The sequence below is a fragment of the Azospirillum formosense genome (assembly GCF_040500525.1).
Taxonomy (GTDB): Bacteria; Pseudomonadota; Alphaproteobacteria; order Azospirillales; family Azospirillaceae; genus Azospirillum; species Azospirillum formosense_A.
Genome location: NZ_CP159402.1, coordinates 2349142 through 2405931 on the forward strand (window position 1 = coordinate 2349142; position 56790 = coordinate 2405931).

The window sequence follows — 56790 nt, forward strand, 5'->3', positions numbered from 1 at the left end:
CGTGCGCCCGCACCCGCACATCGGGCTGGCCACCGTCACCTATCTGTTCGAGGGCGAGATCCTGCACCGCGACAGCCTGGGCACCGTCCTGCCGATCCGGCCGGGGGCGGTGAACTGGATGACCGCCGGGCGCGGCATCGCCCATTCCGAACGCTCCGCCACCGACGAGCGCGGGCGCGACCGGCTACTCTCGGGCATCCAGTCCTGGGTCGCCCTGCCCAAGACCCATGAGGAGACCGACCCCGCCTTCGTCCATCTCGGCGCCGACGAGCTGCCGGTGGTGGACGGCGAGGGCAAGCGTCTGCGCGTCGTCGCGGGCGCGGCGTACGGCGTACGTTCGCCCATGAACACGCTGTGGGACACGCTGTACGTCGACGCCTCGCTGGACGCCGGCGCCCGCCTGCCCATCGACCGCGAGACGGAGGAGCGGGCGCTCTACATCGCCGACGGCACCGTCACCATCCACGGCGACCGCTTCGAATCCGGGCGGCTTCTGGTGCTGCGCCCCGGCGATGCCATCACCGTGGAGGCCGAAACCGCCGCCCGCCTGATCCTGCTGGGCGGCGCCGTGATGGACGGCCCGCGCCACATCTGGTGGAACTTCGTCTCCAGCCGCCAGGACCGCATCGAACAGGCCAAGGCCGAATGGAAGGCCGGCCGGTTCGACGCCGTTCCCGGCGAGACGGAGTTCATTCCGCTGCCGGAACGGTGAAGCCGAGCGCCGTCAGCCTCTGACGCACCGCCGGATCGGCCAGCGCCGCCAGGAAACGCCGGACCGCCGGCCGGTCCCGGCGGTCGTTGGGGATGACGAAGTCGTAATGCTCCGCCTGCAGCGGCAGGAAGCCCAGCCCGTAGAGGGTGGCGACGCTTTCGATGGCGACACCCCAGTCGGCGCGCCCCTGGGCCACCGCCACGGCGACCGCGTTGTGCGACTTGGCCTGCGACCAGTAGCCGGTGGGGCGCGCCGCCCCGAGCAGCCGGTCGGTCAGGATGCGCGTGCCGCTGCCGGCGTTGCGGTTGACCAGGATGCAGTCGGGGTCCTGCGCCGCCGCCAGACCGGCCTCCTCGGCCGTTCTGCCTTCGAATCGATCGTCGCCCTTGCGGAAGACGATGCCCTGAAGGCGGCGGTAGCCGGTCACCAGACCGAGCGCCGGGGTCAGGAAGGGGCGGTTGTACTCCCCGCTCTTGGGGTCCATCAGGTGGATGGCCGCGACGTCGCATTCGCCGCGCCGGGCGGCGGCGAGGCCGCCCATGGAACCGACGTTCAGCGCCTTGACGGTCAGCCCCTCCCCGACCAGTTGGCCGGTGATGGCGTCCAGCCCGACGCAATGGCTGCCGATCACGATCAGGTCGGCGGGGCGGGTGTCGCGCCCGATGCGCTGGACCGACACCGGGGTGCCGGCCTCCACCGCCTCCGCCTGCGGGTCGATGGCGATGAAGCCGTCCGCCGCGCTGAAGGCGGTCACCGCGCCGGAGCCCTTGGAGAGGGGATAGGCGGCCAGCCCGCCGTCCGCCCCGCGCACCAGCGAGACCATCACATATTCGGTCCGGCCCCGTTCCGATCCCAGCCGCATCGGCAGGGCCGCGTCGACGCTCTCCTTCGCCGCCGGCGGCAGGCCGGCCAGCGCGCGCAGCACCGGGGCGACGAACTCGTGGAAGGTGAACATGGCGGAGGTCGGGAAGCCGGGCAGGATCACCACCGGCTTGCCCTTCGTTACGGCCAGGCACAGAGGCTTGCCGGGCTTCAGCGCGACGCCGTGCGCAACGATGCCGGGGTCGGTCAGGCGGCTGATGATGCGGTGGGACAGGTCGCCGGCTCCCTTCGACGTGCCGCCCGACAGCAGCAGCGCGTCGCAGGCCAGCCCCCGCTCGACCAGCGGCGCCAGCTCGGCCTCGTCGTCGCGGGCGATGCCCAGCCGGACCGCCTCCCCGCCCAGCTCCTCCACCGCGGCGGCGAGGACGGCGGCGTTCGAATCATAGACAGCGCCGGGACGGATCGGCGCGCCGGGGGCGACGATCTCGTCGCCGGTGGAGAGGATCGCCACGCGGGGACGGCGGACCACCGAGACCTCGGCCTGCCCGATGGCCGCCAGGACGCCGATCTCGCGCGAGGTCAGCACCTGCCCGCGGCGCATCACCGTCTCGCCGCGCCCGATGTCCGACCCGGCGGCGGCGACGAAGGCGCCGGGCACCACCGGCTTGCGGACCTCCACCAGAAGAGCGTCCCCCTCCTCCCGCGACTCGGTGTGCTCCACCATGACCACGGCGTCGGCGCCGCGCGGCAGCATGCCGCCGGTGGCGAGCACCGTGGCCGTGCCGGGGGCGACGGTCAGCGCCGGGACGCGCCCGGCGGACAGCACCTCGTCGTTGAGGCGCAGCACGACCGGCGTGTCCTCGCCCGCCCCCTGGGTGTCGGCGGCGCGCACCGCGAAGCCGTCCACCGAGGAGCGGTCGAAGCCGGGGACATCGACCCCGCCACCACGTCGGCGGCCAGCACGCGGCCCAGCGCGGCGCCCAGCGGCACCGTCTCCGCCCCCTTGGGCGTCAGGTCGAGATGGCGGCGGAAGCGCGCCTCGGCCTCGTCGCGGCCGATCACCTCAAGAAACTGCTCCTGCCGGGCCGCCTGGGCGACAAACCGCCGGATGTCCTGGTTGGACACGCCCTTCCCCCCTCGCTCGATGCCGTTCAGAGACTTGTACCGTCAAAACAGCGCAGGGTCACGGTCGCCCCCGCCGGGACGCCCTCGCTTTCCGCCGGGATCAGCACGAAGCCGTCGGCCAGCACCGCCCCGGCCAGACCCGGCCGGTTCGGGGAGGCGACCGGCTCGACCAGCCCATCCGCCGTCCGACGCACGCGATGGAGTTCGGTGCAGCCGATCTCCGACACCAGCTTGCGCACCGCCACGGCGGGAACCGCCGGGTGCGGCAGCGCCGGGTCCCGCCCGGCCAGACGGCGTACCGCCCGCCCGGCCAGCAGCTCATAGGCCGTCAAACAGGCCATCGGCTCGCCGGGCAGCAGGACGGCGGGCACGCCGCCGGCCGTCCCCAGCGCCGCCGAATCGCCGGGGCGCAGGGCCACGCCGTGCAGGGCCAGCGCCCCCGCGTCGGCCAGGGCCAGCGGGGCCACGTCGTCCTCCCCCACCCCGGTGCGCCCGGCGGAGATCAGCAGGTCGGCGCCGGGGGCCGCGTAGGCGGCGGCCAGCGCGGCGCGGTCCGCCGGCAGCGGCCCCACCAGCTCCGCCACGCCGCCGTCCCGCGCCACCAGAGCGGTGAGCATGGCGCCCAGCGTGTCGGGACCGGACCGCGGCCCCCCGGCCAGCACGATCCGCACCCGCGGGCGGGCGCCGACCTGCAGCGTGTCGACCCCCAGCGCGGCGAGCAGCCCCAGATCCTGCGGGCGCAGCCGGTGCCCGGCGGTCAGCAGGACCGTCCCGGCGCGCAGGCCGTCGCCCCGCCGCTCCACCCCGTCGCCGGGGGCGGCGCTGTCCAGCGCCTCGACGAAGGGGCCGTCGGCCTGCAGGGCCTCCACGGGAAGGACCGCGTCGGTCCCCGGCGGCATCGGTTCCCCCGCCGCCACCGTTGCGGCGCCCGGCAGCGGCACCGGGTTGTAGGAGCCGGCGCCGAGCGTGTCGCTGGAGGCGACCGCCACCCCGTCGCGGGCGGCCCGGTCGGCGGGCGGCCAATCCCCCGGCGCGGTCAGCGGGGCGGCGAGAACCACCCCCTCCGCCAGCGCGGCGGCGAGCCCGGTAAGAGGCACGGCGCGCGGCGGCAGAGGGGCGACGGCGGCGTCGATCCACCCCTCCATGAGCGGCAGGGCGGCCCGGCTCGCAAAGCCGCGCCCGCGCACGTCGGACGGAGTCGCTGCGTTGGGAGGCCGGTTCCCGGCCGCGGTGTGGTCTCCGGCTCTGGCCGCGGTCATGGCTGCACCCGTGATGCCTCAGGTCGGCCCCTTATACCGCAACCTCCGCACCGGCGCTGCACACGCGGTTGCGGCCCGCCCGCTTGGCCTCGTAGAGCAGGCCGTCGGCGAGCTGGGTCAGCCGGTCGGGGGTGTCGTCCAGCAGCGGGCGGGCGGTGGCGACGCCCAGGCTGATGGTGATGTGGTCGGCGACATGGGACACCGCGTGGGGCAGGCGCTGCCCGGCCACCGTCCGGCGCAGGCGCTCGGCCACCTGGACCGCCCCGTCCTCGTCGGTCTCGGGGAGCAGGCAGACGAACTCCTCGCCGCCGTAGCGGGCGATCAGGTCGCCCGGCCTCATCATCTGCTCGGCCAGGAGCTGGGCCACCGCGCGCAGGCACTCGTCGCCCGCCTGATGGCCGTAATGGTCGTTGTAGGGCTTGAACTGGTCGACATCGAGCATGATCAGCGACAGCGGAAGCTGCACCCGCCCACAGCGCCGCCATTCGCGCAGCAGCACCTCGTCGAAGCGGCGGCGGTTGGCGATGCCGGTCAGGCCGTCGTTGAAGGACAGGGTGCGCAGCAGGTCGGTCTGCCGTTTCAGCAGCAGATGGTTGCGCACGCGGGCCTTGACGATGGGCGGGCTGATCGGCTTGGAGATGAAGTCGATGGCCCCGACCTCCAACCCGTAGGTCTCGTCCTCCACCTCGCTCTTGGCCGAGATGAAGATGACCGGGATGTCGCGGGTGATCGGATCGGCCTTGATCCGCGAGCAGACCTCATAGCCGTCCATCCCCGGCATCATGATGTCCAGCAGCACGAGATCGGGCAGCCGGGACTGCACCAGCTCCAGCGCCTTCGCCCCGTCGGTCGCGAAATAGATGTCGTGCTCGTCCTTCAGGATGCGACTCAGCACATGCACGTTCGACGGAATGTCGTCGACCACCAGGATCTTTGAGCGTGCATCGGTCATGTTCGTTTCCTGGAGAACGGGGTCCGGGAAGGCGGTGTGCGGTGCGAGGCGGGTCAGTCGGCCGGCAGGGACAGGCCGAGATCCAGCATGATCCTGCGCAAGATTCCTTGAGCCTTTGTAAAGTCGAGGCCATCCACCGCCGACGACAGCGCCTTCATCGACACGGGATCGATCCAGTCGGCCAGCGGCGGCGCCAGGACGGCGAACTCCTCCGCGGCGGCGAAGTTGCTGTCGCGCAACAGCCGCGCGAACCGGTCCAGCATGGGCTCCAGCGTCCGGAGATCCATCGCCGGCTCCCCACCGTCCCCGAAGACGCCGTCGGAGGGGCCACCCGGGACGACGCTGTGGGCGCGTCCCGGCGCGACGGCCAGCCGGGCGGCGGAATCCAGCACCGCCTCCAGCTCGGCGCGGAGGACCGGCAGCTGCGCGGCGGCGGCGGCCCCGTCCCCGCGGAAGGCGGCGACCTGCACGGCGTCCGCGGCGGCGGACAGCGTGCGGGCGCCGATGTTGCCGGCAAGGCTTTTCAACTCGTGCCCCAGGGCCTTGGCCCGCGGCAGATCCCCCGCGGCCAGGGCGACGGCGATGCCGTCCGCCACGCCGTCATAGGTCCGGGCGAAATCGACGACGAACTTGCGGAACAGCCCGACGTCGCCGTCGAGCCGATGCAGCGCGTCCTTCACGTCGATGCCCGGCAGCTCGGCGGGGAGCGCCGCGCGGGCCGCGGACGGCATGGGCTTGGGCAGCTTGGGCAGCAGCGACGCGCCCCCCTCCGCGCCGCCCGCCGCCGAACCGCCCACAGCGGGATCGCCCGCCTCCGGCTGGCCGAGCCAGCGCGTCACCACGGAGAACAGCTGCTCCACGTCGATCGGCTTGGCGATGTGGTCGTCCATGCCACCGTCCAGGCAACGCTGGCGGTCGGACGGCAGGGCGCTGGCGGTCATGGCGATGATCGGCAACCCCTGCCCGGCGGGCCGGGCGCGCAACCGGCGCGTCGCCTCGAAGCCGTCCATTTCCGGCATCTGCACGTCCATCAGGACGAGATCGAAGGGCGGGTCGGCCTCCTCGACGCAGGCGATGGCCTCGTAGCCGTTGCCGGCCAGGGTGACGCGGGCTCCGGCGCGCTCCAGGATCTCGCGGGCCACCTCCTGGCTGATGCCGTTGTCCTCCACCAGCAACAGGCGCTGCCCGAACAGCGGGCGCAGCTGCGGCCGGAGGAAGCCGGGGGGATGCGCCGTGCAGGCGTGCAGCGGCGTCGCCTCCGCCGCGTCGGCCCCGGAGCCGCGCCCGTAGGCGTCGATCACCGCGTCGAGCAGGGAGGAGGCGGTGACCGGCTTCACGAGCGCGCCGCCGAGGGCCAGCTCATCCAGCCCGTCGCCTCCCGATCCGGCGCCTCCCGATCCGGCGCCCATCCGCTCGCGCCCGAAGGCGGAGACCACGATGATGACCGGCGCCTTCACCAGCCCGTCGTCGCGGATGCGGCGGGAGGTCTCCAGCCCGTCCATCCCCGGCATCTTCCAATCCATCAGCACGATGTCGTAGGGCTGCCCGGCGGCGGTCGCGCGCTCCAGCTCCGCGATGGCCTCGGCCCCCGACGCGCAGAGCGAGGTCCGCCAGCCGAAGGACGTCACCAGCTCGCCCAGCACCTCGCGCGCGGTGAGGTTGTCGTCCACCACCAGCACGGACAGGCCGCGCGGCACGACGCGGGAGCGCAGCGGACGCTCCCCCGCCCGCCCGGCGCCCGCCAGCCCGCCCAGCCCGCCCAGCCCGCCCAGCCCGCCCAGCCCGCCCAGCCCGAAGGCGGGATTGCCGAAAACCGCGGTGAAATGGAAATCGCTGCCCTGGCCCGGCTCGCTCGACACGTCCATCACGCCGCCCATCAGGGTGACCAGGCGGGTGCAGATGGCCAGCCCCAGGCCGGTGCCGCCGTAACGGCGGGTGGTGGAGCTGTCGGCTTGGCTGAAGGCCTGGAACAGCCGCTCCTTCTGATCGGCGTCGATGCCGATGCCGGTGTCGCGGATGGAGAAGGCCAGGACCGTCCGCTCCTCCGTCACCTCGACGGCGCGGACGGACACCACCACCTCCCCCGCTTCGGTGAACTTGATGGCGTTGCCGGCGAGGTTGATGAGCACCTGCTGCAGGCGCAGCGGATCGCCGACGAGGTCGAGCGGCACTTCCGGCCCGACCGAGAACAGGACCTCGATGTCCTTGTCCTGGGCCGCCGCGCCGACGATCACCGCCAGGTTCTGCAGCAGGTCGTCCAGGCGGAACTCCACCCGCTCCAGCTCCAGCTTTCCGGCCTCCACCTTGGAGAAGTCCAGGATGTCGTTGAGGATGCCGAGCAGCGACTGCGCCGACACGCGGATCTTCTGGGCGTAGTCGCGCTGGCGCGTCGACAGGTCGGTCTGCTGGAGCAGATGGACCAGACCCAGGATGGCGTTCATCGGCGTGCGGATCTCGTGGCTCATGTTGGCCAGGAATTCGCTCTTGGCGCGGCTGGCCGCCTCGGCCACCGACTTGGCCTGGCGCAGCGCCTCCTCGGCCCGCTTGCGCTCGGCGATCTCGTGGAAGACCACCACCGCGCCCTCGACCCGCCCGTCCTCCAGCATCGGGGACGCCGCGAACTCCACCGGGAAGCTGGTGCCGTCCTTGCGCCAGTAGATGTCCTCCGACCCGCCCCGCGCCTCGCCGGTGCGCAGCACCTCGAAGACCGGGCAGTCGATGGTCGGCGCCGGCGTGCCGTCGGCGCGGGTGTGGTGCAGCAGCACATGGAGGCTGCGGCCCAGCATCTCCTCGTTGCTGTAGCCGGTCAGCGCGCAGGCGGCGGGGTTGGCGAAGGTGATCCGCTCGTCCCGGTCGACGCCGCAGATGCCCTCCGACGCGGATTGCAGGATCAGGTTCAGCCGCCGGTTGGCCCCGGCGAAGGCGCGGTTGGCCTGCTCCAGGCTGCGGGCGGTGGCGTCCAGGTCGGCGTTCGTCTCGGCCAGCCGGCGGCGTCCCACCTCCTCGCGCGACAGGCTGCGCGCCGCCGCCGCCGCCAGCGCGGCGCAGGCGGCCACCGCCAGCAGGACCAGCAGGCCGCCGTGGATCGTGCGCTCGCGCCAGGGCGCCAGCGCCTCGTCCTGCGACATGCCGACCTGCACGACCAGCGGCAGGTCCTGGACCCGCAGGTTGGCGACGATCCGCTCCGACCCGTCCACCGGGGAGCGGCTGAAGATCGTGCCGCCGGTGGACCGCGGCGCCTCGTCCATCGGGGGCGGAACCGCCGGCAGTTTCGACGGCGCAGCGGACGGCGCAGCGGACGGCGCCGCGCCGCCGTCCTGGCCGGACAGGCTGAACAGCAGGGTTCCATCCTCGCGGTACACGGCGACCGCGCCCCCGCGGCCGATGTTCAGTCCCTCGAAGAAGAACCGGAAATACTCCAGGTCCACGGCGATGTTGGCGACGCCCTGGAAAGTCTCGACCGTCCCGATCCTTCGGCTGATGGTGAAGGTCGGCTTGCCCGACAGGCGGCCCTGGATCATCCCGCCGATGTGGAACGCCTCGCCGTTGCGGTGGGCCTGGAAAAAGGCGCGGTCCGTGTTGTTCATCGGCGGCGCCGGGAACTGGCGCGTGGTCAGCAGCCCGCTTCCGGCGGCGTCGTGGATCCAGATGGCGCTGATCTCCGGGATGGCGTCCGCCATGGCGCGCAGTTCCTGCCACAGCGGCAGGTCGCGCCCGACCGAGTCCATCTCGCGCAGGCGAAGCCGGTCGTCCACGCGCTGCAGCACGAGGTCGCTGGTGGCGACGGTGCGGCGCACATGCTCGTGCAGCAGGCGGGCGGCGCTCAGCGTCCGGTCGCGGGCGTGGCTCACCGCCTCCTCGCGGTCGGCCCAGGTGGCCGCCCCCCACAGGCCGACTCCGAACAGGGTGATCACCCCGACGATGGTCGTCAGCAGGGTCCGAAGCCGCGTGCGGGGAACCGCGGCGGGCCCCTCCGCCGTCAGGAATGCGTCGTCCATCACCGGTGCCCGCCCAGTCCGGCGCACGCCGGAGGAGAGAAAATTGCCGCTCATGGTAATTATGGCGTCCCGGCGATGTCCTTCGCAAGGGACTTGAAAAGGGCGCCGGTCCGGTCGCTGGACAGGGCGCCGCGCAGCGCTTCCGCCCCTTCCCCGGCGGCGTCCAGAACGCTGTCGATCAGCCCCGCCGCCTCGTCCCGGCGGCCCGCGCGAAGGGCGGCGCCGAGCGCGCGGCAGGCCGACGCCAGACGCACCAGCCCCAGGCTGGACGCCGGCGCGACCAGCGCCTGGGCGTCCGCCGCCAAGCGGGCGGAATCGCCTCCGGGCTCGCCGTCCGCGCGCAGGAGGCTCATCCGTTCGGGAAGCTCGCCGAGGAAGGCGGCGGCGAGGCGGACGCAGGCGTCCTCCCCCAGCGCGTCGGACAGCTGGCGCAGCATCGCGAGGTCGAGCGGCTGACGGAGCGGTATCGGCTCCGCCAGGGTCCGCGGAGAAGCGCCCGTCCCGGCCCCGCCGGGAGGCCGGGGGGAGTCCTGGAACAGGGTGGCCGGGCCGCCCGATCCCTCCCCGTCCACCGCGCGGTCGATGGTGGTGAGCATGGTCCTGCGGTCCACCGGCTTGGCGATGTGGCCGTTCATGCCGGCGTCCTGGCAGCGGCGGACCTCGTCGGGCAGCGCGCTGGCGCTCATCGCCAGGATCGGGATGGTTCCGACCGGCGGCGGCAGGGTGCGGATCGCCCGCGTGGCGGCGTGGCCGTCCATCTCCGGCATGTGCACGTCCATCAGCACGAGATCGTAGACGCCGCGCTGCACCGCCTGGACCGCCTGCCGCCCGTCGGTCACGGTGTCCACGCGATGGCCGACGCCGCGCAGCATGGCCACGGTCAGTTCCCGGTTCATCGCCAGATCCTCGGCCAGGAGGATGCGCAACGGGCGGCGCACGACCAGGAACTCCGCCGCGCACGAGGGACGGCGGTGGACCGGCGGTTCGGATTCCCGCAGCACCAGCGACAGCCAGAAGGTCGAGCCGACGCCCGCCTGGCTCTGCACCCCGACCGTCCCGCCCATCATCTCCACCAGCCGGCGGCTGATGGCGAGGCCCAGGCCGGTGCCGCCGCGCGACCGGTCAATCTGGCTGAAGCGCTGGAAGAGCTGGCCCTGCCGGTCGGGCGGAATGCCGATCCCGGTGTCGGTGACGCTGATCGTCAGATGCGGCCCGGCGGGCGTGTCGGCGATCTTCACGATGGTCAGGCCGACGCCGCCGTGCTCGGTGAACTTCACCGCGTTGGCCAGAAGGTTCAGGACCACCTGCCGCAGCCGGTCGGGATCACCGCTCAGCCAATCCGGGACGTCCGGCGCGATGGCGGCGTGCAACGTCAGCCCCTTCGCCTCGGCCTCCAGACGCAGCACCGCCGCGCAGTTGGCGATCAGGTCGCGGATGGCGAAGGGGGTGTCGTTCAACACCAGACGCCCCGCCTCGATGCGGGAGAAGTCCAGCACGTCCTCGATCACCGTCAGAAGCGACCGGCCGGCGTCGCGCACCAGGCGGGCGTGGTGGCGCTGCCGGGGCGTGAGGTCCTCGTCCAGCAGAAGGCGGGCGAAGCCGAGGATGCCGTTCAGCGGCGTGCGCATCTCGTGGCTCATCGTCGCCAGGAACTCGGCCTTGGCGCGGCTGGCCGCCTCGGCCTCCAGGCGGGCCTGGATCAGCGCCTGTTCGTTGCGCTTGGCCTCGGTGACGTCGGTGACGATGCCGTCCCACACGATGTCGCCGCAGTCGCGCCGCACGGCGCGGCTGGAGGCGCTGATCCAGCGGATTTCGCCATCGGCCCGGACGATCCGGTATTCGAGGTTCCAGGGCTCCAACGTCTCGGCCGAGGCGTGGATCGAGGCGAACAGGCGGGGGCGGTCCTCGGGATGGAGGATGCGGTTCAGCGCCTCCAGAGTCACCGGCGCCGTCGGCGGCAGACCCATCACCTGGAAGAAGCCTGGGCTGCAATAGGGAAAGCGCAGCCGGCCGTCCGCCGTCAGCACCCGCTGGTACACGCCGCCCGGCAGGTTCGCCACCGTCGCGGCGAAGCGGCGCTGGCTTTCGGTGAGGGCGATCTGGAGATCGAGGCGCTCCTGCTCCTTGCGCAGGAAGGTGCCCAGCGCCAGCGTTCCGAAGAAGTTTCCAAGGCTCAGCGGCACCAGCGCGGTGTCCATCAGCCGGCGCGCCAGATCGGGGGGCAGCAGCAGGAAGCTGAAGGGGGCCATCACCGTCACCAGCAGCGCCAGCGTGGCCAGGTGCCGATTGCCGAAGCGCCCGCTCCGCCGCGCCGCCGCGCCCACCAGCATGCCGATCACCCCGGCACCGATCAGCGAGGTGACCCCCGCGACCGCTCCCGGACCGCCCATCCAGAACCGGAAGGCGCCGGACAGCAGAGCCGCCGCCGCCCCGGCCAGCGGACCGCCGAAGGGGCCGGCCAGCCCGACCATCACGTTGCGCGCGTCGATGAACAGGCCCGGCGCCACCCGCACCGGATCGGCCATGCCCAGCACCGCCACCATGCCGAACATCAGGCCCAGCAGGACGTTGGCCGCCGGCGCCGGCCAGTTGGCGGCACGGCTGCGGATCTGCAGGAAGACGACCGCAACGACGGCGAAAAGCCCGATGTTCTGCGCCAGTCCGAGCAGAAGTTCGCTGGAAACCATGGTCATCGTGTTCATCGCAGCTCTCCGGCCGTCACACGTCTTCGGTGGTCCCGTTTTGCATTTTGCCTGCGTGGCGTGATGCGGATTCGCATCGTGCGACGCATTCCCGGCGTACCAGCGGATGCCGCTCCGTTCCGGTCCACCCGCCCGTCCCGTCTACGCAAAGGATGTGCCGCCCCGGAGGTGGTCGCCCGTCATAGGCAACCCGGCCGAGGCAACCCGCACGGCATCGCCGTCGGGGGTGGCGGAGCGGCGACGCCCCCAGGCGGGAAAGCCCCGCCGTTCCGCGCCGCACCACGCCCTTCGGGGCACCCCGTCCGCACCGGCAATCGTCGCAAATGCCACCGGCCTGTGACGTTCCGGGGATTTCCGCCGGCCGGGCCGGCGGGGCCGCTGCATGACCGGGTTAGTACCGAATTCCGGCGGGGCAAAAGGGCCTCCGATCCCGTTGGCGAAGCGGGATGCCGGCGGTACCGCGCCGGTGTCGCCTGAAGACTGCGCTCTCGCCCGAAGGGGTCCTCCGTTGGTTTTCACGCCGTGAAAGCCATCCGCGGGACCGCCGTCGGGCCGGGGGCACGGACGGGAGGCGGTGACGGGAGAAGGTTTATGCAGCACGCCGTTGCCGGGGCCCCGCGGTTGTCCGTGGTGGTTCCCTGCTACAACGAGGCCGAGGGACTCGGCGAATTGCACCGCCGGGTGTCCGCGGTCTGCCGCGCCGAGGTCGGGCAGAGTTATGAGTTGATCCTGGTGGATGACGGATCGCGCGACGGAACCTGGAGCCGCATCGCCACCCTGGTGCGCGACGATCCGGCGGTGACGGGGGTGCGTCTGTCGCGCAACCACGGCCACCAGCTGGCCCTGACCGCCGGCCTCCACGTCTGCCGGGGCGAGCGCATCCTGATCATCGACGCCGATCTGCAGGACCCGCCGGAACTGCTCACCACCATGATGGCCCGCATGGACGCCGGGGCGGACGTGGTCTACGGCACCCGCATGGCCCGCGACGGCGAGACGTGGTTCAAGAAGGGCACGGCGGCGCTGTTCTACCGCCTGCTCGACCGGCTGGTCGACATCGAGATTCCCAAGGACACCGGCGACTTCCGCCTGATGAGCCGCCGCGCCCTGGAGGTGTTGAACGCGATGCCGGAGCAGCACCGCTTCATCCGGGGCATGGTGAGCTGGATCGGGCTGAAGCAGGAGCCGCTGCCCTACGACCGGCAGGCCCGCCTCGCCGGAACGACGAAATATCCCTTGGGCAAGATGATCCGTTTCGCGGTCGACGCGATCACCAGCTTCTCCATCAAGCCGCTGCGGGCCGCCTCCTACATCGGTTTCGTCTTCGCGCTGTGTGCGGTGCTGGCGCTGGGGTACGCGCTGGTGAGCTGGGCGCAGCACGCGACGGTTCCCGGCTGGACCAGCGTCATGGTCGTCATGCTGGTTCTGGGCAGCACGCAGCTTCTGATCCTGGGCGTCCTCGGGGAGTATCTGGGACGGCTCTACATGGAGACGAAGCACCGCCCGCTGTTCGTCGTGGACCGCATCGCCCGGCATGCGGATTTTTTGCCCCCCGGGACCGCGGCCGGCCATCAGGCGCCGGCAACCGCCGACATCGATCTGGGTACCGGCATCGCGGCTGCGGCGGGAGCCTTCTCCCGCATCGAAGCGGATGGCATCGAAGCGAATGGCATCAAAGCGAATGGTTGATCGGGACATGAGCGGCGCGGACGGATGGCGGGTGGCCATTCCCTGGAAGGCTCTGCGCTTCGCCGTGGTCGGGCTGCTGAACACGGCGGTCGACTTCGGGGTTTTCCTGGCGCTTCTCTCGTTGGCCGGGGCGCCCGTGCTGGTCGCCAACGCCGCCGGATTCTCCGCCGGGACGCTGTGCAGCTTCCTGGTGAACCGGAGCTGGACCTTCCGCGTGCGCCGCGAGGAGGCGCCCATGGCACGGCGCCTGCCGCTGTTCCTGGCCTTCAACATCGTCGGGCTGGGCCTGTCCACGCTGGTGGTCGGCCTGCTGGTCCCCGCCGTGCCGCCGCTGGCCGCCAAGATCGCGGCGGCCGTCGTCACCTTCGCCTGGAGCTACTGGTCCACCCGACGCTTCGTCTTCAACGCGCCGGCCGCCAATCCCCTCGCCTGACGCCCCGGTTCAAGGCGGCCCGCCGAGGGGCGGGCGCGCTTTGCCGCAACGGCGAACCTTGACCGCCGGGCGGCCTACCCCAATCTATGACGGAGCGGCGCCGAGCCTCCCCCTTTCGGGCCGCCAGCCAGCCGGGCGCCGGAAACGGGCCCAATGTGCAACTCGCTCGCCTCTCGAGGAGGATGCGCCGTGACGACACGTCTTTCGCTCTTCAACAGTCCGCTGCTCCTGGGCTTCGACCAGTTCGAGCGCACGCTGGACCGCATCGCCAAGAATTCCGCGGAAGGATATCCGCCCTACAACATCGAACAGATCGGGGACGAAGGCCTGCGCATCACGCTGGCCGTGGCCGGCTTCACCTCCGAGGACCTGTCGGTCCAGATCGAGGACAACCAGCTCGTCATCCGCGGCCGCCAGACCGACGACCGCTCGCGCATCTACCTGCACCGCGGCATCGCCGCCCGGCAGTTCCAGCGCAGCTTCGTTCTGGCGGAGGGGATCGAGGTGGTCGGCGCCTCGCTCGACAACGGCCTGCTCAACATCGACCTCAAGCGGCCCCTGCCGGAACCGAAGGTCCGCACCATCAAGATCGAGCAGCCCGCCCAGGCCGCCAGCGGCACCGCCGGACCGCAGACCATCGACGTCGCGCCCGACCGCGGCGACGCCTGACCGGTCCCCGCGCCCCCGCTGCCTCACCTCACCGACCGATTCGTCCAAAGGACTGCGTCATGAACAGCTTCGACATCGACAAGGCCGCCGCCTATCTGCGCCAACTGTCGCCCCAGGACTTCGCCGGCTTCGGGCTGGACCATGTCGCCTACGTGCGGCCGGTGACCGTCGACGACGCCCCGGCCTTCTCCGTCCACGCCGCCGACGGCACGCCCCTGACGGTTGTGACCGAGCGCGACGTGGCCTTCGCCACCGTCCGCCAGAACGACATGGAGCCGCTGAGCGTCCATTGACGCCCGAAGGTTTCGCGGCAACCCCCGCAAGGGTTGCGATAGGGCCGGTCCATCGCGGACCGGCCCTTTTCGTTTTTGTACGACCGGTGCTATGACATTGCACCGGGACGCCCCCTTCAACCCTTGCCTGCCCCCCTCAACCCGCTATCCTTGTGGGGGACCGCGAAAGTGGCCAAGCGGGCGGATGGGCGCCGGCTTGCGGGGAGATGGCATTGAGCGACGGGGCAGACACCAGCGAGGCCGTGGCCGAGGTTGCGGGGGACAAGCCGGCACGACCCCAGGGCGGAGGCCGGCGCAGGCAGTGGGAGGACGAGGCCCGCGACGCGCTGCACATCATGCCGCTGTCGGCCATCCCGCTGGAAACACCGGGGCTCCAGCACGCCCGGCTGATCAAGAACGTGCGGTTGCAGACCGTCGTCGAGATGTTCCACGACGTCCAGACCGGCAGCGGGCAGGTCTCGCCGCGCCACCTCACCGCCTATTTCGAATCCTACAAGGAAGAGGTGGAGCGCGACCTCGTCAAGATCGAGAAGATCGCCGCCGCCTCCAGCTTCGACGTCTACACCTCCCGCATCGAACTGCGGCGGATGAACATCGACGTCAACAGCGTCGAGTCGCTGACCCTGTCCGACCGCAAGAAGGAGGAGCTGACCAACTACATGCGCGTCTTCACGCGCCCGCTGGTCGAATATGTCTACGGGTCCGAGGACATGCAGGTCCAGGACGTGAAGGACATCATCGGCATGTTCTCCAACCCCAACCGGGACGAGGCGCTGCGCAACCTGCGCATGATGGCCGACCGGCTGGACATCGAGCTGGGGGAGATCCCGCAATTTCTTGAGGAATACGGCGACATCTTCCTGTCGCTGGCCTATTTCAAGAAATGCCTGGACGACATCGTTCCGGAGATCCAACGCTTCCTCTCCTGGATGGCCGAGATCCGCAGCTCGACCGAGGTCAAGCGCGACGCCCGGCAGATGCGCATGCTCGACGAGATCAGCCGCGACCTGACCGACATCTCGACCTCGATCACCGGGCGGTTCGAGAGCTTCGACAACCGGTCCAAGGATTTCTGGCGCGACATCAACGCCGAGACCTTCCATTCCATCCGCGAGCTGATCGCCTCCCACCATGTCACCATCGGCGGCGTGCTGTGCGGACTGGCGGTGAAGATGGACCTGTGGAAGGCGCGCTTCGCCCGCGGCGGCGGCGGCCCCAACCGGCGCATGGAGTTTGTGAAGTCGGAAATCCTGCCCGGCCTGTCCCACATCAAGTCGCTGGAACAGTCCGCCCGCTCCGCCAGCGCGTAACCCTGGATGATGCCGTGGACAGCCCCGCGATGGGTCTCCCCCGCACACCCTACCGCCGCCGGCTGCTGGGGCGGCGGCTGCCGGTTCTGCTCGGCGCGGCGCTGGTGCTGGCCCTGCTCGGTCCCTTCGGCACCTTCGCCGATCTGACGCTGCCCCAGCGGCTGGCCTACTGGGTCGGGCTGATCGGGCTGGGCGGCCTCGCCTTCGAGCTTCTGACCCTGGCCGCCGCCCGCCTGCTGCGGGAACGGCCCGAGGCGTGGCGCGCCCTTCTGGCCGGAGTGGCGCTGGCGGTGGCGGCGCCGATGACGCTCGCCGTGGCTCTGCTGGAACGGTCTTTGCGGGGCAAGGACATGCTGAACCCGCTGGGTCTGGCGGAGCTGTTCGTCTACGTCGTCCTCATCACGCTCCTGGTGTCCGCCATCCCGGTCTGGCTGGAGCTGCGCGACCGCGGACTTCTCGCCGCCGCCCCGTCGTCTACGCCGCCCCCCGCTGCATCAGACCCAGCGGAAGCAGCCCCGGCGGAGCGGCCGGAGCCCGCCTTCCTCGCCCGCCTGCCGGCCCGGCTCGGCCGCGACCTGCTGGCGCTGGAGATGGAGGACCATTACGTCCGCGCCCACACGGCGGCGGGCAGCGACCTGATCCTGATGCGGCTGCGCGACGCCATCGCCGAGCTGGACGGGCTGGACGGGATGCAGGTTCACCGCTCCCACTGGGTCGCCGCCGCCGCCGTCGCCGGGGTGGAGCGCAAGCCGGACGGCAAGCTGGTGCTGGTCCTGCGCGATGGCCGTCGCGTGCCGGTCAGCCGCAGGTACGCGGCGGCGGTTCGCGAGGCGGGCTGGGCGGAAAAGACGGGGCCGTAACCAGCGCCCCTCGAGGTACACGAAAACACTGTGAAAACCCAGGCGGACTCTGACACCCCACGCAATAACGGATGTTTTCACTATCCCCATTGGGCGGCCATTACCGTTGAATTCTTGTTAGATCATTCAAAGTGCCGACACCCTAAGGCTTTCATTCCATAATTCACTTCAATGCGCCGCCACGATGCCATACCATCGAATTCACAGGCATTTTTCCATCAAGGGCAGCGAAAACAAGAAGGCAATCCAGGCGATAAAAACGCCAACCTTACGCCGATAGCGCGACGTCTTTCAGTCTTCATGGAATTGTCAGGAAGCGGTCTCACCGCCTCCCCTCGCATAGCCGGACACTGTCCTCCTCCCTCGTCGTTCGCCTCCCGCCGCAGAACCGGGTTCGGGACCGCCGACCCGCGCCTCCGCTCCACCCAAGCATCGCGGGTCCCATGACCTACCGCCCCGACATCGACGGCCTTCGCGCGGTATCGATCCTTTCGGTTCTGCTGTTCCACGCGAAGTTTCCCCTGTTCAGCGGCGGATACATCGGCGTCGATGTGTTCTTCGTGATTTCCGGCTACCTCATCGGCTCGATCGTTCTGAACGACGCGCAGCGGGGCACCTTTTCGCTGGCCGATTTCTACATCCGCCGCATCCGCCGAATCCTTCCCGCCCTGTTCGCGGCGCTGGCGGTCACCGCGGTGCTCGCCCTGTTCCTGCTGTCGCCCCAGGAGTTGAAGAGCTTTTCCCAAAATCTCGCGGCGACCACGCTGTTCTCGTCCAACATCGTCTATTATCTGAAGTCCGGTTACTTCGAGACCGCGGCGGAGATGAACCCTCTGCTTCATACTTGGTCGCTGGGGGTGGAGCAGCAATTCTACATCGTCTTTCCGCTCGCCGTGCTGGCCCTGCTCCCGTACGGGCGTTCGGTGTGGGTCGCCGTTCTTCTGGCGGCGGCGGCGGCGTCCTTCGCCCTGGGCGTGTTCCTGGTGCGGGATCATCCGGTGGCGGCCTTCTACCTGCTGCCGCCCCGGCTGTGGGAGCTGGTGCTGGGCGCGCTTCTCGCCTTCGGCGCCGTCCCCGACATCCGCGACCGCGCGGCGCGGGAACTGGCCTGCGCGCTCGGCGCAGCCCTGATCGTCATCAGCGTGTTCACCTTGACGGAGGCGACGGCCTTTCCGGGCTACGCCGCGCTGTTGCCCTGCCTGGGCGCGGCGCTGGTGATCCACGCGGGGCGGAGCGGTCCGACGGCGGTCGGGAGGGTGCTGACGCTGCGCCCCATGGTCTTCATCGGCCTGATTTCCTACTCGATGTACATCTGGCATTGGCCGTTGATGGTCTTCGCGCGGTTCCACAAGGGGCGGGACCTGACCACCAAGGAGACGCTGATCCTTCTCGCGGCCATCGCCGCGGTGTCCCTGCTGTCCTGGCGGCTGATCGAAGTTCCCTTCCGCAAGCCCCGACCGGGGACGGGAGCGACGTCGGGCCACCCGCCGGCCACGGTTTTCGCCCGCACCGGCCGGGTCATGGCGGGGCTGGTGGGGGTCGGGCTGATCGGCCATCTGACCGACGGACTGCCGCAGCGCTTCACCGACTACGCGCCGCAGGACATCTCGGGGCGGGAACTCTACAAGGAGCACACCTGCTTCCTCGAAACCGACCAGCCGCCCGAGGCGTGGCCGGGCCTGGAGAGTTGCCGGATCGGTTCCCTGAAGGCGGAGGCGCCCACCGCCCTGCTCTGGGGTGATTCCTTCGCCGCCCATTACGTGCCGGGGCTGCAGACCGTCGCCGACACCCTGCCCTTCAACATCGTGCAGTACACGGCGTCCGGCTGCCCGCCCATCAAGGATCTGCCCGTCAACGCCCGCCCGAACTGCCAGGAGTTCAACCACCGCGTCGAGGAGATCATCGACCGCAACGGCATCCGCATCGTCATCATGGCGGCGCGCTGGGAATGGTACATGGACACCAACGCCCTCGATCTCCGCCGCCTGCACGAGACCGTGGACGCGCTGCTGAACCGGGGCATCCGCATCGTCGTGATGGGGCAGAGCCCGGTCTTCCGCTTCCGCAACCCCTACGACCACACCTATTTCATGAAGTCGGAGCGGGCCTATTCGATCACCGGCCAAGCCGCCGACCTGCCGGTCATCACCGCCACACAGGGCGCGCGGTTCGTCGACACCTCCGACTATTTCTGCGACCCCGATCCCTGCAAGGCCCTTCCGCTCTGCCGGATCAGGGACGACCAGGGCTTCTACTTCCTGGACCAGGGCCATTTCTCGGCCCATGGCAGCACCCTGATCGTGCAGAGCATCCAGGAGATCCTGCGCGCGCCCGACCCGGCCTACGGAGAGTGAGGCCCGGCCGGGACGCCGCGAAACGAGGGGGCGGCGACGCCGCCCCGCTCGTCTTCCGTCACTTCGCGAGATTGCGCAGGACGAAGTTCAGCACGCCGCCGTTCCGGTAATACTCGACCTCGTCCACCGTATCGATGCGCAGCAGCAGCGGCACCTGCCGCGTCTGCCCGTCGGCGCGGGTGATGGTCATCGTCACGTCCTTGCGCGGGCGCAGGTCCTGCTCGATGCCGGCGATGTCGAAGGTCTCGGTGCCGTCCAGCGCCAGATCGTTGCGGGTCAGCCCGTCCTTGAACTGGAGCGGCAGGATGCCCATCCCGACGAGGTTGGAGCGGTGGATGCGCTCGAAGCTCTCGGCGATGACGGCGCGGATGCCCAGCAGCTTGGTGCCCTTGGCCGCCCAGTCGCGGCTGGAGCCGGTGCCGTATTCCTTGCCGGCGATGACCACCAGCGGCACGCCCTCCTGGGCGTAGCGCATGGCCGCGGTGTAGATCGGCAACTGCTCGCCCGAGGGGTAGTGCCGGGTCTCGCCGCCCTCCACCCCCGCCAGCATCTCGTTGCGGATGCGGATGTTGGCGAAGGTGCCGCGCATCATCACCTCGTGATTGCCGCGCCGCGCCCCGTAGGAGTTGAAGTCCTGCGGGCGCACCTGATGGCTCAGCAGATACTCGCCGGCCGGGCTGGTCTTCTTGATCGATCCGGCGGGGGAGATGTGGTCGGTGGTGATGCTGTCGCCCAGCACGGCCAGCGCGCGGGCGCCCCGCACGTCGCTCACCGCCTCGGGGGTCTTCGGCATGTCGGCGAAGAAGGGCGGCAGCTTCACATAGGTGCTGCCCGCCTGCCACTCGTAGGTCTGGCCCTCGGCGGTCCGGATGCCGCGCCACTGCTCCGGCCCCTCGAACACGTTGCCGTAGCGGCTGCGGAACATCTCCGCCGACAGCGAGGCGTCGATGGCGTCCTGCACCTCCTGGTTGGTCGGCCAGATGTCCTTCAGATAGACGGGCTGGCCGTCATGGCCGGTGCCGATGGGGTCCTTGGTCAGGTCGATCTTCATGTTGCCGGCCAGCGCGTAGGCGACGCACAGCGGCGGCGAGGCCAGATAGTTCGCCCGCGTGTGCGGGTTCACCCGGCCTTCGAAGTTGCGGTTGCCCGACAGCACGGCGGCGACCACAAGGTTGCCCTCCTCCACCGCCGCGGCGATGGGGTCGGGCAGCGGGCCGCTGTTGCCGATGCAGGTGGTGCAGCCGTAGCCGACAATGTTGAAGCCGAGCTGGTCGAGGTAGGGCTGGAGCCCGGCCTTGGCCAGATAGTCGGTGACCACCTGCGAGCCCGGCGCCAGCGAGGTCTTGACCCAGGGCTTGGACTTCAGCCCCTTCTCCACCGCCTTGCGGGCGAGCAGGCCGGCGGCCACCAGCACCGCCGGGTTGGAGGTGTTGGTGCAGGAGGTGATGGCGGCGATCACCACCGCCCCCTGGTCGAGGTAGTAGCCGCAGCCCTGCACGGGGACGGAGCGGTCGGCGTCCTCCGCCTTGAAGGCGCCAACCAGATCGCCGCCGAAGCTCTGCGCCGCCTGGGACAGCGGCACGCGGTCCTGCGGGCGCTTCGGGCCGGCCAGCGACGGCTCGACCGTCGTCATGTCCAGCTCCAGCGTGTCGGTGAAGACGGGGTCCGGCGTGCCGGCGTCGCGCCACATGCCCTGGGCGCGGGCGTAGGCCTCGACCATCGCCACGCGGTCGGCGTCGCGGCCGGTGAAGGTCAGGTAGCGGATGGTCTCCGCGTCGATCGGGAAGATGCCGCAGGTGGCGCCGTATTCCGGGGCCATGTTGCCGATGGTCGCGCGGTCGGCCAGCGTCAGGTGGTCCAGACCCGGCCCGTAGAACTCCACGAACTTGCCGACCACGCCCTTCTTGCGCAGCATCTGGGTGACGGTCAGCACCAGGTCGGTCGCCGTCGTGCCCTCCTTCAGCCGCCCGGTCAGCTTGAAGCCGACGACCTCGGGGATCAGCATGGAGATGGGCTGGCCGAGCATGGCCGCCTCCGCCTCGATGCCGCCGACCCCCCAGCCGAGCACGCCCAGCCCGTTCACCATGGTGGTGTGGCTGTCGGTGCCGACCAGCGTGTCGGGATAGGCGACCAGCTTGCCCGCCGGGTCGGTGTCGGTCCACACGCCCTGCGCCAGATACTCGACGTTCACCTGATGGCAGATGCCGGTGCCCGGCGGCACGACGCGGAAATTGTCGAAGGCCTTCTGGCCCCAGCGCAGGAAGGCGTAGCGCTCCAGGTTGCGCTCGAACTCCAGCTCGACGTTCTTCTCGAAGGCGGAGGGGTTGCCGAAGAAATCGACCATCACCGAATGGTCGATGACCAGATCGACCGGCACCAGCGGGTTGATCTTCTTGGGATCGCCGCCCAGCGCGGCCATCGCCTCGCGCATCGCCGCCAGATCGCAGACCGCCGGCACACCGGTGAAGTCCTGCATCAGCACGCGCGCCGGGCGGTAGGCGATCTCACGGTCGGACCGCTTGTCGTGAAGCCACTGGGCCACCGCCTTCACGTCGTCGGTGGACACGGTGCGTCCGTCCTCGAAGCGCAGGAGATTCTCCAGCAGCACCTTCATCGAGTAGGGCAGCCGGGAGAGGTCGCCCAGTCCGGCGTCCTCCGCGGCCTTGATGCTGAAATAATCGTAGCTCTTGCCCCCGACGGACAGGGAGCGGCGGGTTTTCAGCGAGTCCTGACCGGTGAACGTCGTCACGGTACCCCTCCTTCGCGTTATTGGCGGACCGGCCGGGCGGCGGCCGTGGTTTCCGCATGTCTCAACCGCCTGATTTAGTGCCGGTCCCGCCCCCCTTCAAACGGCGCCGTGCAAAGGGCAGGCAAGCGCAAGCGTGAGGGCTGCGCTCTCCTCGTGCGAAAAGGGTCCGGTCCGTACTAGAATCCCGCACAACGAAAACCACGCGGACGGGCGGAACGGCCCGGCGCGCGACGGGTGGAGGAAACGGAATGGCATGGCGCGCCCCAGCCCTGGCGGTTGCGGCCCTGACGGCGATGCTTGTCGGCACGCCGGCCGAGGCCGCTTCGGAGCCGCCGCAAGGGGCGCAGTTCTTCCCGCACCTCGTCTACCGCAGCGGCCCCTACGCGCCCTACGGCATCCCGCTGGCCGACGGGGTGGCCGACTATCTGACGCTGATCAACCGGCGCGACGGCGGCATCGGCGGCGTGCCGATCGCCTGGGAGGAGTGCGACACCGGCTACAACACCGACCGCGGGGTGGACTGCTACGAGCGGCTGAAGGCCAAGGGGCCGACGGGGGCCGCCGCCGTGCTGCCTCTGTCCACCGGCATCACCTACGCCCTGATCGAGCGCGGGGCCGCCGACCATATCCCGGTCTTCTCCTCCGGCTATGGGCGGGCGGACGTGTCGGACGGGCGGGTCTTCCCCTACGCCATCAACGCCCCGGCCAGCTATTGGACGGGCATCGACGCCGCGATCAGCCACATCGCCACGGAGCTGGGCGGGACGGAGCGGCTGCGCGGGCGGAAGATCGCCTACGTCTACCACGACAGCGCCTTCGGCAAGGAGCCGCTGCCGATGCTGGAGGCGCTGCGCGGCCCGCTGGGCTTCGAGATGCGCAGCTTTCCCGTCGCTCCGCCGGGGCTGGACCAGCGCGCCGTCTGGACGCAGATCGCCCGCCACTACCGGCCCGACTACGTGATCCTGTGGGGCTGGGGCGTGCAGAACTCCACCGCCCTGCGCGAGGCGGCGGCGGCCGGCTATCCCGCCGACCGCATGATCGGCGTCTGGTGGGCCGGGTCGGAGCTGGACGTCCGGCCGGTCGGCCCGGCCGCGGTCGGCTACAAGGCGGTCGCCTTCCACGCCGCCGGGACGGACCTGCCGGTGATCCGCGCCATCCGCGAGCAGGTCCACGCCCGCGGGATGGGGGCCGGCGATCCCGGCCAGATCGGCACGGTGCTCTACAACCGCGGGGTCTTCAACGCCGCCGTCCTGGTCGAGGCCATCCGCACCGCGCAGGGCAAATACGGGCGCCGGCCGCTGACCGGGGCGCAGGTGGCCTGGGGCTTCGACCATCTGGACCTGAGCGCCGACCGGCTGAGCGAGCTGGGGCTGGACGGCTTCATGCAGCCGCTGCGCATCACCTGCGCCGACCATGAGGGGATCGTGCCGCTGCATGTGCAGCGGTGGGACGGGGAACGCTGGCAGGACGTGTCCGGCCCCATCGAGCCGCGCCGCGCCCTGATCCGCAAGCTGGTGACGGAGTCGGCCCGGCGCTTCGCCGCGGAGCGCAAGATCGAGCCGCGCGCCTGCGATGAGAAACCTTAGGCCGGGCGCATCGCCACGTAGCGGCAGAAGCGCAGGCCGCTGCCCAGCACGCGCAGGCGCGACCACCACAGCGCCAGCTCGCGGGCCAGCGCCTTGAGCACGCGGGGTTCGGGGACGGCGGTCTTCAGCGCCTCGCCCAGCCGGCGCACCCGCTCCACGGCCTGACGGCGGTGGAACTGGGTCAGGTCCTCGGAAATCCGCAGGTCCAGGTTGCGCTGCGTCAGCTCGTCGGCCATGCGGGTGGCCGACCAGGGATAGACCTCCAGCGGCTCGGAATCGCGCCAGCCGTTCCAGCTTTCCCAGGACGTGGGGGTGCCTTCGATCACGTAATCGAACAGCAGCACGCCCCCCTTCGGCTTGACGCACTCGCTGATGCGGTCGAGGAAGTTCTCCTTGTCGCGCACCCGGTGCATCACCCGGTCGGCCAGCACGAGGTCGAAGGAGCCCGCCTGGTTGAAATGCTCGGGGTCGTAATGGCCGATCGGGGCCTTCTTCGACACGCCCAGCGCCTTGGAGCGCTCCATCCCCAGCTTGGCCAGCAGGGGCGACATCTCCAGCCCGGTCACCCAGGTGTCGTAGCTGTTCACGATGCCGCGCGCCGGCCCGCCCAGCCCCGCCGACAGATCAAGCACGCTCTTCGCCGGGTTCAACCCGAAGGAGCGGACGGATTCGACCATCCATTGCGCGTCGCCGGGACCGACGCAGTCCTGGCCCCACAGCATCTGCGCCCCTTCCGTGCGGGCGACCGACCAGACCGGCTCGCCCTGGCGGTCGAGCTGCAGGTTCTCCAGCCGCTCCAGGTCGGGATCGCTCCGCGGTGTCTCGGGCGGCGGGGCGCCGGCGGGCGTGGCGGAGCCCAGCGCCTCGACCGGGCCGCGCAGCGGCAGGCGGGAAGCCGGGGCGGAGCGCGACAGGCGGGTCAGGGCGGCGAGGTCGTAGCCTTCCCACCAAGCGACGAATTTCGTCCGCCAGTCGGGATTGCGCCAGCGCTCCCTATCCTGAAAATTGTGCCGCATCCGGCGCTGCGTTTCCAAAATTGCTGCCCCACGAAGGACGGCCACCGCCGGCATCCGCGGATACCGCACAATATAGAGGTAGGCCTCAACAGTCGGGGAGTCAAGTAACCAGCGGGAAGTGTTAAAGAGGACTTGCCAGAACTGTCGCGAAAATTTTATCTAACTGTGAAATATTTCCGCAACACCCATGGCTTGCAGCCGCCGGAGCGGCGCGCCGCACGGTGGCCGAAGCGCGCCGCGTTGCAGCATCGGGCCGCAATGCCTATAGTTTCGCCCCAGCACCCCGCAGCCGTCCCACACCGCGCAAGGAGCACCGGCGTGCCGCACAAGACCGGCAACCCCTGGACCGTCCTGACGACCAAGCCGATCTACGAGAATCCATGGATGCGGGTGGTGGAGCACGACGTGCTGACCCCGTTGGGCAATCCCGGCATCTACGGCGTCATGCATGCCCAAAATCTGGCGACCGGGGTGGTTCCCATCGACGACCGGGGCCGGGTCACGCTGGTCGGCCAATACCGCTTCCCCCTGGAGCAGTACAGCTGGGAGATCCCGGAAGGCGGCGGCAAGAAGGGCGTCGACCCGGTGGAGTCGGCCAGGCGCGAGCTGCTGGAGGAGACCGGGCAGACGGCGCGCCACTGGCTGCCGATCCTGAAAATGCACCTGTCCAACAGCATCACCGACGAGACCGCCCACTGCTATCTCGCCTGGGGGATCGAGCAGGGGCAGGCGGAGCCGGAGGAGACCGAGGTCCTGCAGCTGCGCCACGTCCCCTTCGCGGAGGCCTACGCCATGGTCAAGCGCGGCGAGATCACCGACGCCATCGCGGTGGCCTGCCTGATGAGGGTCCGCCTGATGGCGCTCGACGGCGACCTGCCCGAGGACGTCACCCGCCTGATCCTGGGCTGAGGGGCGGAGAGATCATGCAGGCCGTCGCCATCGACTTCGAGACCGCCAACGAATCGCGGACCAGCGCCTGCTCCATCGGCGTCGCCTGGATCGAGGACGGGCGCGTGGTGGAGACGGAGGAGCATCTGATCCGCCCGCGGGAGATGCGCTTCAATCCCTTCAACACCGCCGTCCACGGCCTGCGGGCGGAGGATGTCGCCGGTGCGCCGGAGTTCCCGGAGGTCTGGCGCCGCTTCGCCCGCCGGCTGGAGGGGCGTCTGGTGCTGGCCCACAACGCCTCCTTCGACATCAGCGTGCTGCGCCACACGCTGGACGATTACGGGCTGGCGTGGCCGGCCTGCCGCTACCTCTGCACCGTGGTGCTGGCGCGCAAGGCGTGGCCGCAGCTGGCCGCGCACAAGCTGAACTACCTGGCCGACCATCTGGGGATCGCGCTCGACCACCACCGCGCCGGCAGCGACGCCGAGGCCTGCGGGCGCATCGCGCTCGCCGCCACCCGCGTTCTCGGTCTGGAGCGGCTCGCCGACATCGCCGCGGCCACCGGCATCACGCTGGGACAGCTGGCGCCGGGCGGCTACAGCCCCTGCAAGGGCGGCAACCCGCCGCCCCGGCGGCGGCGTCTGGTGCCGGCGATCTGAGGCCTCAGCGCTCGACCAGATAGCGCAGGGTCAGCGTCGTGCGCGTCACCGGCTCGGCGACGGTCAGGGCGGCGTCGGCGTAGCGCGGCGGCCCGAAGCGCATGGGGGCGTCGTTGCTGAAGCCGACTCCTTCCTTCGGCAGGCCGAGGAAGTTGCGGTCGAGTTCGAGATTCTGGTTCTCGTCATGAAAGGACTGCACCGCGTAGGTGCCGGGCGGCACCTTGTGCACCACCACGGTGACGCTGCCCGGCCGTGCCGGCTCCGCCGCGGTGTAGGGACAGTTGGGCCCCAGGAAGGTCTCCGGCGTGCACACCGCGACCAGCACCTTCCCCTGCGCGTTCGCGACGTTGGCGACGGTGATGGCGAGGTCGGCCGCCGCCGCCGGGGCCGTCGCCAGGAGGACCGCCAGAGCGGCCAGCGATCCACCCGCTGTGATGCCGCGGGCGTTGCGGAACTGCCGAGGGGTCATCATGGTGCACCCGTTCTGGAGGTGGACGGATAGGCGCGCCCCCGCCATTCCGCCGGACGGCCCCGGCGGGCGCGCAGCAGGGCCGACCATTGGATCGCCAGCAGGATCAGAATGCCCACCGGATGGAGCAGCGCGCCGGCCAGACTCTGACGGAAACGCAGGGCCAGCAGCAAGCGGAACGACAGCCCCGCCGCCATGGCCAGCGCCGCCAGGCCGACCGCCGCGTCCGGCAGCGGGTCCAGCACCGCCCAGCCCAGCAGCAGCCAGGGCAGGACATGGCCGCCGAACAGCAGAAGGGTCCAGACCGGCAGCGCGACCGGGGTCGCCATCCCCTCCGTCGCGTTCTTCGAGAAGCCGGACCACACCTCCCCCCAGCCGCGGTACATCCGGCAGCGGGCGAGGCTGGTCGCGTCGAACAGGTCGGTTCCCTGCCCCGCCCGGCGGAAAGCGCGCGGCAGCGTCACCCCGTCGTGCAGCGACGTGGCGATGGCGGCGTGGCCGCCGGCCGCCGCGTAGGCGTCGCGCCGCACCGCGATCAGCTGGCCGCAGGCGGCGGCGAATCCCGGGCTGGCCGACCAGCGCATCCCGACCATCGGCAGGTAGCCGAGGAGAAGAACGTGGATCAGCGGGATCACCAGCGCCTCGGCCAGGGTGCCGGTCTCCTGGCGCGGAAAGCCGCTGACCAGCCCCGACCTGCCCGCCAGCAGCGCGCCGCAGGCCAGCCGGGCGGCGTCGGGGGCCAGCCGCACGTCGGCGTCCTGGAACAGCAGCACCGGGTGCCGCGCCAGCCCGGCGAGCGCCTGGCAGGCGTGCTGCTTGCCCGACCAGCCCGGCGGCAGCGGCGGCGCCTCCTCCAAGCGCACGCGCGGGTCGCGGGCGGCGAGGGCGCGGACGATCGCCGCCGTGCGGTCGGTGGAATGGTCGTCCAGCACCACCACCTCCACCGTCACGCCGCAGCTGGACAGCGCCGCCCGCACCGCGCCGGCGATGGTGGCCTCCTCGTTGCGGGCGGGGATCAGGATGCTGACGGCGGCGCCCGGCGGCGGCTCGGCCGTTGGCCGGCGGTAGAGGCACAGATTCACCAGCCCCAGCCCCAGCGGCAGCAGGGCGAGCGCCAGAGCCAGCGCGGCCAGCAGCGTGACGTCGGGCATCAGCGGGAAACCCCTTCCTTATCGGATGCGTCACCATGCGCGGGGCTGAAGCGGTGCCCGCCCACCCACGCCCGCGCCCGGCGCCACAGGTCGTAGACGCCGCCCACCCCCGCCGAACCGTCGACCAACGTCAGGAAGCGCGCCGGGTCGCGGCTCTGCGCGTCGAGCGCCAGCGCGTCCATGGTCGTCTCCAGCCGCCGTTCCAGCGCGGCGGCGATCTCCGGCACCGGCCGGCCGGCGACGTCGGAGGCCGGCATGGGCTCGCCGAAGCGGGCCAGCGCCTCCGGCGTGCTCTCGTCCCAGAACGGGTATTCCACGGCGAGCGGCACCACCAGGGCCTCCGGCGCGCGGCGGACCAGATGGGCGATGCCCGGACGCAGGCGGACCGGGCGGCGGCGCGGGTCGGTGAAAGCCCCCTCCGCGGTGATCCACAGCATGGAGCGCGGGTCGGCCAGGATGCGCCGGCCGTGGCGCAGGAAGGCGGCAGCCCCGCCCCGCCCCGGCTCGACCCCGAACAGGCCGATGCGCGCCATGAAACGGTAGCGGCGCAGCATCGCCGCGTCGATGGGGCCGTAGCCCGGCCGGTCGCGGTAGCGCGTCGTCCCCATCACGATCAGCAAGGCGGGGTCCCACCAGGACGGGTGGTTCAGGCAGACGATCACCGGCCGGTCTGCCGGCAGGGCCGGCCAGCCCGGCCGGGCCAGCCGCACCGCGTGGAAGTCGCGCCGCATCCGCCGCGCCATGACGGCGCCGAAGAAACGGCAGAGCGCCGGCGAGCGCAGCGCGACCGGATCGTCCTTCCGCCCGTCATCCTCCATGCCCGTCCCTCAGGCGACGGCGCGCAGGTCGGTGTCGCGCGCCCCGCCCCGCAGGTCGCGGTCCAGGCTGTCGGCGGCGATCCAGCCCGACATCAGCACCATCGGCATGCCCGGCCCGGGATGGGCGGCGCCGCCGGCCAGATACAGCCCCGCGACGTCGCGCGAGCGGTTGCCCGGCTTGAAGGCTCCCATGAAGCGGCCGTGGCTGGCCAGCCCGTAGATGGCGCCGTTCAGCACGCGGTAGCGGTCGTGGATGTCCTGCGGGGTCAGGACGCGCTCGACGCGGATGCGGTCCTCCAGGTCGGCCATGCCGGCGGTGCGCTTCAGCTTGTCGAAGACGGTGCGGCGGTAGTCCGGCAGCATCCGCGACCAGTCGTGGTGCGGCCGCAGGTAGGGGGTGTGGACCAGCACATAGAGCGCCTCGCCCCCCGGCGGCGCCACGCCGGGCTCGGTGCGGGCCGGGGCGGCGATGTAGCAGGTCGGGTCGGGCGCCGGCTCGCCGCGGCGGTAGATCCAGTCGAACTCCTCCGCCGGGTCGCGCGAGAAGACGAAGTCGTGGTGCAGCAGGTGGTCGTAGCCGCGGTCGAGCCCGAGATAGAAGACCACGCCCGAGCAGGCCGGCTCGTAGCGGCGGCGCTTGCGGAAGCGCTTGGCCGGGGCGCCGCCCACCAGCTCCTCGTAGGTGCGGACGGAATCCATGTTGGAGACCACCGCCGACACCGGGATGCGCTCCCCGCCATCGGTCTCGACGGCGGTGACGCGCTTGTCCGTTACCTCCAGCCGGCGCACGCCGGTGCCGGTGCGGATCTCGACGCCGAGGCGCCGGGCCACCCGCTCCAGCGCCACCGGAACGGCGCGGGTGCCGCCCATCGGGTACCAGACGCCGTCGTTGGTCTGCATGTGGGCGATGGCGCAGAGCACCGCCGGGGAGCCGTAGGGGGAGGACCCGACATACTGGGTGAAATGGTCCAGCATCTGGGCGGCGCGCGCGTCGGGGACGTGGCTGCGGATGGTGCCGGCCACCGTGCTGCCCATGCGCAGCGCCAGCACGTCGGACAGGGTGCTGGTGTTCATGCTGTCGCGGAGCTTCAGCGTGTCGCCGAGATCCTCCACCGACTTCCAGAAGAAGAAGCGTTCGGAAATGCCGTGCAGACGCTCCGACAGCGCCTGGAAGCGGCGGTAGCCCTCCCCGGCGCCGCGGCCGGGGGTCAGCCGGTCAAGCTCCGCGGCCATCGCGCCGATGTTCTCCGACAGGTCGAGCACGGTGCCGTCGTCGAAGAAGCAGCGCCATTGCGGCTCCAGCCGGACCAGCTCCAGCTCGCGGTCGAGGTCGCAGCCGGCCTCCGCCAAGATGCGGCGCAGGACGCGCGGCACGGTCAGGATGGTCGGCCCCATGTCGAAGCGGAAGCCGCCCTCCTCCAGAACCGCCGCCTTGCCGCCGACCCAGTCGTTCTTTTCCAGAAGCACCACCTTGTGGCCGCGCGCCGCCAGAACCACCGCCGACGCCAGCCCGCCCAGGCCGCCGCCGATCACCGCGATCCGATCCGTCATGCCAGTCCCCCCGCTACGGCCCGCTTGGGCAGGCCGGACAGTCCCATGGTTTCGCTGCGCCAGGGCGTCGGCAGGCCCAGCTCCGAGGCCAGCAGCCGCGACGTGATGCGCGCGCCTTCGAAGATCACCGGCAGGCCGCTGCCGGGGTGGGTGCCGCCGCCCACCAGATAGACTCCGTCCAGATCCTCGAACCGGTTGTGCGGCCGCAGGTGGAGCATCTGGTCCAGGCTGTGCGCCAGATTGAAGGTGGCGCCGCGGTGCACCGCGAACTGGCGGTCCCAGTCGGCCGGAGTCACCACGCGCTCCACCCGGATGCGGCGCTCCAGATCGGTCAGGCCGAAGCCGGCCAGCCGGTCGAGCACGAGGCGGCGGTAGCGCGGCGCCTCGGCCGCCCAGTCGATGTGGCCGCGCTGGTGGCCGACCGGCACCAGGATGTAGAGGGTGCTGCCGCCGGGCGGGGCGAGGTCCGGGTCGGTGGCGCAGGCGTTCTGCACGTAGATCGACGGGCGGCGCGGCATCTCGCGCCCGTCCTCGATCTCGGCCAGATTGCGGGCGTAATCCTCCGCCAGATAGACGGTGTGGTGGTCCAGCCCCTCCATCCGTCCCTCGATGCCCAGATAGAGCATGAAGGTGGAGCAGGAGAATTTCTTGGTCGCGATGCGGGCGTCGGTCCAGCGGCGGCGCAGGTCGTCGGGCACCAGGGTCGTCATCGCGCGGGCGAAATCGGCGTTGATGACCAGCGCGTCGGCCGGATACTCGCCGGCCTCCGTCCGCACCCCGACGGCGCGGCGGCCCTGGAAGCGGATGTGGCGCACCGTCTCGTTCAGCCGCACGGTGACGCCGAGACTTTCGGCCACCCGCCGCATCGCCTCCATCACCGCCTCGGTGCCGCCGCGCGGGTGGAAGACGCCGTGCTCGTGCTCCAGGAAGGAGAGGATGGTGAACAGGCTGGGGCAGCGGAAGGGCGACATGCCCAGATACTTGCTCTGGAAAGAGAAAGCGAGGCGGACGCGCGGGTCCTGGAAGTAACGGGACAGATCGCGGTCGACCGAACGCTGCGGCGAGAGCCGCCCCAGCGCCTTCAGCATCGGCAGCGACGCCAGCGCCCAGGGGCTCGAGAAGTCGGTTTCCAGGATCGGGCGGAACAGCTCCATCTTCGCGCGGTTGTCGGCCAGGAACCGCGGCAGCCCCTGGGCGTCGCGCGGGTCGAGGCGGGCGATCTCCGCCATCAGCGCCTTCATCTCGGCGTGGACCCGCATCTCCCCGCCGGCCTCGAAGACCAGCCGGTAGAGCGGGTCGAGGCGGATCAGATCGACCTCGTCCGACAGGCGGCGCCCGCAGGCCTCGAAAATCTCCTCGAGGATGCGGGGATAGAGGAAGAAGGTCGGCCCGCTGTCGAAGCGGTACCCGTCGAGCGCGAAGCCGGCCGACCGGCCGCCGACGCGGTCCTGCCGCTCCAGCACGGTGACCTTCGCCCCGGTGAGCGCCAGGAGCATCGCGGATGCCAATCCACCGGGCCCAGCGCCAATGATCACGACTTGCCGTTCCATCCGCTTGTCAAACGCTCCCGAGCTGCCGACTTGTGTGAAGGCAGTTACGAACATGGACCGGAAATGGATCACAGCCACAATGCCACCTCTCCAGGTGTAACCCCTTGGACAAGCGGGGCCGGTGATCCATTTTCAACTGCGCGCGCGGCGTGGGCCGGCGGCAATACAGGCGAAAGACTGTCCATCATCCGCAACATCCGCCGCCGCATCGCGGCGGATGCGGAGGACCTCGTGCACACGCTGGCGACCCGCCCCGGACGGAGCGCGGCCGAAAGCCTGAGCGCGGAAATCCTGCCGCTGGCCGAGGCCTGCCGCTTCCTGGAGCGCGAGGCCGCTGCGCTGCTGGCGCCGCGGCGGCTGGGGGCGCGCGGCCGACCGGTCTGGCTGTTCGGCGTCGCGGCGGAGGTGCGCCGCGAGCCGTTCGGCACCGTCCTGATCGTCGGCCCGTCCAATTACCCGCTGCTGCTGCCGGGGGTGCAGGCGCTCCAGGCGCTGACCGCCGGGAACACGGTGCTGGTCAAGCCGGCGCCCGGCTGCTCGGCGCCGATGGAACGGCTGGCGGACTGGCTGGCCGAGGCCGGCCTTCCGGATGGCCTGTTCCAGCTGCTCGACGAATCGCCCGACGCGGTGTCCGACGCGATCACCGCCGGCATCGACAAGCTGGTGCTGACCGGATCGGCCGCCACCGGCCGGGCGGTGGCCCGCCAGCTCGCCGATGGGCTGGTGCCCTCCACCATGGAGTTGTCGGGGAACGACGCGGTGTTCGTCCTGCCGGGCGCCGACCTTGGCACGGTCGCCCGCGCGCTGGCCTTCGGCCTGCGGCTCAACGGGTCCGCCACCTGCATCGCGCCGCGCCGGGTCTTCGTGCCGCGCGCCCTGGCGGGCGAGTTGGAAAAAGCGCTGACCGCCGCCGTGGCGGCGATCCCGGCGGCGGCGGTGCCGCTGCCGTTGCGGCGCCGGCTGGTCGGGCTGGTCCGCGCGGCGATGGCGGAGGGCGCCCGCCCGCTCGGCCCTCTGCCCGACGACGCGGACCCGGCGATGGCGCCGTTGATCGTGGCCGACGCGCGGCCGGGCATGGCGCTGCTGCGCGAGGAGCTGTTCGCCCCCATCCTGTCGCTGGTGCCGGTCCGCGACATGGGGGAGGCGCTGGAGGCCGCCGCCCGGAGCCCCTACGCGCTCGGCGCCTCGGTCTTCGGGCCGGAGGCGGAGGCGCGCGCCCTGGCCGGGCGGCTGGACGCCGGGACGGTGACGGTCAACGACCTGATCGTGCCGACCGCCGACCCCCGCCTGCCCTTCGGCGGACGCCGAGCCAGCGGCTGGGGCGTCACGCGCGGGGCCGAAGGGCTGCTGGAGATGACGCGGGTGAAGACCGTCTCGGTGCGGCGCGGCCGGCGGCTTCCCCACACCGACCCGCCGCGCGACGGCGACGCGGCGCTCATGCTGGCGGCGATCCGCCTGCTCCACGGCGGTCCCGGCGCCCGTGCCGGGGCCTTCCGGACCCTGATCCAGGCCCTGCGCGACCGCCGGCCCGACTGACGCGGAGTCCCCCGATGACCGTCCTTTTGCTCGCCGTCCTGATCGGCGCCGTCGCCGGTTCGCGCACCATGCTCGCACCGGCGGCGGTCTCCTGGGCCGCCTACGGCGGCTGGCTCGACCTGTCGGGAAGCTGGCTGTTCTTCCTCGGCCACCCGGTGTCGCCCTGGGTCTTCACCGCGATGGCGGTGGGGGAGCTGGTTGCCGACAAGCTGCCCAGCACCCCCAGCCGCAAACGTCCCTTCCCCTTCGCCAGCCGCATCGCCAGCGGCGCCATCGCCGGCGCGGCCATCGGAGCGAACGCGGGCTCGTGGGTGCCCGGGCTGATCGCCGGCGGGCTCGGCGCGGTCGCCGGCACGCTCCTTTTCTACGAAGCGCGCCGGCGCATGGCCGCCGCCTTCGGCCGCGACCGGCCGGCGGCGCTGATCGAGGACGCGGTGGCGCTGGCCGTCGCGCTGCTCGTCGTGGCCGCGGCGTAAGCGGCTTTTCGGAAAGAGGGGGTCAGCGCGCCGCGCCGCCCTGCTCCGGGAACAGGCCCGACAGCCCCTCCCGGCTCGCCGGGCAGACGCCGCGCTCAGTCACCAGACCGGTCACCAGACGGGCCGGGGTCACGTCGAAGCCGTAATTGACCGCCGGGCTGCCGGCCGGGGTGACGCGGATGGTCTCGATCCGCCCGTCGGCGGTGATGCCGGTCAGCTCGGTCACCTCGCGGGCGTCGCGCTCCTCGATGGGGATTTCCCTCACCCCGTCGGCCATGCCCCAGTCGATGGTCGGCGAGGGCAGCGCGACGTAGAAGGGCACGCCGTTGTCGTGGGCGGCCAAGGCCTTCAGGTAGGTGCCGATCTTGTTGCAGACGTCGCCGGTCGCCGTGGTGCGGTCGGTGCCGACGATGCACAGGTCGACCATGCCGTGCTGCATCAGGTGGCCGCCGGTGTTGTCCACCACCACCGTGTGGGGCACGCCGTGGCGGTTCAGCTCCCAGGCGGTCAGGCTGGCGCCCTGGTTGCGCGGGCGCGTCTCGTCCACCCAGACATGCAGGGGGATGCCCTCCTCGAAGGCGACATAGACCGGGGCCAGCGCCGTGCCCCAATCCACGGTGGCGAGCCAGCCGGCGTTGCAATGGGTCAGCACGTTCACCGGCTCGCCCGGGGCCTTGCGGCGGGCGGCCTCGCGGATCAGGGCGGCACCATGCTCCCCGATGGCGCGGTTGATGGCCACATCCTCGTCGCAGACCGCCGCGGCCTCGGCGTAGGCGGCCTCGGCGCGGGCGGCGGGCGGCAGCGGCGCCAGACGGGCGCGCATCCGCTCCAGCGCCCAGCGCAGATTGACCGCGGTCGGGCGGGTGGCGAGCAGCCGGGCGCCGGCCTCCTCCAGAGCGGCGTCGGACGGGTCGGCCCGCATGGCCAGCGCGACGCCGTAGGCGGCGGTCGCCCCGATCAGCGGCGCCCCGCGCACCAGCATGGCGCGGATGGCATGGGCGGCTTCCTCGAGGTTTGTCAGCCGCGCGACGGCGAAATCATGCGGCATCCGCGTCTGGTCGATGATCTCCACCGCCCAGCCGTCCTGCGCCGGCCAGATGGTGCGGTAGGCCGTGCCGTCGATCTTCATACGCCATACTCCCCGCGCTCGATGCCGCTTCGGCCTTTCGGCCCGGCGCGACAATAGGGGGTGGCGCGGCGCGGTTCAACGGGCGTACCCAGGGAACAGGAGCCTGCAAAAAAGTGTTGGTCCGCCACGAAAGCCACGACCTTCGATGCTCAACGGCCTCTCCCCCATGCCCCTGCGCGCCCTGCGATCCAAAGGTTCCCCACTGCTCTACCGGATGCCGGGATCGGCGCTGGTGCTGATGGTCTGCGCGGTGGCGCTGCTGCTGACGCTCGGCCTGTCGGCCAGCTTCGCGCTGCGCGACCGGGCGGCGGCCCTGCAGCACGCCCAGGACACCGCCGGCAACGCCAGCCTGCTGGTCGCGGAGCACGCGGCCCGGCTGGTGGAGACCAGCGACCTGATCCTGAAGCAGGCGGTCCAGCTCGCCGGGCCGGCGGACGCCCCGCTGCCCAACGACCGCGCGGCCTGGGAGCGCTACGCGGCGCTGGTGCGGGGCACCCCCTATCTGGTGTCGATCTGGCTGTTCGACGCCGAAGGCAACGCCGTCCTGACCACCCGCCGCTTTCCCACGCCGGCGATGAGCGTCGCCGACCGCGATTACTTCCTGGCCCAGCGGACGGGCGGCAGCGAGGCGGGCGGCCATCTCTTCATCACCGCCCTGGACAACAGCCGGTACAGCCAGGAGCCGCTGATCCTCCTCTCGCGCCCGCTGGCCGCCGCGCCGGGGCAGTTCCGCGGCGTGGCCCTGGTCGCCGTCTCGCCGCGCTACGTCCGCGACATCTACAAGAGCTTCGACTTCGACTACGCCCGTTCCATCACCCTGCGCCGGGCCGACGGCACGGTGCTGCTGCACGAGACCCAGGGGCCGGACGCCACCGACAGCGCCCCGGCGGAAGCCGCCGGGGAGCCGGAAATCACCGCGCTGCGCCGGGTGGACAGCGTGCCGCTGACCGCCGAGGTGGCCATTCCGGTGAGCAGCGTCATGGCGCGCTGGCGCGGGCAGCTCTGGACCTACATCTCCTACGCCTTGGCCGCGCTGGCCGCGGTGTCGGTGATCGGCGGGATGGCCCTGCAGCGCGCCCGGCGGGAGCGGCAGGCGGAGAACGCGCTCCAGCACGCCTACGACACGCTGGAGGAGCGGGTGCACCAGCGCACGGCGGAGCTGGAGCGGACCAACGCCCAACTCGAAACGGCGGTGACCGACAAGGAGGTCCTGCTGAAGGAGGTCCAGCACCGGGTGAAGAACAACCTGCAGGTCATCTGCAGCCTGCTGCGCCTCCAGGCCGCCCGCATCGACGAGCCGGCGCGCCGCGCCTTCGACGAGAGCCTGCGCCGCATCCAGTGCATGAGCCTGATGCAGGAGCTGCTCTACCGCTCCGACCAGCCGGCGCGCATCGACTTCGCCGACTACCTGCGGCAGCTCTGCGACGGGCTGGTCCGCTCGACCAACCCGACCGGGGCCCGGCTGACGGTGAACGCCCCCCAGCCCTGGAGCCTGGACGTGGACCAGGCGACCCCGCTCGCCCTGATCGCCAGCGAGCTGGTGTCCAACGCGCTGCTCCACGCCTTCCCCCTCGGCCATCCCGGCACGATCACGGTCGCGCTGCTGCCGGAGGGGGAGGAGGGCATGCGGATGGTGGTGCGCGACGACGGCACCGGCCTGCCGCCCGATCCGTCCGCCGCCCAGAACCGCGCGACCGACAAGCGCCAGAGCGGGCTGGGGCTGGTTCTGGTCCGGGCGCTGGCCCAGCAGGCCGGGGCGGCTGTGACCATCGACCGCCAGCCGGACGGCGGGCCGGGCACCCGCTTCATCGTGTCGGTGCCGACCCTCGCCAAGACGCAGACGAAAGCCGCCTGAAGGGGGGTGCCTGAAGGGGGCGCCTGAGATGCGGCGTCAGGGCCGCGGCGGCTCCAGGCGCAGATAGACCATGGCGGAAGCGAGCGCGCTGGCGTAGGCGTCCTCCCCGGCACGCGGCGGCAGGTCGAGATCGCGCAGGATGCTGTCCAGCCGCAGGTCGACCGCGTATTTGCCGGGCGCCTTGGCCTTGCGGCCGTAATAGAGGCTGGACACCTCGATGCGCGGGTTCGGCAGGGCCATGCCGACCATCGGCTGCACCAGCCGGTCGAGAAGCCCCACGGTGAAATCCAGGTAGTAACCGACCAGCGGCCGGTTGCCGATGAAGGCCAGCAGGCGGGACAGCGCCGGCTCCGCCGGTTCGGTGGGCCAGAAGGACAGGATCAGGCGCTGGCTGGTCAGGACGCGGCTGCCGCGGATGCGCAGCGCGGCGACGCTGCGCAGATCCGCCGTGGCCGCGTCGAAGGAGGTGGCCTCGCAATGGATCGCCACCCGCTCCCCGCTCTCCTCCCCCGACAGCAGAAGGGCGCGGTCGGGATGTTCAGGCATGGCCGGGACGGGCGGCGCGACCACCCCGTTGGCCACCACACCGGCAATGGTCTCGGTCGGCATGCCGCCTCCTCTCCCCGCGCGTCCGGCGGGTCAGCGATTCAGGGTCAGTGGTTCAGGTGGAAGTGGTAGGCGAGCAGTTCCTTGAACTTCTTCACCAGCGCCAGACAGTCCTTGAACTGGTCGCGGTCGAGCTTGCCCAGGGAGTCCGTGCGGACGAGGTTGTCGGTCTGGGTGCCGGACGCGCTGCCGTCCAGCCCGGCCTTCAGCCGCAGCGTGGACAGGAAGGTGAAGGCGTCGGCCAGCTCGCCCGCCACGCCGCGGTCCAGCACGCCTTGGTCGGCGAGCGCCCAGATGCGTTCGGTCGTGTTGGTCTCCGTCCTGTGCTTCTCCAACGCCAGCGCGCGGACGCCGTGGACGATGGGGAAGATGCCCGCCTTCTTGATGTCCACCGCCTCGCTGCGGCGACGCTCGAACAGCCCGCCGAACAGGCCCGACGGGGTGTCGAAGGCCAGCGCCGGACGGGCGAAGGCGGTGAAGAACATCTGGTTGTCCTGCAGCCGGCCGAGCAGGTAGCCCTTCGCCTCGGCCAGCAGGGCGGCGTCCCCGGCCACCGCCGCCGCGTCGTAGAAGATGGCGAGGTTCATCTGCGCCGCCTCGTCGGGGCGGTGGATCCAGTGGAAGAGGGAATCCTTGTAGTGCGCCAGCGGGCGCGTCCAGTCCGGGTTGGAGACCATGATGCGCCCCGGGCAGGGCGGGTAGCCGAACGCCACCAGATGGCGGGTGAAGGCGTCGGTCACCTGGGACAGCGTCGGGCAGTCGTAGCCGTCGCGCAGGATCAGCCCGTTGTCCTGGTCGGTCTTCAGAAGCTGCTCGCCGCGCCCCTCGCTGCCCATGACGATCAGGCAGGCGTTGGCCAGCAGGTCGGGTGGCGCCAGCAGCTCGAACAGGCGGCGGAAGATCTTGCGGTTCAGCTCGGTCACGAGGTCGGCGATGAAGGACACCTTGACGCCCGTGCCGTGCAGCGTGCGGATCAGCCCGACGATGTCCTGGCTGGCCCGGCCCAGATCCTCCGGCGTGGCGGCGCGGTCGACCTTCAGCGCGACGACCTGGGAATGGTTGGACAGGACGGCCAGCAGGTCGGTCTGCTCCAGAAGGCCGGCGACCGCGCCCTGCTCGGTGATGACCAGACGGCGCACCGAATGCTTGGTCATCAGGATCAGCGCGTTGAACAGCAGGTCGTCGCGGTCCAGCGCCAGCAGCTCGTAGCGGGCGAGCGGCCCGACCGGGCTGTCCACCGGGCGCCCCTCCAGCACCACGAGATCGCGCAGGTCGGTGCCGGTCAGGATGCCGACGCGGCCCCCGTTTCCTGGATCGCCGTCGCGGACCAGCACGCTGCTCGCCTGGTTGCGCTTCATCGCCGCCGCCGCGTCGCGCAGGGACGCCCCGGCCTCGACGAAGACCGGCGGGTGGAGATAGGCCTGCCGGATGCGCGCCATGGTCAGCGCGGCGGTCTCGCGGTTGGACCGTTCGTTGGCCAGCGCGCTCAGCCGGTCGGCGAAGCCCTGCTGGATCACCGCGCCGAAGGCGGCGTTCTCATGCGCCAGTTCGAGAAGGATCGGACGGGGCACCAGATCGCACAGCGTGTCCTCCGCCGCGACGAAGCTGCGCGCCTGCCCGTCGGAGAACAGCGCCTGGAGGTCGAAGCTGTCGTGGGCGCCGTGCACCGCCACCACCTCGCCGCCGCGGCGTTCATGGACCAGCCCCTGCCGCACCACGAACAGGCAATCCGCCGGCTCGTCCCGGCTCAGGATCACCCCGTCCCGCGCGTAGACGCCGAGGTCGAGCGCCGCGGCGAGCCGCTGCCGCTGCTCCGGCGTCAGGCGGTCGAAGGGGGAGACGGAGAAATCGAAGGCGTCGGACAAAACCCGCTCCACGAACCGGTGGGGTGAATAAAAAAGGCGCCCCAAGACCGCGGTCTTGAGGCGCCTTGAAGATTACACCAGCCCCTTCATCTGCGGAAGGCGGGTGCGACCATTCGCATTAGTGAGCGGAAGCCCCTTCGGCGCCCAGGCCGGTCTGCGACCGGATGTACTGGGCCTTGTAAGCCTCGCGCTCGTCCTGCGCGGCCTTGCTGTTGTCGGTGATCGAGAAGAACCAGATCGCCAGGAACGACAGCGGGATGGTGAAGACGCCCGGGTTGTCGTACGGGAAGAGGGCGGCCGGGTTGCCCAGCACCGACTTCCACACGGTCGGGCCCAGGATCAGCAGCGTCACCGAGGAGATCAGGCCGATCCAGCCGCCGAGAACGGCGCCACGGGTGGTCATCCGGCTCCAGAACATCGACATCAGCAGAACCGGGAAGTTCGCCGAGGCCGCGATCACGAAGGCGAGGCCGACCATGAAGGCCACGTTCTGGTTCTCGAAGGCGATGCCGAGGAAGATCGAGACGATGCCGATGACCACGGTGGTGATCTTCGACACGCGGATCTCGTCATGCTCCGACGCGCGGCCCTTGGCGATCACCGAGGCGTACAGGTCGTGCGACACGGCCGAGGCGCCGGCCAGCGTCAGGCCCGCGACCACCGCGAGGATCGTGGCGAAGGCCACCGCCGAGATGAAGCCGAAGAACAGGTCGCCGCCCACCGCGTGCGCGGTGTGGATGGCCGCCATGTTGGAGCCGCCGATGATCATCGACGGGTTGGGCTTGCCGCCTGCCGCCGCCAGCTTGGCCGCGTCGAGGAACGGATAGGTGTTGGTGACGGGATCCGGGGCCAGCAGCAGCACGATGGCGCCGAAGCCGATGATGAAGGTCAGGATGTAGAAGTAGCCGATGAAGCCGGTGGCGTAGAACACCGACTTGCGGGCCTCCTTGGCGTCCGACACCGTGAAGAAGCGCATCAGGATGTGCGGCAGGCCGGCGGTGCCGAACATCAGCGCCATGCCCAGCGAGATCGCCGAGACCGGGTCGGTGATGAGGGCGCCCGGCGCCATGATGCCGGTCGCCTTCGGGTGGACCTGCACGGCCGTGGAGAACATCGCCTCCGGGCTGAAGCCGAACTTGGCGAGCACCGCGAAGGCCATGAAGGAGGCGCCCGACAGCAGCAGCACGGCCTTGATGATCTGCACCCAGGTGGTGGCGAGCATGCCGCCGAAGGTCACGTAGGCGATCATCAGGACGCCGACGATCACCACCGCCCACAGGTAGTCCATGCCGAACAGCAGCTGGATCAGCTTGCCGGCGCCGACCATCTGGGCGATCAGGTAGAAGGTCACCGTGGCGAGCGAGCCGCAGGCGGCCATCGTGCGCATCGGGGTCTGCTGGAAGCGGTAGGAGGCGACGTCGGCGAAGGTGTACTTGCCGAGGTTGCGCAGGCGCTCAGCGACCAGGAACAGGATGATCGGCCAGCCGACCAGCCAGCCCACCGAGAAGATCAGGCCGTCGAAGCCGGAGGTGTAGACGAGGCCGGCGATGCCGAGGAAGGAGGCCGCCGACATGTAGTCGCCGGCGATGGCAAGGCCGTTCTGGAAGCCGGTGATGCCGCCGCCCGCGGCGTAGAAGTCCTTCGCCGACTTCGTGCGGCGCGCCGCCCAGTAGGTGATGCCGAGCGTGGCCAGCACGAAGACCAGGAACATGACGATCGCCGAGAAATTCGTCGCCTGCTTCTGGACCGCGCCTTCGACCGCCGCCGCGTGCACCGACGCGGGGATGAGCGCGCCGGCCGCGACGGCCGCGACGCCCACACGATTGACCAGCGAACGCATCACTTCGACTCCTCCATGATCTGCCGGTTCAGCTCATCGAACTCGCCGTTCGCCCGGTGCACGTAGATTCCGGTCAGGATGAAGGCCGAGATGATGGTGAAGAGGCCGACGGGGATACCCCAGGTGGTCACGCCGTTGCCGATCGGGGTACCCAGGAACCCCTTGCCGAAGGCGACCAGCAGGATGAAGCCGAAGTAGATGACGAGCATGGCGATCGAAAGCGTCCACGCGAATGCGCTACGCTTCTGCACCAGCTCCTGAAACTTGGGATTCGCGAGAATCCTCTGAGCGTTTTCTTTCATAGTGCGTCCCCTCGCGAGTGCCGAGCGATTTTTGCAAGGTCATATTAGACACTCGGACCATATGGTCTTTGTAACGAACTATCCCGTCAACAACTTTGATGCAGGCCAACCGCTAAAAAGCGCCTTGACGCAGCCCGCGGCCGTTGTTCCGGAGGTTCGTTCACTAACCCATGGCAGCGAAAGGGCGATGGGGGCACGAAATATTGTGAAGCCTGGGCTTAAGAATTGGTGCGCGGAAGCCAAGGTATGCGACCAAAAGTCACACCTTCCTCCTTCAACTCCTCCGCTTCCTTGTCGGTGGCCTCGCCGTAGATTCCGCGCGGATCGGTTTCGCCATAATGGATGCGCCGCGCCTCTTCGGCGAAGCGGTTCCCGACGTAATCGCAATTCGTTTCAACCGTGCGGCGAATTTCCGTCAATTGACGCATGACCTCCGCCGCGAAGCGCTCGCGCAGTTCCGCCGGAACGGACGGGGTCGCGGTCGCCGGGGAAACGGCGGGGGCCGCCGCGCCGCCGCCCGCCGCGGGCACAGCCTCCGGCGCGCCGCCCTCCCGGGCCGCGTCGTCCCTGGCGTGGCCCCCCTTGGCGATGCGCGGGGCCATGGGGGCCTTGGTGATGTGCGTGTCGCCGCAGACCGGGCAGGCGATGGCTTTGGCGGCGGCCTGCGTCTCGTAGGCGTCGCCGTTGCGGAACCAGGCTTCGAACCGGTGGTCGGCCGTGCATTTCAGAACGAAGAGGATCATGTCCCCGTCGGATGCTCCAGGATGAGAAGAACGGATGGTCATGATATACGGTCGGTGACCGGTTGCCAGTTCAGCACGACCCCGGCGTCGCGGTCAAACACGCGTCACGAACGAGCGGGAGCGTCCGTCCCTTGTCCACACCGTCCACCACCGGATCGCCGCAAGCCGGATCGCCGCACGCCGCGATCAGCCCGCCCTCTCCCTGGGTCGCGCGTTTCGCGCCGCTGGTGCGGGCGGGCGGCCCGGTCCTCGATCTCGCCTGCGGGTCGGGACGGCACCTGCGGCTGTTCCGGTCGCGCAACCATCCGGTGGTCGGGCTGGACCGCGACCTGCGCGGGGTGGCCGACCTCTCGGGGGCGGCGGGGGTGGAGCTGGTGGAGGCCGATCTGGAAAACGGGGCGCCGGTGCCGCTGCTGCGCGACCGCCGCTTCGCCGCGATCGTGGTGACCAACTACCTGCACCGCCCGCTGTTCCCGGCCATCCTCGACGCCCTGGAGCCGGGCGGCCTTCTCCTTTATGAGACCTTCGCCCTGGGCAACGCCCGTTTCGGCCGCCCCGCCTCGCCCGCCTTCCTGCTGCGCAGCGGCGAGCTTCTGGAGATGGCGCGCGGGCGTCTCCAGGTCGTCGCCTACGAGCATGGCGAGGTCGCGTCACCCAAGGCCGCGGTGGTGCAGCGGCTGTGCGCGGTCAAGGACCTGGAGGCCGGAAGCGGCCTGGACGGCGACCCGGAGCCCCGACCGCTTCCCGGTTGATGGCCGCTTGATGGCCGCCTGACCACCGCGCGCCGTCGAACATTACAAATAATTCAACATCTGTTCATATGAATTGACGCTTGAAAACGGGGTCGCTAGGGTCCGCCCGCGTTTTTGGGGAGTAACCGTCCTTCGCCACGCCGCGAAGGAGCCTGCGTCAACAAACTCGGTCCGGGCGACCGTGGCGCAGACGGCACCGGCGAAGCCGGGCTTGGTGAGACCAACGGCGCGACGTCCCGGAGGGCCATGGGACCGTCGCGCCGTCGGTCCGTCTTGGCCCAGGGGATTCCCGGTTTGACCGCAACCACTCTTCTGCTTCTCGGCTTCAGCCTGTCGGTGGACGCCTTCGCCGCGGCCGTCGGCAAGGGCGCGGCGAGCGAGCGCGCGCGGCTGGTCGACGCGCTCCGCGTCGGCGCCTATTTCGGTTTCTTCGAAGCCGTCACCCCGGCCCTGGGCTGGATGGTCGGCATCGCCGTCAGCGCCTGGATCGCCAGCGTCGACCATTGGGTCGCCTTCGGGCTGCTCGCCCTGGTCGGCGGCAACATGATCCGCCAGGGCATGAGGACGGAGGCCGCGCCGGAATCCGGGGAACAACCGGCGCGCAAGGGTCAGCTCGGCCCCATGCAGCTCGTCCTCACCGCGCTGGCGACCAGCATCGACGCCAGCGCGGTCGGCGTCAGCCTCGCCGTGGTCGACGTGAACATCGTCCAGGCCTGCGTCATCATCGGTCTGGTGACCGCGGTCATGGCCTTCGGCGGCGTGCTGATCGGGCGCAAGGCCGGTCCGCTGCTCGGCCGCAAGGCGGAGATTCTCGGCGGTCTCGCCCTGCTCGGCATCGGCACCAAGATCCTGGTCGAGCACACGCTGCTCTGACCTCTCCCGGCGGCGCCCCGCCCGCTCGGAAGGCCCCCGTCAGAAGCCGACCCGGTCGAGCGTGAAGGTCCGGTCATGGGTGAGGGCCGGCACCATGCGGCGGGCCTCCTCGACGCGGTCCATGTCCAGTTCCGCCAGGACGAAGCCCACCGCCTCCTCGGCGTCGGCCAGCACCTCGCCCCAGGGGGCGACGATCAGGGAATGGCCGTAGGTCAGCCGTCCCTGGTCGTGGCTGCCGGTCTGGGCCGGGGCCAGGACGAAGCAGCCCGTCTCGATGGCGCGGGCGCGCAGCAGCGTGTGCCAGTGCGCCCGCCCGGTCGGGACCGTGAAGGCCGCCGGCACCGTCAGGATCGACGCCCCCGCCTGGGCCAGCGCCCGGTAGAGATAGGCGAAGCGCAGGTCGTAGCAGACGGTCATGCCGACCCCGCCCCACGGCGTGGCGGCCAGGACCGCGCGGTCGCCGGGCCGGAAGGTCGCGGACTCGCGGTAGCTCTCCCCGCCCTTCAGGTCGACGTCGAACATGTGGAGCTTGTCGTAATGGGCGACGGCCCGCCCCTCGGCGTCGAACAGATAGCTGCGGTTGGCCACCCGCCCGTCGTCGAGCAGGACGCCCAGCGTCCCGGCGAGCAGCCAGGCCCCGGTCTCCCGCGCCAGGTCGGCGAAGAAGGGGATCGCCGGATGCTCGTCGGCCGTCCTCACCCGTTCCAGCACCTTGGCGCGGCCCTGCACGATCATGCTGACATTCTCGGGCAGGGCGATGAAGTCCGCTCCGGCGTCGCGCGCCCGGCGGACCAGATCGCCCGCCGCCTGAAGGTTCGGAAGGATTTCCGTGCCCGCGTTGACCTGGACGCAGGCAGCCTTCAGGACGCCGCTCATCCCCCGATTCCCAGGATGGGGTCGAGCTTGCCGGCACGGTCCAGCGCGTGAATGTCGTCGGAGCCGCCGTAGGGCTTCCCGTCGATGAAGATCTGCGGAACCGTCATGCGCCCCTCGGCCCGCTGCACCATCTCCTCGCGGCGGCCCGGCTGCATGTAGAGGTCGATCTCCTCATACGCCACCCCCTTGCTGTCGAGCAGACGCTTGGCGCGCGAGCAATAGGGGCAGAAGGGCGTGGTGTAGATGACGACGTCGGCCATGCGGAGGGCTCCTTGGCTGTTTTGAACGGTTATAAGATCAACCGCCGCACGGCGTCACCCGTTACGTTTTCATGGCTCACGTTCCCGGCTCACGTCTTGACGACGCGCGCCAGGGTCAGCGCGTCCACCCGCTCCGCCCCGGCGCGCAGCAGCACCCGCGCGCATTCCGACAGGGTGGCGCCGGTGGTCAGCACGTCGTCGACCAGCACGATCCGCTTTCCCGTCACCCGCGCCTCCAGCCCCGGCCGGACCGCGAAGGCGCCCTTGACGTTCCGCCGCCGCCCCGAGCGGTCGAGCCCGCCCTGCGACGGGGTGGAGCGGCGGCGGACCAGAAGGTCGGGAACCACCGGGCGCCCGGCCTGCCGCCCCGCCGCCTGGGCGAGCAGGGCCGCCTGGTTGTAGCGGCGCCGGAACAGCCGCAGCCGGTGCAGCGGCACCGGGGCCAGCAGATCGGCGTCGGCCAGCAGTTCCGCCCCGGCGCGGGCCAGCCACGCGCCATAGGCCCCGGCGGCGTGGATGCGGTCGCCGTGCTTGAAGCCGAGGACCAGCGGGCGGCTGCCGTCGTCGTAGGCCAGGACGGCGCGGGCGCGGGCGAAGAGCGGCGGCTCGGCGATGCAGGCGCCGCACAGCGGCTCGCCCTCCAGCGCGAACTCGAAGGGCGTGCCGCAACAGGCGCAGAGCGGGGGCGCGATGAAGCTCAGACCGCTCCAGCACGGCGCGCAGAGGCCGCCCTGCCGGTCCACCGCCCCGCCGCAGCACAGGCAGCGCGGCGGCAGCAGCGTGTCGAGAATCCCCGTCCAGAGGCTGGTCGCCAACCGCTGCGGAAAGGCCATGGCGGCGCGCCCCCCTCAGTCCAGGTCAGTTCAGGCCGGCGATGCGGTCGAAGATCACGAAGGTGTAGTCGCGCAGCGCGATGTAGATGGCCGGGCCGGTGATGAACAGGATCGCCAGCGTCGCGAAGATCTTGAGGTCCTGCTGCAGCGTCGATTCGTTGATGTTGGTCGCCTGCTGGAAGATGGTCAGCACCATGCCGAGCACCGTGGTGACGACGAGGACCGGGGTGGTGATCTTGATGATGACGATCAGCGCCTCGTAAGTGGCGCCGATGGCTTCCTCGATGCCCATGGCAAGCTCCCGCAGGTTCGGGGCCGACCATAGCACGGCCCCGCCCTTTCGCCGATGGTTGTAGCCCGCCGGGGCTGGGCTATATTGCGGGCATGACCACGCCCGACAGCATGACCGTCTTCGACCGCGCGCTCGTCCGCCGCCGCCGCGACCGCGCCGTCCCCGCCTTTGCCGAGCACGCCTTCCTGTTCGAGGAGGTGGCCGAACGCCTCGTCGACCGGTTGGAGGACGTGGCCCGGCCCTTTCCCACCGTGCTCGACCTCGGCGCCCACGACGGGGTGATGGGGCGGACGCTGCGCGGGCGCAAGGGCGTCGAGACGCTGGTCGCCTGCGACCTCTCCCCCGGCTTCGCCCGGCGGGCGGGTCCGCTGGCCGTTGCCGCCGACGAGGAGCTGCTGCCCTTCGTGCCGGAGACCTTCGACCTCGTGGTCAGCAACCTCAGCCTCCACTGGGTCAACGATCTGCCGGGGGCCCTGGTCCAGGTGCGGCAGGCGCTGAAGCCCGACGGCTTCTTCTGCGCGGCCATGCTGGGCGGGGAAACGCTGCTGGAGCTGCGCCGCTGCCTGTACGAGGCGGAGATGGAGGTGGCCGGCGGCGTGTCGCCCCGCGTGTCGCCCTTCGCCGAGATCCGCGACGTCGGCGGGCTGATGCAGCGCGCCGGCTTCGCCCTGCCGGTGGTGGACAGCGACGTCATCACCGTCACCTACAGCGACGCCTTCCGGCTGATGCGCGACCTGCGCGGCATGGGCGAGACCAACGCCGTCCTGGCCCGCCGCAAGGTGCCGGCCACCCGCGCCCTGCTGTTCGACGCCGCCCGCCGCTACGCCGAGCGCTACGCCGAGCCGGACGGGCGCATCGAGGCGACCTTCCAGATCCTCTATCTGGCCGGCTGGTCGCCGCACGAGAGCCAGCAGCAGCCGCTGAAGCCCGGCTGCGGCGAGGTCCCGCTGGGCGAGGCGCTCAAGGGGGCGGCGCTCAAGGGGGCGGCGGAGAAGGGTCCGTAATCCGGAGCGGGGCGGGATCGACCGCGGTCCGCAGCCTCACCCGATCATCCGGATCGCCATCCAGCCCAGCACCCCGGCGTTCACCACCATGATGACCGGTGCCGCCCGCGCCACCGCGGAGCGCCACGTGCGCCCCGCGAGATGGCCGGCGAGGCCGACCGCCAGCAGGCTCGGCAGGGTGCCCAGCGCGAAGGCCGCCATGCCCAGCGCCCCGGTCAGCGCGCTGCCGCTCGCCGCGGCCACCGCCACCGCGCCGTAGAGAAGACCGCAGGGGATGAAGCCCAACGCCAGCCCCAGCCCATAGCCGCGCCAGCCCGTGGGGTTGCCGAACAGAGGGCGGGCCAGCCGGGACACCCGGTCGCCCCACCAGCGCTGCACCGCGCCGTCGAGCTTCGGCACCCAGGCGGTCAGGCCCTTCACCGCGTAGCCGAGGAAGAACAGCGCCGCGAAGGCCAGCAGCGCCACCGACAGCCATTTCAATCCCGGCAGCGCCCCGACATGGCCGGCGACCGCCGCCGCCGCCGCGCCGATCAGCGTGTAGGTGGTGCCGCGTCCCAGATGGTAGGGCAGCACCGCCGCCCCGGCCAGCCGGTGGAACTCGCTCATCCGCGAAGCCGGGACCTGCTCCAGCCGGGCGGTGACCTGGGCCAGAACGAAGGGGCCGCACATGCCCGCGCAGTGAGTCGATCCCCCGACCAGCCCGGCGGTCAGCAGCGCGACCAGCAGCCCGCCGTCGCGGTCGATGACGATGGCGCACTGGTTGAGGCCGGCTTCGAGAAGCGTCAGAGCCGAATGGGCGTCCACGGCGGACCTCCGGTTGGAAGACCGCCCGTGTATAGGGGAAGCCCGCCGTGAAGGCCATGACCTGGGTCAACGGGCCCTGGGTCAACGGGTCCTGGGTCAACGGGTCCTGGGTCAACGGGCTCCGTCCCGCGCCGGCTCGGGCCTGCAGGGTTCAGGTCTCGGAGCCGGACTGCGCCACCTCGTGCACCTCCACCGGCTGGGCGGCGTGGCGGTTCATGATCTCCAGCGCCTGCTGCTCGCGCCCGGCGTCGGCCAGATTGACCCACAGCAGGATGCCGCCCTTGTCGAGGTGCTGGAGCATCGGCTCGTTGCGCTTGTCGGTCAGCCAGTTCGACATGACCGAGCCCATGGCGCCGCCGCCCACGCCCGCCGCCGCCGCCGCGGCGGCCGCCGCCAGGGCGGTGCCGCCGGTGGCCAGGACGGCGCCGGTCGCCAGGATCGCCCCGACATAGGCCGGGAAGCCCACCGCCACGCCCTTCACGCTGCCGACATCCTCGGGCGAGACGTAGGCTTGGCGCGGCGCGTCGGGGTCGTGGGCGATGTCCTCCGCCCGCTGCGGCACATGGCCGAGATGGTCGCGGATGGTCTCGTCGTTGGCGAGCACGCTCAGCTCGTGACGCTGGAAGCCGGCGAGGGTCAGCTCGTCGACGACCTTCTGCAGGGCGTCGCGGCTGGCGAAGATGCCCACGGCCTCGCGCACGGCGCCACGCAGATGGCCGCCGGAGCGGTTCGCGTTCACATCACTTTCGAAGGTCATGGCGGTCTTCCCCTGTTGCGCTTCCCGGTTGAGCTTCAACCATGGGCGCCAAGCGGAGGTTCCCGGCGGCAGGCCACGCGGCGTCAGGGCTTTCCCGCGGCGGGGGGCGGGGTCACCACGCCGCGCGGCTCCGGCATGGTGCCGAGGAACCACCACAGGCCCAGCGCGATCAGCGCGGCCTTCACCGCCAGGAACAGGGCGATGTGTCGGGCGAGCGGGTTGCGGACCATGGGCGGCTCCATTGCAGCGGGTCGCCGTCGCCAAACCGGGCCAAACTGGATAGTATCCCCGGCCGAAAGACGGATCACACACACGGATCGCACAAAAGGACGCGCCATGAAACGGCTGCTGTTGCTCAGTCTGCTGGCCCTCGGCCTGACCGCCCCCGCCGCCGCTCCGGTCCTGGCCCAGATCAACCTTCTGGAAGGCCCCTCCATGGTCAAGGCGGTGACGTCCAACGACGCCAGCGCGCTGCGGCTGCTGCTGCTGAAGGGGGAGAATCCGAATCAGGTCGACGCCAGCGGACGGCCCGTCCTGCTGCTGGCCATCGGCAACGGCCATCCGGAGCTGGTGCGGCTTCTGCTGGACGGCGGGGCCAACCCCAACCGCGCCGACAAGTCCGGCAACACCCCGCTGCACTACGCGGTGGAGGCCGACGCGCCGGAGGCGGTGGACCTTCTTCTGGCCAAGGGCGCCAAGGTCGACCAGGACAACCGCCAGGGCATCACCCCGCTGATGACCGCGGCGCGCTTCGGCCGCGTCGATCTGGTGGAGCGGCTTCTGAAGGCCGGGGCGCAGGCCGACCGCACCGATTTCACCGGCCGCACGACGCTGAGCTGGGCGCAGGACAGCCGCAACGCCCGCGTGGCGAACCTGCTGCGCCAGGCCGGCGCGCGCTGAGGCCGCGATGGGCGACGCCCCGCTCTCCGCCCTCCTCGGCGCCGCCCCCCTGAACGGTCCCGGGCCGCTGTTCCTGCTGCTGCTGGCCCTGGCCATCGACGCCGCCGCGGGCGACCGGATCGGACGCGTCCTGCCCGACCCGGCGGCGCTGGCGCAACGACTCTGCGCCTGGGCCGACCGGCGGCTGAACCGGGTGGAGCGCGGCAAGACCGCCCGCCTGCTGCGCGGCGCCCTGGTCGTGCTGGCGCTCGTGCTGGCCGCCGTCGCCGTCGGCCTGATCGTCGAGCGGATCGGCGCGCAGAGCCGCGGCTGGCTGCTGGAACTGGCGGTGATCCTCGCCACCCTGCGCGGGCGCAGCGCCTGGGCGCGGGTGCGCGCGGTGGCCCGCGCCCTGGACACGGGCGGCGTCGCCCCGGCGCGGGAGGCCGTCGCCCCCCTCACCCGCCGCCACGCCTTCAGCCTAGACGAGCACGGCATCGCCCGCGCCGCCATCGAGGCCGCCGCCAAGGGCTTCGCCCGCAAGCTGGTGGCCCCGGTCTTCGGCTACGCCCTGCTGGGCGTGCCCGGCCTGCTGGTCTGGGCGGTGGTGGACGGCGCCGACACCGCGCTGGGCCACGCCGGCGTGCGGCACGAGCGCTTCGGCCAGACCGCGGCGCGGCTGGACGACGCGCTGAACGCCATCCCGGCGCGGCTGGCCGCGGTTCTCCTGGCGCTGGCCGCGCCCTTCGCCGGCGCGAACGCCGGCGGCGCCTTCCGCACGATGATGCGGGACGGCGGCAAGGCGGCCTCGCTCAACATGGGCTGGCCGACCGCCGCCATGGCCGGCGCGCTGGGTCTGGCGCTGGGCGGGCCGCACCGCGACGGCGGCGTGGTCATCACCGAAGCCTGGATCGGCGAGGGCCGGGCGCGGGCCACCGCCGCCGACATCGGGCGGGCGCTGGCGGTCTACGCCGTGGCGGGGCTGATCCTGGCCCTGCTGGTGGCGCTGCTGCTGTGGGGGATCGCGGGGCTGTAAAGCGCGGGTGCGGGGGACAAGACTTCACACGGATTGCACGGATTTCTATTTATTCGTCCACCGCCATCCCTGGTGCCTCGCACAAGAGAAGCTGGATTCCGATACATATTATTTAAAAAAATCCGTGAAATCCTTGCGTCGATCCATGAAATCCGTGTGAAGTCTTGCCCGCCACGCCGCGACCCGCGCAAGAAAAAAGGCGCGATCCCGAAGGACCGCGCCTTTTTCATGTCAGCGGCGAACCGCTGTTACCACTTGGACGCCCGGTGGACCGGCTTGCCGCCCTGGGAGTCGCGGCGGGCGTGACCGCCGTGCTCGTTGCGGGCGTGGTCGCTGCGGCCATGCTCGTTGCGGTTCATCGGACGGCCCTGCGGACGGCCACCCGGGCCGCCGTTCGGCTTGCCGCCCTCGGCGCCGCCGGCGTTGCGCACCCACGGCTTCTTGTTGTAGCCGCCGCCGTTGCCGCCACCCGGACGGCCCGAACGGCCCGCCGGACGGCCGCCGCCGCCGGTCTGGAACGGACGCTGCGGCTCCAGGCCCGGAACGACATGGATGTCGAGGCGGGTGCCGGTGTAGCGCTCGATCCGGAACAGGGCGTCGCGGTCGGCGCGGGCGGCGAAGGAGATCGCCACGCCCGAGGCGCCCGCACGGCCCGTGCGGCCGATGCGGTGGACATAGTCCTCCGCCGAGCGCGGCAGGTCGAAGTTGATGACGTGGGTGATGTCGCGCACGTCGATGCCGCGCGCCGCCACGTCGGTCGCCACCAGCAGGCGGACCTGCCCGGTGCGCAGGCGCTGGAGCGTGCGGTTGCGCTTGAACTGGTCCATGTCGCCGTGCAGGGCGGCGGCGGCGTGGCCGGCGTCGCTCAGCTCCTCGGCCAGCGCATCGGCGTCGCGCTTGGTGGCGGCGAAGATGATCGCCTTGCCGACCTCGGGCTGGTCCGCGAAGTGCTTCAGCAGGCGGCGCTTATGGTCCATGTCGTCGGCGTGGTGCAGGCGCTGCTCGACGTTCACCGAGGTGGTGGCGCTTTCCACGGCGACGCGCACCGGGTTGCGCAACAGGTTGCCGGCGAGCTGGGCCATGCGGCGGTCCAGCGTGGCGGTGAACAGCAGCGTCTGGCGGTTGTCCGGGCAGCACTTGGCGATGGTTTCCACATCGTCCAGGAAGCCCATGTCCAGCATGCGGTCCGCCTCGTCCAGGATCAGCACCTCGACGGCGCTGAGGTCGATGCGGTTGCGCGACACGTGGTCGAGCAGGCGGCCCGGCGTGGCCACCATCACGTCCACCGCGCGCGACAGCAGGCGCAGCTGGTCGCGGTAGGGCATGCCGCCAACCACGTCCACGATGTTGTACTTCATGAACTTGGCGTACTTGCGGGCGGCGTCGGTGACCTGCTTGGCCAGCTCGCGGGTCGGGGCCAGCACCAGCACGCGCGGGGCGGCGACGCCGAGGCGCGGCAGCTCGACGGTGCGGGTCAGCGCCGGCAGCATGAAGGCGGCGGTCTTGCCGGTGCCCGTCTCGGCGGTCGCCAGGATGTCGCGGCCTTCCAGGGCCGGCGGGATCGCCTCGGCCTGGACCGGGGTCGGGGTGTTGTACTCAAACGCCTCAAGCGCCTTCACGACCAGCGGGTGAACGCCCAGCCCGGCGAAAGCGTTGGGGGTGACGGTGTCGGTGGTGTCGGTCACGGTAGCGTCGGCGACGGCGGTCTCGGTGACAGAGGCCTCGGTGGCAACGGTCTCGACAACGAGGGCGTCGGCGGCGGTGATTTCGATGGACGACAAGTAGGGTAACCTTTCCTCAGGACCATGACGGCGCACGGCCGCCGCACCAGGATGGTGAGCGGTGGAACGCCGGCGTTTTCGCCGGGAGGAGGTCGGAAGAGGGAGAGGCGTCTGTCCGAAGCAACGGGTGGCCGGGTCCCAAGGAAGGCCGTCCCGCAATATCAAAGCGCGTCTCGCTCAAGAGACGCGCGAGCCTCCAGCGATCAAGACGCCTTACATAATGGGTTGCGCTGCACAATCCAAGAAGATTCTTTCACGCACCCGGTCGCGTCGTGTCCCCCGCGGCGGGTGCCTGCCGTGCGCGCAGCGCATCCCGGATCTCCTCCAGCAGAACCTCCTGGCGGGGCGGCGCCTTCGGCTTGGACTCGTGGAGGAAATGCAGGCGATTGACCTGCCGCACGATGAGGAACAGCGCCCCCGCGACGATGAAGAAGTTGATCAGGGCGTTGATGAAGCGGCCGTAGTTGATGGTCGCCGCCCCCGCCGCCTCCGCCGCGGCGAGGCTCTCGTAATGGCCGCCGGACAGGTTCAGGAAGTAGTTGGAGAAGTCGATCCCGCCCATGATCCAGCCGATGGGCGGCATCAGCATGTCCTTGACCAGCGAGTTGACGATGCCGGTGAAGGCCGCGCCGATGATGATTCCGACGGCCAGCTCCACAACGTTGCCGCGGCTGATGAAGGTCTTGAATTCCTGCAACATGGCTGCGCTCCCGCTTGTTGACGGGAAGAACGCCACAGCCCAGCCGAAGTTTCCGGAACCGCAAAAGGAAAGGGGCCGGACCCTGCGGCCCGGCCCCCTCCCGAACGTCCCCGGCGGCGTTCGTCGCGGCGGCGCTTACGCCACCTTGCCGTGGCAGTGCTTGTACTTCTGGCCCGAGCCGCAGGGGCAGGGCGCGTTGCGCGGCGTGTTCGCCCAGGCGTTGGGGTCGGCCCCCGGCACCACCGAGGCGGCGGCCTCGCGGCGGACCATGCCGGCGGGCAGCGGCGCGTCCGCCGGCGGATAGCCCTGGGCGGCCCCGGCTCCCGCTTCCGCCATTGCCAGGGCCGGGTCGTCGCGGCCCTCGTGCATCTCCTGCGGCGGACGGGCGTACAGCTCCTCCGGCTGCGGGGCCATGCGGATCTCGACATGCATCAGCACGGCGGTCACCTGCTCACGCAGGGTCGTCAGCATGGTCTCGAACAGCTCGAAGGCTTCGCGCTTGTACTCGTTCAGCGGGTCCTTCTGGGCATAGGCGCGCAGGCTGATGCCCTGGCGCAGATGGTCGAGCTGGAGCAGGTGATCCTTCCATTCCTGGTCGAGGATCTGCAGCAGCAGGCTCTTCTCCACGTGGCGCATGGTGTCAGCGCCGTAATTCTCCACCTTCTCCGCGTATTTGCGGTCGGCGGCCTCGCGGACGCGCTCCTCGATCTCCGGCTCGGCGATGCCCTCCTCCTTGGCCCAGTCGGCCACCGGCAGGTCCATGCCCAGGAGACGGTTCACCTCCTCGTGAAGGCCGGCGATGTCCCAGGCCTCGGAGTAGGAGTTCGGCGGGATCGCCTTGTTGACCATGTTGGAAATGACCTGATGGCGCATCTCCTGGACGGTCTCGGCGATGTCCTCGGTGTCCATGATCTCGCGGCGCTGCTCATAGACGACCTTGCGCTGGTCGTTCATGACGTTGTCGAACTTGAGCAGGTTCTTGCGGACCTCGAAATGATGGGCCTCGACCTTGGTCTGGGCCTTCTCCAGCGCCTTGTTGATCCAGGGGTGGATGATCGCCTCCCCCTCCTTCAGGCCCAGGCGCTGCAGCATGGCGTCCATGCGCTCAGACCCGAAGATGCGCATCAGGTCGTCGTCCAGCGACAGGAAGAACTTCGAGGCGCCCGGATCGCCCTGACGGCCCGAACGGCCGCGCAGCTGGTTGTCGATGCGCCGGCTCTCGTGCCGCTCCGTGCCGACGACGTAGAGGCCGCCGGCCTGCTTGACCAGCTCGCGCGCCTCGGCCACCTCGGCCTCGATCTGCTTGACCTTGGCGTCGCGCTCCGGCCCCTCGGGCAGGTTGGCCAGCTCCATCTGGATGCGCATCTCGACGTTGCCGCCGAGCTGGATGTCGGTGCCGCGGCCGGCCATGTTGGTGGCGACCGTGACGGCGCCCGGACGGCCCGCCTGGGCGACGATGTAGGCTTCCTGCTCGTGGTGACGGGCGTTCAGCACGTTGTGCGGGATGCCGCGCTTCTTCAGCAGCTCGGCGATCAGCTCGGACTTCTCGATGGAGGTGGTGCCGACCAGCACCGGCTGCTGGCGCTTGCGGGCGTCCTCGATCAGGTCGATGATCGCGTCGTACTTCTCCGACGCCTTGCGGTAGACCTCGTCGTCCATGTCCTTGCGCTGGACCGGCACGTTGGTCGGCATGTCCACGACCTCGAGGCCGTAGATCTCCGCGAACTCCGCCGCCTCGGTCATCGCCGTGCCGGTCATGCCGGCCAGCTTCGGGTAGATGCGGAAGTAGTTCTGGAAGGTGATGGAGGCGAGCGTCTGGTTCTCGCGCTGGATCGTCACCTTCTCCTTGGCCTCCAGCGCCTGGTGCAGGCCTTCCGAATAACGGCGGCCCTCCATCATGCGGCCGGTGAACTCGTCGATGATGATAACCTTGTCGTCCTTGACGATGTAGTCCTTGTCGCGCTGGAACAGCGTGTAGGCGCGCAGCGCCTGCTGGGCGTGGTGGACCAGCGCCACGTTCTGGATGTCGTAGAGGCCGCCCGACTTCAGCAGCCCGGCCTCGGCCAGCAGCTGCTCCATGTGCTCCTGCCCGGCCTCGGACAGGCTGACCGTGCGGTTCTTCTCGTCCATCTCATAGTCGTCCCGCGTCAGCTGCGGGATCAGGCGGTCGACCTGGATGTACATGTCCGACGAGTCGGTCGACGGGCCGGAGATGATCAGCGGGGTGCGCGCCTCGTCGATCAGGATCGAGTCGACCTCGTCGACGATGGCGAAGTTGAAGGGCCGCTGGACCATGTCCTCCAGGCGGAACTTCATGTTGTCGCGCAGATAGTCGAAGCCGAACTCGTTGTTCGTGCCGTAGGTGATGTCGGCGGCGTAGGCGGCGCGGCGCTCCTCGTCGTCCAGCCCGTGCACGATGCAGCCGGTGGTCAGGCCGAGGAAGCCGTAGATGCGGCCCATCCAGGCGCTGTCGCGCGAGGCCAGATAGTCGTTCACGGTGACGACGTGGACGCCCTTGCCTTCCAGCGCGTTCAGGTAGACGGCCAGTGTGGCGACCAGCGTCTTGCCCTCGCCGGTGCGCATCTCGGTGATCTTGCCCTGGTGCAGGACCATGCCGCCCATCAACTGCACGTCGTAGTGCCGCTGCCCCAGCACGCGCTTGCCCGCCTCGCGCACGGTGGCGAAGGCGTCGGGCAGGATGGCGTCGAGCGTCTCGCCCTGCGACAGCCGGCCGCGCAGCCAGTCGGTGCGGGCGCGCAGGGCGTCGTCGGAAAGCGCCGCCAACTCCGGCTCCAGCGCGTTGATCTGCTGGACGGTTTTTTGCAGCGCCTTGACCGTGCGCGTGTTGGCGGTGCCGAAAATCTTGCGGGCGAGAGCACCGAACATGAAAACCTCGGGGGTGGAACGTCGTGAAGCCGGCTTTTTGACCGGTCTCACATAGGCCCGAAGCAAGTTTCTGTCAACGAGACCCGCCCCTTTGCCCGGCCCTTTCAGGCGTGCGTCGCGGGGGTGCCGGCCCTGCACGACGCGTGGACCGGCGTGTGGCGCGCCCTGGAAGCACCACCGTTCCGCCGCCATATCGCCTTGAACACGGTCGAAGCAAGGGGCCGGAGGAAGGCGGCATGGCCGCGCATCACGACCGCTTGCCCCGCGCCGCGAACCCATGCTTAATCCCCCGCGGATTCGGGCGCGGGGCCGGATCGTCCGCACAACCACCGCCAATCAACGGCCGCCACCAATCATAAGACGTTCTGTCATGCCCTTGACCGTGACAAGACACATCCGCCGGAAGGAAAAGACTCCATGGTGAATCGAGTGTTCCGCGCCGCCCTGCTGTCGATGGCCGCCTGCGGCCTCGCGCTGGCCGCACACGCCCAGACTCCGGCTCCGGCTCCCGCGGCCACGCCCGCCCCCGCCGCGCAGGCCGCTCCCGCCCCGGCGGACGCCGACCCGGTGGTGGCCCGCGTCAACGGCGAGGCGGTCCACCGCTCCGACGTCCAGCGCATGGTCGCCCAGCTTCCCCCGCAGGTGCAGCAGATGCCGCTGGAGATGATCTACCCGGCGGTGATCGAGCAGCTCGTGAACTCCAAGCTGGTGGCCGAGGCCGGCTACAAGGCCAACCTCGCCGGCACGCCGGAGGTCAAGGACGAGATCAAGCGCGCCGAGGAGCGCGCGGTGCAGCGCGCCTACATCCAGAAGGAAGTGCAGTCGCGCATCACCCCGGCCAAGCTGGACGAGGCCTATCAGGCTTTCCTGAAGCAGAACCCGGCCCAGGAAGAGGTCAAGGCCAGCCACATCCTCGTCGAGAAGGAGGACGAGGCCAAGGCGATCATCGCCCAGCTCAACAAGGGCGGCGACTTCGCCAAGCTCGCCAAGGAGAAGTCGAAGGACCCGGTGGCCGCCGAGCAGGGCGGCGACCTCGGCTACTTCACCAAGGACACGATGGTCGAGCCCTTCGCCGACGCCGCCTTCGCCA

General features: G+C 70.7%; 48 protein-coding genes and 1 riboswitch (2 of these 49 cut by a window edge). Of the genes, 20 read left to right on the forward strand and 28 right to left on the reverse strand.

The annotated features are described in order from the left end of the window. Positions 1–712, forward strand: the 3' portion of a protein-coding gene (locus tag ABVN73_RS11270; RefSeq protein ID WP_353858065.1) for a pirin family protein. 191 nt of this gene lie to the left of the window's left edge; 712 of the gene's 903 nt are visible here — the last part of the coding sequence; its start codon lies off the left edge, out of view; it ends in the stop codon at positions 710–712. Here ABVN73_RS11270 and ABVN73_RS11275 read toward each other — a convergent pair. The 5 genes from ABVN73_RS11275 to ABVN73_RS11295 form a co-directional block, all read right to left on the reverse strand. Continuing rightward, the gene (locus tag ABVN73_RS11275) at positions 690–2441 is read right to left on the reverse strand and encodes a molybdopterin biosynthesis protein (RefSeq protein WP_353858066.1); all 1752 of its coding nucleotides are present in this window, start codon (positions 2439–2441) and stop codon (positions 690–692) included. The two genes, ABVN73_RS11270 and ABVN73_RS11275, sit on opposite strands and share 23 nt — an antisense overlap. Positions 2442–2685: 244 nt before the next feature. After that, a complete protein-coding gene (locus tag ABVN73_RS11280) occupies positions 2686–3918 on the reverse strand; it encodes a molybdopterin-binding protein (protein WP_353858067.1) in 1233 nt (410 codons plus the stop codon). 31 nt (positions 3919–3949) lie between these two features. Continuing rightward, positions 3950–4870, reverse strand: a complete 921-nt coding sequence (locus tag ABVN73_RS11285; protein WP_353858068.1) for a diguanylate cyclase — start codon at positions 4868–4870, stop codon at positions 3950–3952. Between the two features lie 53 nt (positions 4871–4923). Next, positions 4924–8868, reverse strand: a complete 3945-nt coding sequence (locus ABVN73_RS11290; protein WP_353858069.1) for a response regulator — start codon at positions 8866–8868, stop codon at positions 4924–4926. Positions 8869–8927: 59 nt separating this feature from the next. Next, entirely contained in the window at positions 8928–11570 is a 2643-nt protein-coding gene (locus ABVN73_RS11295; protein ID WP_353858070.1) for an ATP-binding protein, read from the reverse strand. Between the two features lie 591 nt (positions 11571–12161). Between ABVN73_RS11295 and ABVN73_RS11300 the strand changes: the two genes are divergently transcribed. The 7 genes from ABVN73_RS11300 to ABVN73_RS11330 all read left to right on the forward strand — a co-directional run bounded on the left by ABVN73_RS11300 (position 12162) and on the right by ABVN73_RS11330 (position 19178). Then, on the forward strand, positions 12162–13259 hold the full coding sequence (locus ABVN73_RS11300) for a glycosyltransferase family 2 protein (RefSeq protein ID WP_353858071.1): 1098 nt from the start codon (positions 12162–12164) through the stop codon (positions 13257–13259). 7 nt (positions 13260–13266) lie between these two features. Then, positions 13267–13692 (forward strand): GtrA family protein, encoded by a 426-nt coding sequence (locus ABVN73_RS11305; protein ID WP_353858072.1) that lies wholly within the window; start codon positions 13267–13269, stop codon positions 13690–13692. 189 nt (positions 13693–13881) lie between these two features. Continuing rightward, complete coding sequence (locus tag ABVN73_RS11310) at positions 13882–14361, forward strand: Hsp20 family protein (protein WP_014239222.1); 480 nt, start codon at positions 13882–13884, stop codon at positions 14359–14361. Between the two features lie 59 nt (positions 14362–14420). Further along, positions 14421–14654 (forward strand): DUF1150 family protein, encoded by a 234-nt coding sequence (locus tag ABVN73_RS11315; RefSeq protein ID WP_353858073.1) that lies wholly within the window; start codon positions 14421–14423, stop codon positions 14652–14654. A 212-nt stretch (positions 14655–14866) separates the two neighbouring features. Further along, positions 14867–15964, forward strand: coding sequence for a hypothetical protein (locus tag ABVN73_RS11320; RefSeq protein WP_353858074.1), 1098 nt, complete (start codon positions 14867–14869; stop codon positions 15962–15964). A 14-nt stretch (positions 15965–15978) separates the two neighbouring features. Further along, positions 15979–16824, forward strand: coding sequence for a LytTR family DNA-binding domain-containing protein (locus ABVN73_RS11325; RefSeq protein WP_353858075.1), 846 nt, complete (start codon positions 15979–15981; stop codon positions 16822–16824). 443 nt (positions 16825–17267) lie between these two features. Further along, on the forward strand, positions 17268–19178 hold the full coding sequence (locus tag ABVN73_RS11330; RefSeq protein WP_353858076.1) for an acyltransferase family protein: 1911 nt from the start codon (positions 17268–17270) through the stop codon (positions 19176–19178). 58 nt (positions 19179–19236) lie between these two features. Here the strand turns inward: ABVN73_RS11330 and acnA are convergent, their stop codons facing one another. After that, a complete protein-coding gene (acnA, locus tag ABVN73_RS11335) occupies positions 19237–21927 on the reverse strand; it encodes an aconitate hydratase AcnA (RefSeq protein ID WP_353858077.1) in 2691 nt (896 codons plus the stop codon). Positions 21928–22175: 248 nt separating this feature from the next. Here acnA and ABVN73_RS11340 point away from each other — a divergent pair, with 248 nt between their 5' ends. Further along, positions 22176–23513: an ABC transporter substrate-binding protein gene (locus ABVN73_RS11340; protein WP_353858078.1), complete on the forward strand. Its 1338-nt coding sequence runs from the start codon at positions 22176–22178 to the stop codon at positions 23511–23513. Here ABVN73_RS11340 and ABVN73_RS11345 read toward each other — a convergent pair. Continuing rightward, the gene (locus tag ABVN73_RS11345; RefSeq protein WP_353858079.1) at positions 23510–24529 is read right to left on the reverse strand and encodes a class I SAM-dependent methyltransferase; all 1020 of its coding nucleotides are present in this window, start codon (positions 24527–24529) and stop codon (positions 23510–23512) included. The genes ABVN73_RS11340 and ABVN73_RS11345 overlap by 4 nt on opposite strands. Before the next feature lie 318 nt (positions 24530–24847). Between ABVN73_RS11345 and ABVN73_RS11350 the strand changes: the two genes are divergently transcribed. Continuing rightward, positions 24848–25438, forward strand: coding sequence for an NUDIX hydrolase (locus ABVN73_RS11350; RefSeq protein WP_353858080.1), 591 nt, complete (start codon positions 24848–24850; stop codon positions 25436–25438). Between the two features lie 14 nt (positions 25439–25452). Then, complete coding sequence (locus tag ABVN73_RS11355) at positions 25453–26076, forward strand: 3'-5' exonuclease (protein WP_353858081.1); 624 nt, start codon at positions 25453–25455, stop codon at positions 26074–26076. A gap of 4 nt (positions 26077–26080) precedes the next feature. Here ABVN73_RS11355 and ABVN73_RS11360 read toward each other — a convergent pair whose 3' ends face one another. From ABVN73_RS11360 to crtI (ABVN73_RS11380), 5 genes are read right to left on the reverse strand one after another with little or no spacing between them, the layout of a single operon-like run. Continuing rightward, the gene (locus ABVN73_RS11360) at positions 26081–26548 is read right to left on the reverse strand and encodes a DUF2141 domain-containing protein (protein WP_353858082.1); all 468 of its coding nucleotides are present in this window, start codon (positions 26546–26548) and stop codon (positions 26081–26083) included. Then, positions 26545–27696, reverse strand: coding sequence for a glycosyltransferase family 2 protein (locus ABVN73_RS11365; RefSeq protein ID WP_353858083.1), 1152 nt, complete (start codon positions 27694–27696; stop codon positions 26545–26547). The genes ABVN73_RS11360 and ABVN73_RS11365 overlap by 4 nt, the downstream gene beginning before the upstream one ends. Next, positions 27696–28514: a lysophospholipid acyltransferase family protein gene (locus ABVN73_RS11370; protein WP_353858084.1), complete on the reverse strand. Its 819-nt coding sequence runs from the start codon at positions 28512–28514 to the stop codon at positions 27696–27698. The genes ABVN73_RS11365 and ABVN73_RS11370 overlap by 1 nt, the downstream gene beginning before the upstream one ends. Positions 28515–28523: 9 nt before the next feature. After that, positions 28524–30065: a phytoene desaturase family protein gene (gene crtI / locus ABVN73_RS11375; protein WP_353858085.1), complete on the reverse strand. Its 1542-nt coding sequence runs from the start codon at positions 30063–30065 to the stop codon at positions 28524–28526. After that, on the reverse strand, positions 30062–31669 hold the full coding sequence (gene crtI, locus ABVN73_RS11380) for a phytoene desaturase family protein (RefSeq protein WP_353858086.1): 1608 nt from the start codon (positions 31667–31669) through the stop codon (positions 30062–30064). The genes crtI (ABVN73_RS11375) and crtI (ABVN73_RS11380) overlap by 4 nt, the downstream gene beginning before the upstream one ends. 9 nt (positions 31670–31678) lie before the next feature. On the opposite strand from crtI (ABVN73_RS11380), the gene ABVN73_RS11385 reads away from it, so the two are divergent. Together ABVN73_RS11385 and ABVN73_RS11390 are read left to right on the forward strand one after the other, a co-directional pair. Next, entirely contained in the window at positions 31679–33151 is a 1473-nt protein-coding gene (locus ABVN73_RS11385) for an aldehyde dehydrogenase family protein (protein WP_353858087.1), read from the forward strand. A gap of 14 nt (positions 33152–33165) precedes the next feature. After that, positions 33166–33627, forward strand: a complete 462-nt coding sequence (locus tag ABVN73_RS11390; RefSeq protein WP_353858088.1) for a DUF4126 family protein — start codon at positions 33166–33168, stop codon at positions 33625–33627. Between the two features lie 22 nt (positions 33628–33649). Here the strand turns inward: ABVN73_RS11390 and mtnA are convergent, their stop codons facing one another. Next, a complete protein-coding gene (mtnA, locus tag ABVN73_RS11395) occupies positions 33650–34756 on the reverse strand; it encodes an S-methyl-5-thioribose-1-phosphate isomerase (protein ID WP_353858089.1) in 1107 nt (368 codons plus the stop codon). A gap of 145 nt (positions 34757–34901) precedes the next feature. On the opposite strand from mtnA, the gene ABVN73_RS11400 reads away from it, so the two are divergent. Next, positions 34902–36611, forward strand: a complete 1710-nt coding sequence (locus ABVN73_RS11400; protein WP_353858090.1) for a histidine kinase dimerization/phosphoacceptor domain -containing protein — start codon at positions 34902–34904, stop codon at positions 36609–36611. Positions 36612–36647: 36 nt separating this feature from the next. On the opposite strand, the gene ABVN73_RS11405 is transcribed toward ABVN73_RS11400, so the two are convergent. The 5 genes from ABVN73_RS11405 to ABVN73_RS11425 all read right to left on the reverse strand — a co-directional run bounded on the left by ABVN73_RS11405 (position 36648) and on the right by ABVN73_RS11425 (position 41967). Beyond that, the gene (locus ABVN73_RS11405; RefSeq protein WP_353858091.1) at positions 36648–37220 is read right to left on the reverse strand and encodes a DNA polymerase III; all 573 of its coding nucleotides are present in this window, start codon (positions 37218–37220) and stop codon (positions 36648–36650) included. Positions 37221–37264: 44 nt separating this feature from the next. Beyond that, positions 37265–39082 carry a putative nucleotidyltransferase substrate binding domain-containing protein gene (locus tag ABVN73_RS11410; RefSeq protein WP_353858092.1) on the reverse strand — a complete coding sequence of 606 codons (1818 nt, stop codon included), beginning with the start codon at positions 39080–39082 and terminating at the stop codon, positions 37265–37267. Positions 39083–39200: 118 nt separating this feature from the next. Further along, the gene (locus ABVN73_RS11415; RefSeq protein ID WP_353858093.1) at positions 39201–40922 is read right to left on the reverse strand and encodes a cation acetate symporter; all 1722 of its coding nucleotides are present in this window, start codon (positions 40920–40922) and stop codon (positions 39201–39203) included. Beyond that, the gene (locus tag ABVN73_RS11420) at positions 40922–41224 is read right to left on the reverse strand and encodes a DUF485 domain-containing protein (RefSeq protein WP_109070658.1); all 303 of its coding nucleotides are present in this window, start codon (positions 41222–41224) and stop codon (positions 40922–40924) included. Before ABVN73_RS11420 ends, ABVN73_RS11415 begins: the two co-directional genes overlap by 1 nt. Before the next feature lie 218 nt (positions 41225–41442). Beyond that, positions 41443–41967, reverse strand: a complete 525-nt coding sequence (locus tag ABVN73_RS11425; RefSeq protein WP_353858094.1) for a DUF1178 family protein — start codon at positions 41965–41967, stop codon at positions 41443–41445. A gap of 131 nt (positions 41968–42098) precedes the next feature. Between ABVN73_RS11425 and ABVN73_RS11430 the strand changes: the two genes are divergently transcribed. Both ABVN73_RS11430 and ABVN73_RS11435 read left to right on the forward strand, forming a co-directional pair. Beyond that, positions 42099–42719: a methyltransferase domain-containing protein gene (locus ABVN73_RS11430; protein ID WP_353858095.1), complete on the forward strand. Its 621-nt coding sequence runs from the start codon at positions 42099–42101 to the stop codon at positions 42717–42719. 102 nt (positions 42720–42821) lie between these two features. Further along, positions 42822–42931: riboswitch (yybP-ykoY riboswitch) on the forward strand. Between the two features lie 82 nt (positions 42932–43013). Beyond that, positions 43014–43592 carry a manganese efflux pump MntP family protein gene (locus ABVN73_RS11435; RefSeq protein ID WP_353858096.1) on the forward strand — a complete coding sequence of 193 codons (579 nt, stop codon included), beginning with the start codon at positions 43014–43016 and terminating at the stop codon, positions 43590–43592. Between the two features lie 39 nt (positions 43593–43631). Here ABVN73_RS11435 and ABVN73_RS11440 read toward each other — a convergent pair whose 3' ends face one another. The 4 genes from ABVN73_RS11440 to ABVN73_RS11455 form a co-directional block, all read right to left on the reverse strand. Further along, a complete protein-coding gene (locus ABVN73_RS11440; protein ID WP_353858097.1) occupies positions 43632–44468 on the reverse strand; it encodes a carbon-nitrogen hydrolase family protein in 837 nt (278 codons plus the stop codon). Then, the gene (gene grxC, locus ABVN73_RS11445) at positions 44465–44728 is read right to left on the reverse strand and encodes a glutaredoxin 3 (protein WP_353858098.1); all 264 of its coding nucleotides are present in this window, start codon (positions 44726–44728) and stop codon (positions 44465–44467) included. The genes ABVN73_RS11440 and grxC overlap by 4 nt, the downstream gene beginning before the upstream one ends. An 89-nt stretch (positions 44729–44817) precedes the next feature. After that, positions 44818–45561: a ComF family protein gene (locus ABVN73_RS11450; RefSeq protein ID WP_353858099.1), complete on the reverse strand. Its 744-nt coding sequence runs from the start codon at positions 45559–45561 to the stop codon at positions 44818–44820. A gap of 25 nt (positions 45562–45586) precedes the next feature. Next, complete coding sequence (locus ABVN73_RS11455) at positions 45587–45889, reverse strand: flagellar biosynthetic protein FliQ (RefSeq protein WP_353858100.1); 303 nt, start codon at positions 45887–45889, stop codon at positions 45587–45589. Positions 45890–45945: 56 nt separating this feature from the next. Here ABVN73_RS11455 and ABVN73_RS11460 point away from each other — a divergent pair, with 56 nt between their 5' ends. Beyond that, entirely contained in the window at positions 45946–46857 is a 912-nt protein-coding gene (locus ABVN73_RS11460; RefSeq protein WP_353858101.1) for a methyltransferase domain-containing protein, read from the forward strand. Positions 46858–46893: 36 nt separating this feature from the next. On the opposite strand, the gene ABVN73_RS11465 is transcribed toward ABVN73_RS11460, so the two are convergent. The 3 genes from ABVN73_RS11465 to ABVN73_RS11475 form a co-directional block, all read right to left on the reverse strand. After that, complete coding sequence (locus tag ABVN73_RS11465; RefSeq protein WP_353858102.1) at positions 46894–47661, reverse strand: sulfite exporter TauE/SafE family protein; 768 nt, start codon at positions 47659–47661, stop codon at positions 46894–46896. A gap of 151 nt (positions 47662–47812) precedes the next feature. Continuing rightward, the gene (locus ABVN73_RS11470; protein WP_353858103.1) at positions 47813–48418 is read right to left on the reverse strand and encodes a hypothetical protein; all 606 of its coding nucleotides are present in this window, start codon (positions 48416–48418) and stop codon (positions 47813–47815) included. 83 nt (positions 48419–48501) lie between these two features. Then, a complete protein-coding gene (locus ABVN73_RS11475; RefSeq protein WP_353858104.1) occupies positions 48502–48648 on the reverse strand; it encodes a hypothetical protein in 147 nt (48 codons plus the stop codon). Between the two features lie 106 nt (positions 48649–48754). Between ABVN73_RS11475 and ABVN73_RS11480 the strand changes: the two genes are divergently transcribed. Then, a complete protein-coding gene (locus ABVN73_RS11480; RefSeq protein WP_353858105.1) occupies positions 48755–49318 on the forward strand; it encodes an ankyrin repeat domain-containing protein in 564 nt (187 codons plus the stop codon). A 7-nt stretch (positions 49319–49325) separates the two neighbouring features. Beyond that, positions 49326–50333 (forward strand): cobalamin biosynthesis protein, encoded by a 1008-nt coding sequence (locus tag ABVN73_RS11485; RefSeq protein WP_353858106.1) that lies wholly within the window; start codon positions 49326–49328, stop codon positions 50331–50333. Between the two features lie 248 nt (positions 50334–50581). On the opposite strand, the gene ABVN73_RS11490 is transcribed toward ABVN73_RS11485, so the two are convergent. The 3 genes from ABVN73_RS11490 to secA all read right to left on the reverse strand — a co-directional run bounded on the left by ABVN73_RS11490 (position 50582) and on the right by secA (position 55700). Then, complete coding sequence (locus ABVN73_RS11490) at positions 50582–52114, reverse strand: DEAD/DEAH box helicase (RefSeq protein ID WP_353858107.1); 1533 nt, start codon at positions 52112–52114, stop codon at positions 50582–50584. Between the two features lie 253 nt (positions 52115–52367). Continuing rightward, entirely contained in the window at positions 52368–52814 is a 447-nt protein-coding gene (mscL, locus tag ABVN73_RS11495; RefSeq protein ID WP_353858108.1) for a large conductance mechanosensitive channel protein MscL, read from the reverse strand. 135 nt (positions 52815–52949) lie between these two features. Beyond that, a complete protein-coding gene (gene secA / locus ABVN73_RS11500) occupies positions 52950–55700 on the reverse strand; it encodes a preprotein translocase subunit SecA (RefSeq protein WP_353858109.1) in 2751 nt (916 codons plus the stop codon). 417 nt (positions 55701–56117) lie between these two features. Here secA and ABVN73_RS11505 point away from each other — a divergent pair, with 417 nt between their 5' ends. Beyond that, positions 56118–56790 carry the 5' portion of a peptidylprolyl isomerase gene (locus ABVN73_RS11505; RefSeq protein WP_353858110.1) on the forward strand. The gene runs 278 nt beyond the window's last position, so 673 of the gene's 951 nt are visible here — the first part of the coding sequence; its start codon is at positions 56118–56120; its stop codon lies beyond the right edge, outside the window.

What these genes read in the sequence shown, in the direction of transcription:
- ABVN73_RS11280 (WP_353858067.1), bottom strand. Translation starts at nt 3,918, where the DNA reads ATGACCGCGGCCAGAGCCGGAGACCACACCGCGGCCGGGAACCGGCCT.
- ABVN73_RS11285 (WP_353858068.1), bottom strand. Translation starts at nt 4,870, where the DNA reads ATGACCGATGCACGCTCAAAGATCCTGGTGGTCGACGACATTCCGTCG.
- ABVN73_RS11290 (WP_353858069.1), bottom strand. Translation starts at nt 8,868, where the DNA reads ATGGACGACGCATTCCTGACGGCGGAGGGGCCCGCCGCGGTTCCCCGC.
- ABVN73_RS11295 (WP_353858070.1), bottom strand. Translation starts at nt 11,570, where the DNA reads ATGAACACGATGACCATGGTTTCCAGCGAACTTCTGCTCGGACTGGCG.
- ABVN73_RS11300 (WP_353858071.1), top strand. Translation starts at nt 12,162, where the DNA reads ATGCAGCACGCCGTTGCCGGGGCCCCGCGGTTGTCCGTGGTGGTTCCC.
- ABVN73_RS11305 (WP_353858072.1), top strand. Translation starts at nt 13,267, where the DNA reads ATGAGCGGCGCGGACGGATGGCGGGTGGCCATTCCCTGGAAGGCTCTG.
- ABVN73_RS11315 (WP_353858073.1), top strand. Translation starts at nt 14,421, where the DNA reads ATGAACAGCTTCGACATCGACAAGGCCGCCGCCTATCTGCGCCAACTG.
- ABVN73_RS11330 (WP_353858076.1), top strand. Translation starts at nt 17,268, where the DNA reads ATGACCTACCGCCCCGACATCGACGGCCTTCGCGCGGTATCGATCCTT.
- ABVN73_RS11340 (WP_353858078.1), top strand. Translation starts at nt 22,176, where the DNA reads ATGGCATGGCGCGCCCCAGCCCTGGCGGTTGCGGCCCTGACGGCGATG.
- ABVN73_RS11345 (WP_353858079.1), bottom strand. Translation starts at nt 24,529, where the DNA reads ATGCGGCACAATTTTCAGGATAGGGAGCGCTGGCGCAATCCCGACTGG.
- ABVN73_RS11355 (WP_353858081.1), top strand. Translation starts at nt 25,453, where the DNA reads ATGCAGGCCGTCGCCATCGACTTCGAGACCGCCAACGAATCGCGGACC.
- ABVN73_RS11360 (WP_353858082.1), bottom strand. Translation starts at nt 26,548, where the DNA reads ATGATGACCCCTCGGCAGTTCCGCAACGCCCGCGGCATCACAGCGGGT.
- ABVN73_RS11365 (WP_353858083.1), bottom strand. Translation starts at nt 27,696, where the DNA reads ATGCCCGACGTCACGCTGCTGGCCGCGCTGGCTCTGGCGCTCGCCCTG.
- ABVN73_RS11370 (WP_353858084.1), bottom strand. Translation starts at nt 28,514, where the DNA reads ATGGAGGATGACGGGCGGAAGGACGATCCGGTCGCGCTGCGCTCGCCG.
- crtI (WP_353858085.1), bottom strand. Translation starts at nt 30,065, where the DNA reads ATGACGGATCGGATCGCGGTGATCGGCGGCGGCCTGGGCGGGCTGGCG.
- crtI (WP_353858086.1), bottom strand. Translation starts at nt 31,669, where the DNA reads ATGTTCGTAACTGCCTTCACACAAGTCGGCAGCTCGGGAGCGTTTGAC.
- ABVN73_RS11385 (WP_353858087.1), top strand. Translation starts at nt 31,679, where the DNA reads ATGGATCACAGCCACAATGCCACCTCTCCAGGTGTAACCCCTTGGACA.
- ABVN73_RS11390 (WP_353858088.1), top strand. Translation starts at nt 33,166, where the DNA reads ATGACCGTCCTTTTGCTCGCCGTCCTGATCGGCGCCGTCGCCGGTTCG.
- mtnA (WP_353858089.1), bottom strand. Translation starts at nt 34,756, where the DNA reads ATGAAGATCGACGGCACGGCCTACCGCACCATCTGGCCGGCGCAGGAC.
- ABVN73_RS11400 (WP_353858090.1), top strand. Translation starts at nt 34,902, where the DNA reads ATGCTCAACGGCCTCTCCCCCATGCCCCTGCGCGCCCTGCGATCCAAA.
- ABVN73_RS11405 (WP_353858091.1), bottom strand. Translation starts at nt 37,220, where the DNA reads ATGCCGACCGAGACCATTGCCGGTGTGGTGGCCAACGGGGTGGTCGCG.
- ABVN73_RS11415 (WP_353858093.1), bottom strand. Translation starts at nt 40,922, where the DNA reads ATGCGTTCGCTGGTCAATCGTGTGGGCGTCGCGGCCGTCGCGGCCGGC.
- ABVN73_RS11420 (WP_109070658.1), bottom strand. Translation starts at nt 41,224, where the DNA reads ATGAAAGAAAACGCTCAGAGGATTCTCGCGAATCCCAAGTTTCAGGAG.
- ABVN73_RS11425 (WP_353858094.1), bottom strand. Translation starts at nt 41,967, where the DNA reads ATGATCCTCTTCGTTCTGAAATGCACGGCCGACCACCGGTTCGAAGCC.
- ABVN73_RS11440 (WP_353858097.1), bottom strand. Translation starts at nt 44,468, where the DNA reads ATGAGCGGCGTCCTGAAGGCTGCCTGCGTCCAGGTCAACGCGGGCACG.
- grxC (WP_353858098.1), bottom strand. Translation starts at nt 44,728, where the DNA reads ATGGCCGACGTCGTCATCTACACCACGCCCTTCTGCCCCTATTGCTCG.
- ABVN73_RS11450 (WP_353858099.1), bottom strand. Translation starts at nt 45,561, where the DNA reads ATGGCCTTTCCGCAGCGGTTGGCGACCAGCCTCTGGACGGGGATTCTC.
- ABVN73_RS11460 (WP_353858101.1), top strand. Translation starts at nt 45,946, where the DNA reads ATGACCACGCCCGACAGCATGACCGTCTTCGACCGCGCGCTCGTCCGC.
- ABVN73_RS11470 (WP_353858103.1), bottom strand. Translation starts at nt 48,418, where the DNA reads ATGACCTTCGAAAGTGATGTGAACGCGAACCGCTCCGGCGGCCATCTG.
- ABVN73_RS11475 (WP_353858104.1), bottom strand. Translation starts at nt 48,648, where the DNA reads ATGGTCCGCAACCCGCTCGCCCGACACATCGCCCTGTTCCTGGCGGTG.
- ABVN73_RS11480 (WP_353858105.1), top strand. Translation starts at nt 48,755, where the DNA reads ATGAAACGGCTGCTGTTGCTCAGTCTGCTGGCCCTCGGCCTGACCGCC.
- ABVN73_RS11485 (WP_353858106.1), top strand. Translation starts at nt 49,326, where the DNA reads ATGGGCGACGCCCCGCTCTCCGCCCTCCTCGGCGCCGCCCCCCTGAAC.
- mscL (WP_353858108.1), bottom strand. Translation starts at nt 52,814, where the DNA reads ATGTTGCAGGAATTCAAGACCTTCATCAGCCGCGGCAACGTTGTGGAG.
- secA (WP_353858109.1), bottom strand. Translation starts at nt 55,700, where the DNA reads ATGTTCGGTGCTCTCGCCCGCAAGATTTTCGGCACCGCCAACACGCGC.